The following is a 57,671-nucleotide window of genomic DNA, read 5'->3' as shown; positions in this document are numbered from 1 at the left end:
TGCATCGTCGCAGCCACCGTACAATCCTGATTGTAACTATGCACATAGCGCCCCACGCGACTGCGCCGGAAGAAGGTCCCACCGATCAATGTCGGCACCATGCCCGCCGGCAATCCTTTCGGGTAATGAGTTTTGCGGACCACCTGGTCAATCGAAGGCCCTCCTGACCGGGCTTCTCCATTGGGAGGTTCCGCGGTAAACGCGCCGGAGGCACCATCGTAGTGCGCGTTGATCCCTTTTTCATCACACCGAATCTGATCGACATTCCGCATAATCAGCAGTTTGTCTTTTAATGGCTTCAGCGGCTCTAGGACGCCTTCGAAGCCTTCGGTTTGCAACGGAGCAGGAACTCCGAGACCAAAGAACACATTGAACGCTCTGACCGGAACCGCTTGCTTTGGAGCCGCTGCCACCTGGGAATCCAGCATCTCTTCCAGTAACGGCAGTCCAACCGTCGCTGCTCCCATGCTTCGCAGCATCATTCTCCGATTCATCTTTCGTTTCAACATTCTCACTTCTCCGATGAATTAGGTTCCGTTCTCGTCATCTGTACCAGATCACTCAATACGATTGCTGTGATCAAACTGGAATAGGTTCCCCCCTTTTTCTGGGCGGCTTTATGAATCTGATCCAGTATTCGCGCATCTGAGGCAACAAGCGGTCGACCTAATGCGAATTGGGTGACTTTCCAGGTAATCGATTCCTGAACGCGCGGACTCTCTGCCATCAGGTTCATCAACGCGGCACTCGTCTCATAAGAGACCGGTTTGGCCGCGCCCGGGAATAGAATTTCTCCATCCTCGCGCAATTGGTTTCCATGCTCATCTCGTTCATGAAAGGCCCCCAGGCCATCATATTTTTCCAGACCAAATGCCAGCGGTTCAAAGCGGACATGACAGCCGCTGCAGGAAACATTCGCCAGCCGTTGTTCCGCAATCCGTCGTTGGGACAACCCTGGTTTCGAAGGGACAGGCGTGATATCGAGACCAGGGGGAGGATCTTTCACGACACCGCGCAGGATTCCGTGTAGCACAAACAAACCACGAGTCACCATCGACGCTTCGTCTCCCCCTACTGTCAGTACACTCCCCTGGGTAAGCAGGCCACCCCGTGCGGGAACAGAAGACAGATCATAACGTTTGAGTCCAGTACCTTTGGGTTTGAGACCATAGTGCGCTGCCAGGCCAGGCGTGGCATAAGTCAGCTGCGCGTTTAACAAATCCGACAGCGGACGATTTTGCTCCCAGACAATCTCTTTAAAAAAGGCCTGTGTTTCGTCGCGCATGTCTGCCGCAAGTCCTACGTTCCAGTGCGGGAACTTTTTCCGATCTGGGCGGAGATTGCTTAACCGATTCAGATTCAACCATTCCGAGAGAAATTGCAGAGAACGATTAACGGCTCGCGGGTCCTGCAACATGCGGCGGGCCTGTTTTTCGACCTTCGCGCGATTATGTAATTCGCCCGCGTCGGCAGCCCGCATCAATTCCTGGTCCGGTGGTCCGCCCCAGATGATATAGCTCATCCGAGACGCGAGTTCATAATCATCAGCGGGCCACGCACTGCCATCGCCGCGCTGATTTTCGATTCGGTAGATAAAGCGGGGAGACTGTAGCATCGCTTCAATTGTAAGACTGACTGCTTCCTGATAATTACCCCCCGCACTGGCGACCGTCGTCGCAATGCCACTATAAGTGGTTACTTCACGGTCTTCGAGCGGACCGCGGAATAACCATTTCCCCATGTCGGCGATAAACTTTCGCATGGTAGCATCGGTAGAAAGTTTCCGGCTTTTGGAAAAGCGCCCCGCAAACTTCATGACATCCATCCGCTCCACGATGATCTCTGCGAGACGGGCATAGATCTCCACATGCTTGAGATCGACATTCAAGTTATAAGCCGTGTTGCTGAAACCATCGGCCCGCAAATCAGGCGGCAACAGTTCGCGGGCTTCCCGCGCAATATCAACACCGACGGCACTGCGCACGGTTTCGATATATTCAGGAACCGTCAACCGCTGCAACCAGACAGCCCCCGCGCGGCCCTCATACACATATACGGCCGGATCAATCATTTCAATCGACCAGGCCGCCCCTTTGTCGATCCACTGTTTAAGTAACGTTTTTTCCTGCTTCGTCAGCGGCTCACCCTCGGGAGGCATCGCACCAGTTTTGATCTGTTCCCACAGCAGACTCTCCCCTGCCTTACCGGGTACAATCGCTTTCCCACTCTCTCCACCAGCAAATGCGGCCACTTTTCGTGATAAATCGAGTTGGCCTTTCTTGGCAGCCGAGTCGTGACAATCCAGGCAGTTCCGCGCCAGTAGTGGCGCAACCTGCGTTTCAAACTCATGCCGTGCTTCTGCGGCTGCGAGTGCTGCTTTTGTTTCTGCACTGTTGGTTTTGGATGTCGTTCCCGCTCGGAAATTCTGTTTGACTTCACTGTCGGTCAGAGCACGACTGAAGATCGCAACTAGATGAAATTCGCCCAACCAGGGTCGACCCCCTGTTTTTTCATTCGCTAGAATCAACCCAAAATCGTTGTCCCAGTTACTGAGCTTGCCGGACAGCATCTGCTGAGCCTGTTGCTGACCATTAATATAAATTCGCGCAGTCCCCTGTGTGTCACGCGTATAAACCACATGCGTCAACGCTGTTTTCACAAATTTGTTCGGGGTCGCGGTCGAAGGAAGCCCATTCGTACTGGTCGAGGTCGTGCGCAAACGCACGTCGTACTGTTTCCCTTCCTGTCCCAAAGTCAGATTCCGCTGGCTCGAATTTCCTGAAAGTGAAATGATCCGAGCCGGACCTTTCTGACGATCGTTCGCAGGGCTGATCCATGCTTCGACGGTCAAGCTATTCGCCCGTTTGACCGGGTTAATGATTTTCTTAGCCGATGCGGCGGAATTGATTTTTGTAGAAGCACGAACGACAAGCGCCCCCTGCTTCCACTGCACTGCCTTAGGTTTCTCAATTTTTAAATCGAGTGGCTGTCCGACCCCGGAACGATCCCGAATCAAAGCGCCCTGTCCGGCGTCAAATGTGTATAACACCTGCAGATCACGGGAAACGCGAGGAGCAGCCGCGGCGAGAGAACCAATGGACACGAAAAAGAAGAACGGCAGACAGACCAGTATTTGTTTCCGCACGACAAAACGTCTGAGACTCGTGGTCATCACATGGTCCTTGTCATCTGTAGGATGCCAGGTTGAATTGATGAACCATCAAAATTCAAAGCTGACACAGCACCGCTATTAACGCTGCATTGCTGAAATAGGCAGGGAGACATCAACGTTACCATGTCACTGTGATTTTCGGTGATGCCTTTTCATCTGCACAACGGCAAAGAATGAGGAAGAACTCCTCAAGTGACCTGTTTTTACGCGCAATCAATCACAGAACAAGATCAATCGTAAACCCCTGTCAGGCACATGTCAATCCTCGACCAGCGCGACGCTCAAACCACGGAATACTTGTCACGCGGTGTTTGTAACGTTTCAGCGTTATCGACTGCGTTTTGAGAAGGAACCGGTTCCAGCAGGTAATGGGAAACATACCATTCTGAGCCGTCCTGATAACCAAACAGTTCCGCAACAGCCAGGAAGAACAGACGCCAGCGGATGACCCAACGATTTGCCTGTTCTTCGCCGTAGGTTTGAGCCAGAATCGGCAATATCTGGTCTCGCCTTTGATCGAGATTCGCCAGCCAGGCTTCGGAAGTCCGTTGATAATGTCGCCCATCCCAGCGCCACTGTTGGGCGACCTTCATGTGATCGTTGAACTGTGACAGATAATCGTCGCTGGGCATAATTCCGCCGGTGAAGAAATGGCGAGCCATCCAGTCGTCGGCACTTTGGTCACTGAATTCATACACGAACTGACGATGACAGAAAATGTGCACGAATAATTTTCCTTGGTCGGTCAACCAATTGGAAATGCGGTTCAGCAGGAGTTGATAGTTCCGCATATGTTCAAACATTTCGACCGACATCACACGATCAAACTTCTGTGACGTCGAAAAGTCATTCATATCAGCGGTAATGACGGTGAGCCGATCGGATACCCCCTGGTCTACTGCCTGCTGCGCGATATATTCACGCTGAGAATGCGAGTTCGACACCGCCGTCACGCGACAGTTTGGATAGTTCTGCACAATCCACAGCGACAACGATCCCCAGCCACACCCCAGCTCCAGAACCTGCATTCCGTCTTCCAGCTGAGCATGCAGACAAGTCGCGCGTAACGCCGCTGTTTCTGCTTCGTCGAGTGTGGAGACTCCTTCCGGCCAATAGCAACAACTGTATTTACGACGGTCGCCTAATACACGCTGATAGAATTCGGCAGGAACTTCATAATGCTGTTCGTTCGCCTTTTCCGGAACAAGGGCGACAGGGCTCTGTTTCGCCGCTTCAATAAAAGCCTGACGTAGCTCTGCGTTGGCGTGATCGCCGCCGGCATCCAATGTCGCCAGACGTTTGGCGCATAGTCTCCGAATGGCCCGCCGCGTGAGCCAATCGGGAACCCAGCCTCGTTCAACAAGTTCAATCGCAGCATTAATGATCAAATCGGATTTCATGTTGTCACCTGTTTCTTTTCAGGAGGCCAGAGGAAAAACGCATTTGTCGTTTGCTGATAGTCCCGGTAGGCATCACCACGACTTTTCAGCGCTTGCGCTTCCGTGGGGGGAATCCCGGTCACATTCAGAATGAAGTGCAACATCAGCAGAGGTCCCAAAATGGTGAGCCAGCCCCACGGTGCCGCCATCGCCAGACCGACATAAGACCACCAATGCAACCACTCAAAAAAGTAATTTGGATGCCGGGAATAGTTCCACAGTCCCTCACGACATACCTGCCCCTTGTTGTCGGAATTCGCACGAAAATGGGCGAGTTGCCAGTCAGCCACCAGTTCCCCCACAATCGCAATCAACCAGACAGTGATCCCCAGAAAATCAAACACTCCCAATGGAGATGTGCCCTGCGCAGCGATCAACATCGGCAGCGCAAACAGCAGGCTGCCGATAGCCTGAAATTGATAAAACCAGAACAGTTTGGATTGAGCGGCAATGCCCCAGTTCTCTTTTAAGGTCTGATAACGTCCGTCTTCCGGCATAGTTAACACACGCCACAAAACGTATCCGCTCAACCGCAGTGCCCAGACCATCGCCAGCACAGCCAGTACGATCCGTCGTATCAGATCCCCCTCGTGACTGCCCCAGACAAAAAACAGGGTCAGGAATCCGACCCCCATGCCCCAGGCCACATCCACGATACCTGCATCTCCGGTCTTTCGCTGTAACAGCCAGAGCAGAGCCATGACGAGTGCCATAAAAATCCAACCGCAGCCCATCATCAACCAGGGATTCATGCCAGGACCTCCTGTTCCTGAGAAACGAATTGGTCAACAGCCTGCTGCTTAACCGGATCAAAGCGACAGCCCGATTTGGCAAACAGCATCTGAACCGTATTGCACTGCCGTTCCTCAAATGCCGCTTCGCAGTAGCTGAAATAATAGTTCCACATGCGAATGAACGAGTCGGAATAGCCCAGTTCGCGCACCCGTTCCAACTGATTTTGAAACTGCTGCTGCCAGCAACGTAAAGTCTGGGCGTAATGCGGGGCGATATCATCCAGCTGCAGCAGTCGCAAGTCGGAAGCGCGGGCCGTCGATTGCAGAATGGCTGCCACGGAAGGTAGACAACCGCCCGGAAATATATAGCGGCGAATGAAATCCACACTGCGGAGATAGTCTTCGAACCGCTGATCTTTGATCACAATACTTTGCAGAAACATCATCCCATCAGAGCGCAGCAACTGACTGCACTTTTCGAAATACGTTTCAAAATATTCGGAACCGACGGCTTCAATCATTTCGATCGAAACCAGTTTATCATACTCCCCTTCCAAATCGCGATAGTCCGAGAGCAAAACTGTAACCTGATCGGAAAGGCCTGCTGCGTGGACGCGATCAACAGCCAGATTAAATTGCTCACGAGAAATCGTCGTCGTTGTAACACGGCAGCCATAATTCTCGGCGGCATAAATCGCCAGTCCACCCCACCCGGTACCGATTTCCAGTAAATGATCGCCGGGCTGCAGATTCAGGCTGCGGCAGGCGCGATCCAGTTTCGCCAGCGAGGCATCCTGCATAGTAGAAGAATCATTTTCAAACACGCCGCTGGAATAGCACATCGTCTCATCGAGAAATAACTGATAGAAATCGTTCCCCAGATCATAATGCGCATGGATATTTCGGGCTGACCCCATGCGGGTATTACGTCTGAGCCAGTGCCCTGCTCTGGCCGCCTTCTGACGAAACCAGGCAAAACCTCGCTCAAATTGGTCGGCGACTTCCAGATTTCGAATAAAGATCCGAACCAGCGATGTCAAATCATCGGCTGACCAGTCTCCGTCAATCAACGACTGCGCAATCCCCAGTCCGCCGCCCAGCACCGCACGACGATAAAACCGAGGATGCTGCACGATCACCTCGACACACAAATCGGAATTCTCTTCACCAAAACAGAGTCGCTCACGCCCGTCATAAAGAATGACCTGTCCACGAACCAGTCGCTGCAATCGCTTGAACAACAAGCGGCGACAGACCGAATCGATCAATCCCAGTCGTGAAGTCAATTCCATGTCTCGATTATCCACAGTATTCTCAAGTGCCGTCATGGTGTCCTCGAACTTGAACTTTCGTCAGAAGAGATAGAAAGGCCGGGATGTGGATAAAAGGGAACCCGTTTGATCCACAATCGCAGTGCCTGCCAGTAAATCGCAGCAAAAACGGTCCAGGTCATTAGCGGATATCGCATCAGAGAGCGCATTAAACTGGCTGTCGTAATTTCTCGTCGTTTCAGCTGCATCGTCACGCTTAGAACTTTTTCCGTTTGTTGCTGATTTTCAATATTGATGGTCAACGCCTGACGGGGTTCAGAAAACTGCCAAAAATATTCCATATCCATCGGCATGAAAGGCGAGACGTGGAACTCCTTCTCGGTTGATGAATTCTCGCCCTGTTCCTTGAACTGATCTCGCCCCAACACATAACAATGTTGCTCGCCCCAAGGCGTGTTATTGACCTCAGCCACGATGGTTTCAACCTGTTCATTGATTTGATCGAAACAAAAGTAAAACGAAACCGGATTCATCATGAAGCCGAAATAACGTAAATGGGTCAGTAACCGAATCGCCCCCTGTGGACGGACATGCCCTTGCTCTACGACCAGATCGCGAACAGATTCCGCCAGCGACTTTTGAGAGTCTCCCAAATGATCTTCACGACGAAATTGCGCCAGAGCAAGCCGACGTGTAGACCAACACCAGCGCCTCTCAAAGAGGCTCTCCAGCTCATCCAGATCGAGGTACATCAGGAAGATTCGGTTGAGGAAACTGTGCTCAACGGGTGTGAATCGTCTGTGTTTAACCCAACCTTCGTAGATCCCACTTTCCATGTTTCATCTGTTCCCAATAACGCCTTGCAAACTGCCAACGCACTACTCACTCCATCTTCATGAAAACCATTTCCCCAATACGCGCCGCAAAACGAAGTATGCTGCTGATTGATCACTTCCGAGTGACGCCGTTGTGCGGCAGCACGTCCCGTAGTAAAAATGGGATGCGCATAATTGATGCGGCGAATGACCTTATCCGGATCAACGCGATCTTCACTATTCAATGTCACACAGTATGTATTTTTTGTCTGCAAGCCCTGCAGCTGATTCATGTTGTACGTGACAGTTGCTTTCTGATTACTGCCGCGAGGCATGAAATAATTCCAACAGGCCCACGCACGAGTCGTTTTAGGTAGAACCGAGGTGTCGGTATGTAATTGGGCCACATTTGCTTCATAAGGGAACGCCGAAAGGAGTTCCCGTTCCACCGAGTTCGCTCCTGCCCCCAGAATTCGCAATGCCTGATCGCTGTGGCAGGCGAAAATCAGATGGTCAAATCGCTCTGAAACACTGTTTAATGGAGTCACCTCGACATAATCTGCGTGGCGTGTGACTGAGCTAATCGGTGTCTCAACACGTAGGGACTCACGAAATCCGGCGGTAATCGCTTTGACGTATGTGTTGGAACCGCCACAGATCACTCTCCATTCAGGTCGATCCCGAATCGCCAGAATTCCATGATTCTGATAAAATTCAACAATGAATCGAATCGGAAATTGCTCAAACGTTCCCAGCGGACAGGACCAGATCGCTGATCCCATTGGTAGAAAATATTGGTCGATGAATGCCTGTGAGTAGTGATGTCGTGCCAGATAGTCGCCTACCGTCTGTACTTCATCGGTCGATTGTAAAATCTCAAGTGACTCGCGGTTAAATCGCAGGATGTCACGCAGCAGACGATAGAAACTCGGGCTGATCAGGTTCCGGCGCTGAGCAAAAAAGCCGTTCAAATCGGCGCCACGATATTCGAGGCCCGTTCGATCGCACTTCATACTGAAACTCATCGCGGTCGGCTGCGATGCCACGCCGAGTTCCTTCAGGATGCGTGTAAAATTCGGATACGTCTGATAGTTAAAGACGATAAATCCCGTATCGACGGCGTGGTGCGCGCCATCCTGTTCGACATCAATCGTATTGGTATGTCCGCCGACATAGTGATTGGCTTCGAATAGTGTGATGTCATGTTGCTCATGCAGGCGGTAAGCGGCAGTCATCCCCGAGATGCCGCCGCCGATGATCGCAATTTTCATCACCGCACCTCTTTCGTTTGACTGCTAATTTCACAACTGGAATTCCCATGACAACGACCGGTCAGTTTCAGTCTATTTTTCGCGAAAACACGATAGGCAAGATCCAGAAAATGAGAGACTCCCGGCAGTCGAGTGGGAAAGACCAGCCAGCTGAAACCGATGGCAGAATACAACTTGCGGAATACTTCGACGCCTGTAACCCAGGTTCCATCAGGCAGACGTGCATGAATTTCCTCCATGAGTTGCTCCCTGGATTTACCATAAGCGTCTAATTCAAACTGAGGTGCAGAAATGTCGGTAAATATAACTTTGTGACGACGATCCAGACGACGAATCATGTTGATTTCCTTCCGGCACAACGGGCAGGCACCGTCAAAAAACACTTCCACTTCGATCTGTTGATTCGTCAAAGATTTTGTCCCCACAGGTAACAGTTTCAAAGTAACATTCAACTAACCAGCTCATGGATCAGATCCAGTTTCGTTTTCTCAGCCATCACGCGCAATTTAGCAACCGCACGCTGCTCAAGCTGCCGCACCCGTTCCTTGGAAACACCCAGTCGATCGGCCAGTTTCTGAAATGTTTGCACTTTGGATTGTCCTCCCAGTGCATAGCGAGCGCGAACAATCAGTTGCTCGCGCTGATCTAGTTTTTCAATTTTCTGTGTGAGCAACTCAGACAACTCCAGCCACGTCCGTTCGTCCAACTCGGAACGATTTTCTCCGCTGACTTCTTCGAGTGGCTGCTCCTGCTTCGCTTGTGTGAATCGCAAATGCTCTTTTCTCTGGTCGGCGATTTTACGATAGGCATAATTTGTAATCGCACGATACGCATAAGTACTGAATCGAAAGCCTCGGTCAAAATCAAACTTGTCAACGGCTTTCATCAAGGTCCAAATGCCATCGCTAAGCAGATCATCAAAGGTGACATGAGGCGTGACACACTTTTTGATAATCGAGACGACCAGTCGCATATTACTGCGGAATATCTCATTCCGAACACGTAATGCTTCGTCTAATAACAACTCAATCGTATTTAGTTCTTGTTTGCAGCAGGATTCTGGATTGAGCTGAGAGCGCAGAACATTCGCTTTATACTTGAGGAAGTTCATGCGGCGAAACAGCGTTCGCTCCTCGTCAGCCGAAAGCACTTCACCTTCACACAGACGCGCCAAATGGGTCGGCAACTGCCGCGGATTCTTCAGCAAATTGATGCAGTTTTTCGTAGCCCAGGACGAAGTGTCCGATTCATGTTGAAACTCAATTTCTCCCTCAACATCCAAAGACTGAAAGGAAGGATTGGAAATGAAATCGATCTCAGTCTGTAATAATCGCTCGGCACGATGCCTGACCGCTTTTTCTTGCTTTGCCTCAAGTAAACATGAACATGCTATCATTAGTCATTACCCATAAAACAGAAAATGATTCGAAACGCACTTCCTTATTTATATCACTCCCCCACTATCGAGACAACCACAAAATCGTTCAAAACGTTCATTTTAAATCAACTAGACCTATCTTGGTACATTACAGTGACTTACAAAACAAAACCTTGCCATATTCTATTTTAAAAGCTAGAATCATTCTATGTAATACTTAACCCGCTGACATATAACGATCAAATCGTTCAGTAAAGACCTCGTTATGAACGAATTCCTAACACCTAAACAAGTTGCCCGCGCCATCCAGGCCAGTGAGTCGTCTGTCAAACGCTGGTGCGACAAAGGGATCATCCCCACCATCTATACGGCGGGGGGACACCGACGCATTGCGATCTCTGATCTCATCGAATTCCTCAGATCGAGCAAACACGAAATCGTCCGCCCTGAAGTACTGGGACTGCCTGCGACAACCGGTCAGACAATCCGCGTTATCGACCGCGCTGCCTCGCAACTCACAGAGGCACTCCTGCTCGGTGATGAAGAACAATGCCGGCAAATTGTGCTAGACCTTTACCTGGCGGAGCACAGTATCAGCTCGATTTGCGACCTGGTCTTTGCGAAGGCATTTGCCACCATTGGTGATCGGTGGAAGTGCGGTGACGCCGAGGTCTACCAGGAACGCCGTGGCTGCGAACTGATCTTGCGAGTCCTGCACGAATTGCGCACACTGATTCCTACTCATCCTGCCGAGGCACCACTGGCAATCGGCGGGGCCGCTGAGGGCGATCAGTACAGCATGGCAACGACGATGGTCGAACTGGTGCTGCGTGATATTAAATGGAACGCCGTCTCACTCGGTGCGAACCTGCCCTTCGAAACGCTGGCCGCGGCAATCAAACAACATCGACCGAAGCTGTTCTGGCTCAGTGTCAGTCATATTCCCGATGAAACACAATTCATTCGCGAGTATTCCGAACTCTATGACGAGTTTGGACTTGATGTCGCCTTCGTTGTCGGCGGGCGCGCACTGCACGAACCCATTCGTCAACAGATACAGTACGCCGCCTTCTGTGACAACATCAGGCATCTGGAAGCATTCGCACAAACTTTGCTGAGTGCCACCGGAAAACAATCGACGACTTAATCAACCACACGATCACTTCCGCTTCACGTAGACATAATACGCGCCGCAAATCTCCTTGCCCTGCTCATTTTGCATGAACGTCTTCAATTCTACAGGGCCACTTTGCAATGGTACATCAGCAAACGTGATAAACTGGCCACTCGTATCCGGCTCCGCGATCGCTTCAAACTTCCCGATCTGGATTTTGGCTTTCGCAATCCGCAAAGCGACGCCCTCTCTAAACAGGCCATCGGTCACTTTGAGTGCGGGCGTCCCTGCATTCAACTTCAAACCACTTTCCCGCGGCCAACGACGCAATTCCAGATCATACGTCCCAGGCTGATCCACAATGAGATGCCACGTGCCGTTCTTTCGGACACCACGGCGAATTTGCCCCTGCTGATCTACAAAAACATCCAGCCATTCACAGGCAGTCAACATCGCCGGATTTTCCGCTGCGTGACCAATCACCACACGTTGAGGGACAGAAGCGGTCTGCTTCACCCCTTCCCACCACTGATTCAGATGGCCCTGCATTTGTTTGACAACCTCAGGATGGGCTTCTGCCACATTCTTTTGCTGTAACGGATCCTGCTTGAGGTCGTACAGCTCCCGGTTTTCGAGCCAGCGCCAACGCTTCCAGAGTACCGCGGCCCCTGCTTTACGAGGGACCGACAAATACATACTCTTTTTATTTCCAGGAAAGGGCATGCGGCTGTAATTCACCACCAGCATCCGCTCGGGTAACGCTTCCACCTGACCGAGAATGCGCGGCACCAGGCTCATCCCATCCAGATCGCGACTCGGCTGCGGTACATCGCACAGTTCTGTCAGAGTCGGTAGTAAATCCTGTACGTGGGTTAAATCGTTCAGATCGCGTGCGGGACCGAGCTTTCCTCCCGGCCAGCGGATAAAACAAGGCACGCGATGTCCGCCTTCCCACAGCGTGACTTTTCTCCCCCGCATTCCCGCGTTGAAATAATCAGGCCCCATCGTACTGCCATTGTCGGTCAGAAAAATGATGATTGTATTTTGAGACAGACCTGACTCCTGTAAAAACTGATCGAGCTTGCCAATATTCTCATCGATGTTAGCACACATCGCCAGATAACTGACCAACGACTTGCGACGTGCCGGCTTCAAGTGCTGCACCACTTTCTCATTTTTCCGCATTGCAGCTTCGATGGGCCCCCGATATTCATTCGGCACAAAGTGCGGGCCATGCGGTGCATTTAAAGGAAGATAAGCAAAGAAAGGTTTCCCTTGCTTCTGTGACTGAATCCACTTTTTTGTTTCGCGAAAAAAGACATCGGTGCAATAGCCTTGATATTGCTCCCGCTGTCCGTTGTGCGTGTAGGTATCCTCGAAGTAATCGTTATTCCAGAAGTCGGGTACCGCATTGATGTGCGAAGAAGGAAACCAGAGCGTCTCTTCGAAACCACGATCTTCAGGGCGAAACGGATAATTATCTCCCAGATGCCATTTCCCGAAAATCCCGGTTCGATATCCGCCTGCCTGAAACAGATCGGCCATCGTTTTTAATTCGGGCCTCAATAAGGTGCGCCCGCTACTGACGTTCATCGCCCCGTTGCGGAATGAGTCCAAGCCCGTCATCAACTGTCCCCGAGTCGGCGTACACATCGGCGCGACATGAAAATCAGTCAGCCGAATGCTTTGTGCTGCCAGTTGATCCAAGTGCGGCGTTTTCAGAATCGGATTCCCGTGTCGGGAAAGTTCACCGTACCCCTGGTCATCACTCATGATTAAGATTACGTTCGGCTGTTCGACAGCATAAACGAGATTGATCCATGTCAACACGATGAATGGGATGAGCAGCAATCGCATCGGGTGTATCCTCTGAAAAGATTCAATTGATGTGAAAACAATCTACCTGCCGAAAGTCTTCTCACAAGTGACGAATGATGTGATTATTTCATTTTAGAATTTATGTTTTATCAATTTCGCATATCAAACGATATAATATTCGTTCTCGTATCTTATTCCAGAATCAAAATATTCTGAAGGAAAAAGGACCATGTCCCCACACTATATTCCTAAAGGCTATCATACGGTAACTCCCTATCTACTGGTAGAAGGGGCAACCGAAATGATTGAATTCCTGAAGACGGTATTTGATGCCACACCTGTGATGATCTCGCATCATGAGGATAAAATTGGCCACGCCTGCCTGCAGATTGGAGACTCGCTGATCGAACTCGCAGATGCCTGTGAAGAATGGGGCCAGACTTCCGCTGCGATTCACCTTTACGTCCCCGACGTCGACGCGACCTATCAGAAAGCTCTGGAAGCAGGCGCGATCAACCTGCGCGAACCGTCTGACCAGTTTTATGGAGAACGCAGCGGTTCAGTCAAAGACCCGTATGGAATTCAATGGCACATCGCAACGCAGATTGAAGAACTCGCAAACGAAGAGCTTCTTCGTCGGGCCGAAGAATTTAAGCAACAACAGAAACAGCAGCAACAATAAGTAGAGACCAGATCCCGGAACAATGCAGGATCTTGCCCGTACTCCCGGTCTGATTACGAGTCATCATCGGTAACCGGAATGTAATTGTTATACAATTCCGCATAGTCTTCACGAACAGGGCTGAATACATCCAGCACCACAGCCGGCCCATCGACGGCGATCGCCTGATGTGGCGTATTGGGAGGAATGATAAACATCGCGCCTGCCTCCACAACACGTACCTCATCTCCCATGGTCAGCTCCAGCTTCCCCTTCAGGAGCATGCCCCCCTGCTCGTGCGGATGATGATGCAAAGGTACGATGGCTCCTTCATCCATTTCCAGATAGGATAACATCAGATTTTCGCCATAAGGCGTGCGCATCTTACAGCCGGGGAGAACTTCCAATGGTTCGACAGCATCAATATCGATAAATGGCATGTTTGCAGAACTCCTGTACAAGAGACGTTTCGTCCTCAGAGTAATCGTACTCATTTCAAAGTAAAGAAATTGTTGCGGAATTGAAAGCCCCACGAACCTGCGGACAGGAAGACCTGTCTCATCTTTTCCTGTATTATCATACTGTTCAAGAATAACGAATTCCCCGAAACCATTAGACTGGGCTGTTCAAACCATGTATGTGCCTGCTTCCTTTGCCGAAACAGATCTGAATGTCCTGCATCAGTTTATTGAGCAACACAGTTTTGCAACTCTGATCACGCACCAGGAATACGAACCCTTTGCCAGTCACCTGCCGCTGCTACTGGATCGTAACATCGGAACACAGGGGCAGCTTCTGGGGCATTTCGCCAAGGCCAATCCTCAAAGTAAAACGACACAACACGAGCAGGTATTGACGATTTTCCATGGCCCCCACGCCTACATCTCCCCCACCTGGTATGAAGCTGCCAACACTGTCCCCACCTGGAATTATCAGGCCGTGCACGTCTATGGCCGTTATTCGGCGATCGACGATCCTGATGAATTAAAAGCCGTCATCGAACAGACCGTGACATTCTATGAAGCGTCTGCAGCCACCCCCTGGTCGATGCAGAATGCAGACCCGGAATTCATCGACCAACTCCTGCAAGGCATTGTCGGCTTTAAAATTGAGATTGAACGCATCGAAGGGAAATTCAAACTGAGCCAGAATCATCCTGGGGAGCGGCGGGAAAAAGTCATCCACGCATTAAAAGAACAACGCCACGATGACTCACAAGCCATCGCGGCGCTGATGCAATCTCAGTTACCCACCTGACGGGGGAAGTCTGTCTTTTTGATTAACGGGCATACTCAACGGTACGTGATTCCCGCATCACCGTGACCCGAATCTCACCAGGATAGGTCAACGTGTCTTCAATGGCTTGCGCGATATCCTTGCACATTTTCGCTGCTTCTCGATCATTCACCTGATCAGCATCGACAATCACGCGGACTTCACGACCTGCTTGAATCGCATAGGTATGATCGACGCCCGGAAAACCACAGACGAGCGTTTCCAGCTCTTCCAGACGACGCACATATTTTTCAAGCGTATCGCGACGTGCTCCCGGCCGCGATGCAGAACAGGCGTCGGCGGCGGCAACCAGCACGGTATAGATATAATCGGGACGGATATCATCATGATGGCCGGCGGCAGCATGTACGACTTCCTGAGACTCGCCATAGCGTTTCAGTAATTGCGCCCCTACAGCCGGGTGTCCGCCTTCCATTTCATGGTCGGCCGCTTTCCCGATGTCATGAAACAAACCACAACGACGAGCAATCGTTCCATCCAGCCCCAACTGCTCTGCCATAATTCCGGTCAAAGCAGAAACCTCAATCGAGTGCCGTAATACATTCTGGCTGTAGCTGGTTCGAAAATGTAACCGCCCCAGCAAATCAATTATCTTGGGATTCACACCGGAAATATTCACTTCCTGGCAAGCACTCTGCCCCATGGTCTGAATATATTCTTCCAGTTCTTTCTGCGTTTCCTCGACCACTTCTTCAATGCGTGCCGGGTGAATTCGACCATCATTGACCAGTTTCTGCAGCGACATTTTTCCGATCTGACGCCGTACATTGTCAAACGCAGAGACCACAACCACACCAGGAGTATCATCGACGATAACATCCACGCCGGTTGCTTTTTCAAATGCACGAATATTGCGACCTTCGCGGCCGATAATCCGGCCTTTCATTTCTTCTTCGGGTAAATCAACCGTAGAAACGGTGGTTTCTGCGACATGCCCTGAAGCGAAGCGCTGCACGGCCATGCCAATTGTCTCGCGGGCAATTTTGTCGCACGTTTGCTTCAGTTCCGCCTGGTGCTTCAGAATCAAAGCCCCTGTTTCATTTTTCAGGTCTTTATCCAGACGATCCAGCAGCATTTGGGAAGCCGTTTCCCGATCGAGCCCACTGATTTTAAACAGCTCTTCCTGCTGTTTTTTCAGAGCACGTTCCAGCTCCTGCTCTCGGGCTTCAACCGCTTTGGAACGGGAAGCCAGCTTGGACTGGGTTGTCTGAATCATCGCTTCTTTTTTGAGGAAGTCAGCCTGCTGATCTTCTAACGCAGTCTCTCGTTTGCTGAGTTTCTTTTCGACGCTCCACAGCTCTTCACGCTGCTTATTGACTTCTTCTTCGAGCGATTCCCGGCGTTTCAGTAACTCTTCTTTGGCTTCCAGTTTCTGGCTTTTGAGCAGATTTTCCGAATCGAGTTCAGCCTGTTTTAAGATCTGTGAATAAGACTGGTAAGCAGATCCGCGGCGAATACGGTCAATGAAATAACCAATGACGACCCCAACAATGAACGCCAGGGTAGCCCCAATAGCGACTTGAGTAAACATATTCCAGGTGCTTCCTATGCGCCTATGGTGAAAAGCCCCTTCCTGTCAGATACCATTTGGCGTTGGCACACAACAGAGACAAAATCGCACTTTCCTGTTCTTTCCTGAATCAGGATCAAACCAGCTAAGTACGAATCATGTTGTCAGGAATTTCTTTTATAATGATAGGAGCGTCAGAGAGTTCCCAAATCGAATATGTCTGAAAGAAGAAATGAAATCTATTGACATACTTTAATTTTAAGCAATCTAGATCAAGATGATACACTTACAACAAACTATGGCCCGTGCTTATTTCAGCTTAACGACGTTTAAAGCACCGTCGGTCAGAGCGCACCTTCACCGGCACACGCAACCGTAACTCGACTCCCAAATAAGACAACAGACGACGCACGATCTCGTTTTTCTGAATCTGATGAGTGAATGACTCGACATTCAGAATGTGAGCTCTCGTCAAATGAGAGGGCTCATGCGAACGAAGCAGCATCGGCAATACTCTCACCCATTTGGTGAGAAGAACATAAATTGCAAGAATTGTCTCATTGAGAATACCAAACATTGTTGATTCTCCAATTCAACCGAACCCAGGACTACTTTAGAAACTCATAAATCACATCGACTGGCTTTTTAAATCAAAATCAGTCGCTGTGATAATGCTCCCCATCAAGCCAAGAAATGCCCAAAGGAAACTTAAAAGTAAAAATACAATGAAACTATTATGAAAAGCAAACTCAACAACATCCAGCAAAAAACGATCAACATCTTCTCATTCTTGAGTATTGAATGCCCCTGGAAGGATGAGATGAAAAACACGTAACTGGAATGACAGTGGAAACTTCTCGTAAAATTCCTTTTTTATGGTAACAAGACATTTCTGGTTTCGATAGTATATAGTTAGAAATATTGGCCGAAAGTCAAATCTCAAATTGAAGCCGTCTGCCCTGCACTTTTCAAATCATACCTACTTATCAGAATTCCCATTTTCCGATGCATCAGTTTGTTCAAGCAGTGAAACATGGTTTGCTCGAATGCCAGCAGCGGAGGGAAGCAGAACAGCCCTCCCCACAAAACATTAGTCCACACCCCGATTCCTCTGCAAATCGGACTCTGATCGCTGTCTCAGGCGGGGCAGACAGCGTCGCTTTAATGCGTGCTTTGGATCAGTTAAATAAGTCAATTGCCGCACCCACGCATCCTGAGTCGCTGGTTGTCGCCCATTTGAATCACGGCCTGCGGGGAGACGTTTCTGATGCAGATGCCGCCTGGCTCAGCAAGGAATGTGAGCGTTTCTCCCTTCCCTTTGTGACCGAAAAACAGGAACTGCACCAGACGCGACAAGAATCGAAAGAAGGCCTGGAAGAACTTAGCCGCAATGCCCGTTATGAGTTTTTAACCCGCGCGGCCCACGAACACGGGTGCTCACAAATTGCGATTGCCCACACGCGAGATGATCAGGCCGAGACCGTATTACATCACCTGATCAGGGGGACGGGAATTGCCGGACTAAGAGGAATTCCCCGCATTCGCCCTCTCCAGGAAGGCCTGTTTCTGATCCGTCCGATGCTGGAACTCAGCCGCGATGACGTATTGCTGTATTTAAAGGACTGCGATCAAGACTTCAGAACGGATGCATCGAATACCGACCTCAGCTTCACCCGCAACCGGATTCGACACCAACTGATCCCCTTGTTAAAAAAGGAGTTTAACCCCAATGTTGCGCAGGCCGTCCATCGACTCGCGCATCAGGCGGATGAAGTCACAGCAGTCATTGCCGAACAAGTCGAGCAACTTCTGGCTGCAGCCACGTTGGATCAAAACCAGGAAACCTGGCGATTGGACTGTGAAGTCTTCCAAGGCGTACCAGACTATCTGATCCGACAATGTTTTCTGCAAATCTGGCAACGGATGAGTTGGTCCAGAAAACGAATGGGCTTTGATCACTGGCAGCGACTGCTACTACTGACCCGCTCGGGTCAGAAATTGAGTCTGCCCGATCAGATCGAAGCGGAGCGCCGGGAACGATTGCTTATTTTACGCAAGTTAAAAAAGGCCTCCCGCACGTAAGTGGAACGATTCTGACAAACATTCGTATTACGACATATGTATTGTGGAAATCTTGATCACGGTTGGTTAGAATCTGGCGTTGCTGATAAAAACATAACACGGTTTTCTCGAAATCATCTCATTTAGAGTTAAGCCTGTTGTGTGTTATTGTCGTGTGATCAAGACCATTCGAAGCATCCATTCCTGATCTGCATTCGATCTTATCGCTTCTGAATACTCCATTCTTGTTATGCACATTGCACTTATTACTCGCCCTGTTCAATCAAAGAAGTCGCAGCTATGAATAACAACAAACCACTGTTTATTGCGAGCTTTATGACGCTCATCGCCGCCGGCGTGGGGTTCGCAATTCGAGGAGGCATCCTGGCAGACTGGGGAGCCCAATATGGGTTTACCAAATTCGACCTTGGTACGATTACCGGAGGCGGTCTCGTTGGTTTTGGTATTGTGATTCTGTTAGCCAGTCTGATTACTGATAATGTCGGTTACAAACCAATTTTGTTATTAGCGTTTATTCTGCATGTGCTGTCCGCGTTGATCACCTTTGCTGCAACTCCGATTTTTCACTCAATGGGTAAAGATGCCACATACTGGTGTCTGTATATCGGAATGTTTATGTTCGCCGTCGCCAACGGTCTCTGCGAAGCGGTAATCAACCCTCTGGTCGCGACGCTCTACCCCAAGAAGAAAACCCACTACCTGAATATTCTGCACGCTGGCTGGCCTGGTGGATTGATTGTCGGCGGGATCGTCGCCGCCATCTATGCCAACATGAAAGACAGCGTTCCCGGCCTTCGCTGGGAATACCCCATGGCGGTCTTTTTAATCCCGACTCTGATCTACGGTTTCATTGTGATTAAGCAGAAGTTCCCGCTTTCAGAAGCCAAGTCGGCAGGTGTCAGCTTCGGACAGATGCTGATGACATTCGCCAGTCCTTTACTGATCTGCTTACTCTTATTACAAGCCTGCGTCGGTTATGTGGAACTGGGAACGGATAGCTGGATTGCCAGTATCACTGATTCAATTCTGGTTGGTCAGGGACTGTATCTGTTTATCTATGCGTCCTTAATCATGTTCGTCCTGCGTTTCTTTGCCGGTCCGATTGTCGAAAGAATCAACCCACTGGGGCTGCTTTGTGTGAGTGCCTGTTTCGGTGCCGTAGGCTTATTCATGATCGGCAGCTTTAAAGAAGCGATCTGGGTCTGGGTTGCTGTCACCGTATATGGATTGGGAAAAACCTTCCTCTGGCCGACCATGCTGGGTGTCGTTGGTGAGCGGTTTCCCAAAGGGGGCGCGATTACCATGGGCGCCATGGGCGGCATTGGCATGCTGTCTGCCGGACTGCTTGGTGGACCGGGAATCGGCTATAACCAGGATTACTTCGCGACACAAAAACTGGAACAACTCTCACCAGAAGCATATGAGCGTTATTCCGCCGAAGACAAAAATGGCTTCCTGTTTTTCCCAGAGATCAAAGGTCTGAACGGCTCAAAAGTGAGCGTCTTAAATAACGACGGAAAAGATCTGGAAGAAACTGTTGCGCAACTTAAGAAAGAGAATAAAACGGACTCATATATTACGTCCCTGAATCAGTGGTGGCAGGGTGCTGAGCCATTTGCTGCTGAAGACAAGGAACCCGTTGACGAAGCCGGTATTTATGGTGGCCGCATGGCTTTGAAGTGTACTGCATTGGTACCTCTGATTATGGCCTTCGGTTACTTTATCCTCGTCATGTATTTCCGATCCAAGGGTGGATACCAGGTTGAAGTTCTGCATGGTGAAGCACCGGTTGGTGAACACTATACCGGTGGTATAGAAGGCCCGATTGAATAACCGTCGGAAATTTAATTCGGATGAGATTTTCGAACGGCCACCTGAATCCGGGTGGCCGTTTTTTCTTTTTTAAAACTGACGATCGATTGCCGGTGATCGATTGCCGGCGATCGATTGATTGTTCAGAACATCATGACCCCGACATCTCGACTCCAGACATGAATCAGTGAACATTGTTTTGTCACATCCAAATCGGGTAAGCCTCCCCCAGAAACATTCAACAATGCCGATGGGTTGACATTTTGAATAATAGCTGGATAACAGAATGATAAGCCCTTAAAGAATTTAACAACTGATCATTTTTGATACTTCATTTGATAACAGGTTTCCTCCCATGCTCGATGCGCTCCCGGAGTCTCAAACTTTTGTCACCCATCTCGAATGTGGGATGGAGCATGACCGGTACGAAGCAGATCAACTGCACGGCCTTTCAAAAGCAGGCAAACCGCTGCTGGTCAAATATGATTTAAACGCGCTCGCCCAGTCAGTCTCTCAAGCAGAACTGGCAACCCGCCCTGCAACGCTCTGGCGATATCGTGAATTTCTACCCGTTCGCAAATCAGAAAATATTGTGAGCCTGGGTGAAATCCACACTCCGTTAATTCCAGTTCCCCGCCTGCAAGGCGGTAAGGGTTCGGTCTGGATCAAAGACGAGGGACGACTCCCGACGGGTTCCTTCAAAGCCCGCGGGCTCTGTATGGCTGTTTCAATGGCCAAAGAGCTGGGCGTCACCAAAGTCGCGATGCCGACCAATGGGAATGCTGGCGCGGCGCTGGCTGCTTATGGGACTCGGGCTGGCATGAAGTCGTTTATCTTCTGCCCGGATGATACGCCCGAAATCAATGTCCGCGAGATTGCCGCCCAAGGGGCACATGTCTGGCGGGTCAACGGCCTGATCAATGACTGTGGAAAAATTGTAGCACAAGGCAAAGAACCGGTGGGCTGGTTTGATTTTTCGACCCTCAAAGAACCCTACCGCATCGAAGGCAAAAAAACGATGGGGCTGGAACTGGCTGACCAGATGGGTTGGCAGGTGCCGGACGTGATCTTTTATCCGACCGGCGGAGGAACCGGCTTGATCGGTATGTGGAAAGCGTTTAACGAACTCAAAGAGATCGGCTGGCTCACAGGTAAACTGCCTCGCATGGTCGCCGTCCAGGCAACCGGATGCGCTCCGATGGTCAAAGCCTACGAAGAAGGCAAAGAACATGCTGAACTTTGGCAAAATGCACACACCGTCGCTGCGGGCATTCGGGTTCCCGTCGCTGTGGGCGATTTTTTGATTCTACGAGCCGTCAGAGAAAGCCAGGGATTTGCCACCGCCGTCAATGATGAGCAAATTACCGCCGCACTAAATGAAGCCTCTCAAAAAGAAGGTTTCCTGATGTGTCCGGAGGGGGCCGCCACCTACGCCGCTTATAAGCAGGAACTCGAATCAGGACGCATCAGCCCCGACGAAAGTGCAGTTCTGTTTAACTGTGCTTCGGGATTGAAATACGAACTCCCTCCGGCTGATCAGTCTATCGACATCAATCAGCCCGTTGACTACTCTCTTTTTGTCTGAACAACAAAACCAAGGTAATCGCTAACAGCGGGAAGAAGTAATATGAGTGATATTCTGGTGACAGAGAACATTCAGGGGGCTTCCATGATTCGTCTCATGGAGGATCTCGACGTCGAATTCGATGCCTATCTCTGGCAGAACAGGGACTTACTGAAACAGAAACTCCAGGACACCCAGGCACTGATTGTCAGAAATCAGACACAAGTCAATCAGGAACTCATTGATGCTGCGCCGCAGCTGAAAATCATTGCCCGGGCTGGTGTTGGCCTGGATAATGTTGACACAGACTATGCGCAAGCAAAGGGAATCATCGTCTGTTTTACACCAGACGCCAATTCTCTGTCTGTGGCAGAACTGACCATCGGTTTGATGATGGCATTGTTGAGAAGAATTCCCGAAGCACGACAGGACACGCTGACCGGAGGTTGGAACCGTATCAAGTTCACGGGCACTGAACTCTACGGCAAAACGTTTGGTCTCATCGGCATGGGCCGCATCGGCTCTATGACGGCAACCCGCGCCCACGCGTTTGGCATGAAAATCATCGCAGCAGACCCTTATCTGGCCGCTGATGCCCCCGTTCTCAAAGAATTAAACGGAAGACTCGTCTCACTGGATGAGTTGCTGGCAGAATCCGATGTCATCTCCTGCCATAGTCCGTTGACACCTGATACTCGAAAGATGTTAACGTACTCGCATTTCAGCCAGATGAAGCCGGATGCCTTTTTTATCAACACATCGCGGGGGGAAGTCGTCGACGAACGCGGTCTGACCCAGGCACTCCTGGAACACAAACTGGCGGGTGCCGCACTGGATGTCAGAGAGACCGAACCCCCCGAACAAAGCCCGCTGAATCAGATGGAAAACGTCATCTTAACGCCCCACATCGCCGCCTTTACTGTGGAAGCACAGGAACGCGTGGTCGATTCTGTGTGCGAAGATGTACGATTAGTGTTGAGCGGAAAACCAGCGATCAATGTTTTTAAACCTTAACGATAAAGTACCGGCCTGATGCAGAACGAACTGAAAGAAGAAAAATGGTACGACGGGATTTCCCGTTACCAATGGCTTGTCCTGACGATTGCCTCCCTGGGCTGGGTGTTCGATGTCTTCGAAGGACAGATCTTCGTCGCCAGTATGAATGAAGCCATGCCTTCTCTCGTCGCTCCTGAGACGACCAAAGGGCAACAGGCACTCTATAACAATATTGCCTTAGGTGCCTTCCTGATCGGTGGGGCTCTCGGTGGAATTGGCTTTGGCGCGTTAAGCGATCGGATTGGTCGCAAAAAAACAATGTCCCTGACAATCCTGTTCTACTCATTCTTCACTTGCCTCTCCGCATTTTCACAGGACTGGTGGCAACTGGCCGGCTTTCGGTTTCTCGTCGCATTGGGAGTGGGTGGTGAATGGGCGGTCGCCAGTACCCTCGTTGCCGAAACGTTTCCCCCGAAAGCCCGCGCCCGTGTTGGCAGTATCTTTCATGCTTCCAGTGTACTGGGAACTTACCTCGCGATTCTGGCAGGCGCATTTATCATCGGCAATGAAAGCATTCAGGAATATGCCCAAAATGTTGGTTACCCCAGCCTGCCCTGGCGTATCGGTTTTGCTCTGGGAGTAGTCCCCTCGTTTCTGATTATCTGGATTCGCCGCTCCATGAAAGAACCGGAATCCTGGCAACACGCACAGGAAGTGGCAAAACAAGATAGCAGCCAAACAATGGGAACCATCTGGGACCTGCTTTCACCACAATACACCAAGAGCACGTGTATTGGTGTCTTACTGGCAGCGATCGGTCTGGCCACCTTCTGGGGAGTTCATATCTATGGCAGAAATGTCTTTTTAAATGCGGTGAAAGCAGACTATGTCGCCGAACAGTTTCAGGATCAGCCTGATGTTCCCACAGAGGAAACAAAAGCCTATTTCGAAACAATCAAGCCGACATTAAAAAAATGGGAGATGCTGGGCATGTTCCTGGCGACAACTGGTGGGGGTCTTGGGCTGTTAGCATTCGGGCCGATTTGTGAATGGTTTGGACGCCGCGGCGCCTTTTTCCTGTTCAATGTCGGAGGGCTGATCAGTTCCGTGATCCTGTTTCAGTTATTAGACAATTCCATTGTCATTGGTTGCTTCCTACCAATATTTGGTTTTCTGACGCTGGGTATGCACGCCGGCTATGCGATCTATTTTCCGGAACTCTACCCCACACGTCTGCGCGGAACCGGTACTGGATTCTGTTTTAATGCAGGACGTCTTCTGGCGGCCCCCATTCTGTTTATTGGAGGCTGGATGCAGAAAGACTGGGGATACACAATGGCGCAAACAGCTACGATACTGAGCATGCTCTTCATCATCGGTGCGATTCTGCCTTACTTTGCCAAAGAAACCAAAGGCAGTGCTCTGATGGAATAATTTCCCCGCCGCTTTCACTCTCGCTTCACGGAGTCACATATCTAATGTGGCTCATTTTGACTTGTATAAGATAATGATGTTTTCTGATCCACAGCTGTGGTTATTCGTACTTTCTGTTGCTTTCATTTCCGCGTTCATTCAGGGGATCATCGGCTTTGGCTATGCCATCGTGGCGATGGCCGTGCTGCCGTTAGTGCTCAATTTTCGCGAAGCAAATTTACTGGTCGCATTCAGCATCGTACTTCCCGTGATGTGGATCTTCTGGGGCTATCGAAAGCAATCTGATCTCAAACTTCTGATGGGCGCGATTCTGGGATCACTGGTGGGGCTCCCTTTAGGCCTGCTGACATTTACGCTGATTGACCTGGACTATCTTGTACGTGGTACGGGACTCGTCATTTTCCTGATCGTGATCGACGGTTTTTTTCAGCGGGCTCCTCAAGCAGTCGAAGGCCCTCAGAAAGCGGCTTCGGTCTGGAGTACCTTCGCCGGTTTTTGCAGCGGCTTTCTGGCCGGTTCCACCAGTATCGCCGGCCCTCCGATTGTCATCTATGCGATTCGTCAGCCTTGGACGCAGGATCAATACAAAGGGTTCATTTTCGGATTCTTTATTCTGATCTCTGTCACACGAATCATCGGATTGACGCTGATGGGCTTTGCCGAGACACCAGTGCTGTTGACCTCGGCCATCATGGTCCCGTTTGTTATTCTGGGGATGAAGCTAGGAACGCTGATTGGGCCGCGCATCAACCCGGTTGTCTTTAAACGCTGCCTGCTGTCGCTGCTCGCTGTCAGTTCGCTGTATATGGTGATCCAGGGAAGCTCTGAAGAATTACCGGCTCCCGAACTGGAAACAACGGCGGTCACTTCAAAACCATAAGAGCAGAATCGGCATGCTCATTCACTTACTGGAAAGTTCTGCTGCTGAATCCAATCTATCACCTGCCGTTGTTCTGGCAGAAGTGTTTTTTCATCGCTCTCTTCCTGGATGAGCGTCTGCAGTTCACGCACCGTATCGACATCGGTTAACGAGGGCAGCTGATGGATGTCTCCTTGCCCCTCCAGTTGTTCAAGTAATTTCTCACTCGTATTCGCAGCACTATACGGCACATTGAGCCATGTTTCCTGAGATAAACATATGGGCGTGCCGAATAAATAAAAGCCCCCATCGTCGGCAGGCCCCATCACAAACTGGCGTTGTTCGGCGACGTTTGACAGGAGATCAATGGCGTCTGTCAGATAGGCCACCGGAAGCTGCGGAGTATCTGCTCCCAGGAAGATTACAAAGTCGTACTTCTTAGAGAGAACCTGATTCACGTGTGCCAGGCGTGTTCCCAGGTCTCCTGTACCTTGAAAGATGGTTTCGAACTGGTTCCATAACGGATCTTCCAGCGCCGCTTCTTCCGCGACGGCCCAATAAGGAGTCACCTGTTTCTGCTGCACGACCGACTGCACGACGGCTGCGACGGCTGACGCAGAAAGTCGATGAAACTGCTCCGCCTGCGCTTGACCGATCGTTTGCGCCAATCTGGTTTTCAGAGGTGAATACCCGGGGGTCTTCACGAAGATGACGATGGCGCCTTGCCTTGAAACCATGAAACAACACGTTCTTTGAGTAAGAGAAAAAACTGAGGGGCTGCTTGTCGTAGCGTCAGCCAGAGATGTTTGACGGTAATTTTGAACCAGCCCTGCTGCTGGTATTTTCGGGCACTGGTTTTAATATCCGCCCCCGTACATTGTAAACGAATTCCCCTGCGCCGGGCTTTCCAGACCAGCAGATGATCTTCACCATAGGGAGCCGTTTCATCGAAACAGCCAAGTTCATGAAACAGAGCGCGGCTCAAACTCAGACCTTGATCCCCAAAGGGAATTCCTAAAACATGAGAGCGAAAGTAAACGCCCCACGTATTGAGCTGCATCAATAAAAAACTTTGCTCCTCAAATTTCAAATCGAAATAATGTAGCGCATCGGGATTCGATTTCAAAGATTGGATTAAGCTTTGAATGCCGGTTTCAGTCAGTCGTGAATCCGCATGCAAGAACAACAGGTGAGACCGAGACGCCTGGGCTGCACCATCATTCATCTGGAGTGCTCTTCCCATCAAGGTCTGCTGCCATTGGCTGCGGCTGTTTAGCTGATACTGCTGAACCAACTCTAAAAAATCGGATGGCTGATCTCCATTCGAGATAAATAAGAACTCAGTCGTATCTGGAAAACCGGCCAAATCAGCGATTAACCCTTTCCAGCAGGTTTCCCCATCCAGAACAGGGATAATAACAGAAATCTGTGGTTCTGAATCCATTTGAAGCCTTGAACTGATTTTTTTTGACGTGAATCTGTAAAATGTGATTTGCTTCACAGTTTTCAAGACCATAATAGAGGATAATTCGATCATCAAAAAGTCGTCCCTTCTCTGGAACAACAATGTTTCTCGAATCCTCCGACATTATTATACTATCATCTCCTACAGACAATCATCGTTCAGATTAAACACATTGATCAGGTTCTTTCGGGACTTTAACTGACGGAAATTGGAATTGAAAGGAACTCAGATTACCATGAATTCAGTAAATACGCAGGCTCGTTCCACAGAAGAAGAATCTGTTTACACGCGTTATGCCAATGCAGCAAATCAGAAAGAGCAGGCACTCTGCTGTCCCGTCGAATACAATCCGGAATATTTATCGATCATTCCTGAGGAAATTCTGGAACGCGACTACGGTTGTGGCGACCCGACTCCTTATCTGTCCGCCGGTGATACGGTTGTCGACCTGGGATCGGGAGGCGGAAAGATCTGTTATATCGCCTCACAAATTGTCGGTCCCGCAGGAACCGTGATCGGCGTTGACTGCAATGCCGAGATGCTGGCATTAGCCCGAAAATATCAACAGCAGGTTGCTGATCAACTGGGATATTCTAACATCTCATTCCGTTGCGGACTAATTCAGGATTTGAAACTGGATCTGGACCAGCTCAATCAGGAACTGTCTGCCAGTCCGATCGACAACCATTCCCGCTGGCTGGAATTACGCAATCTGGAAGAACGCTTACGTAGCGAAAGCCCGCTGATCGAGGACAACAGTGTCGACTGTGTGATTTCGAATTGCGTTCTAAATCTAGTGCGCGAAGGGGATCGCGGGCAACTGCTACAGGAAGTCTTTCGTGTTTTAAAACGAGGCGGCAAAGCCGTCATCAGCGATATCGTTTGCGATGAAGATGTACCACAACATCTGCGCGACGATCCTACACTCTGGTCGGGCTGCCTCTCGGGTGCCTATCGTGAAGACGCCTTTTTGAAAGCATTTGAAGACGCGGGTTTTCATGGCATTGAAATCCTGAAGCGTGAAGAGACTCCCTGGCAAACTATCGAAGGGATTGAGTTTCGATCGATGACGGTCTCAGCGTACAAAGGCAAGCAAGGTCCCTGCCTGGAACGAAACCAGGCGATGATTTATCGCGGGCCCTTCAAAAAAGTCGAAGATGACGATGGTCATGTTTATTCGCGAGGAGAACGAATTGCGGTTTGTGATAAAACATTCCAACTCCTGCAAGCAGCTCCCTACGAGGGGCAGTTTCTTCCTGTTGCCCCCTATCAGACTCTTCCATTGGATGAGGCGCACGAGATGGATTGTCGGCGGAATGCGGTGCGGCATCCCCAGGAATCCAAGGGCAAAAACTATGATCTGACCAGCCAGATTGTGGATTCCTGTTGCAGTCCGGACAGTGGTTGCTGTTAAATCGATTGGCGACGCAGTTCCACGCTCTTCTATCCTACCTATTCAGGAAAATTCATGGCTCCACTCACCCTGCTCCGACAACACAGTAAGCTGGCCGATCCTCGGGAGCAGTTGCGTATTCTCAACGAAGAGTCTCAACAGCCTGCATTCAATCAGCATCTGGAGCAGCATCAAGTTCCCACTCTGCAAGCCAGCACGATCAGCACACTGCAGGTCAACCTGGGAAAACTTTGCAATATGACATGCGATCATTGCCACGTAGACGCGGGCCCCGATCGCAGAGAGATTATGGATCGAGACACTGTAGAACATTGCCTGAACGCTCTGAAACATCCGGGTTTTCAAACTTTGGATCTGACGGGAGGGGCTCCCGAAATGAATCCTCACTTCCGGGAAATCGTGGTCGCAGCAACCAGACTCAACAAACAGGTCATTGATCGCTGTAATCTAACCATCCTGTTAGCCCCCGGCTTTCAAGATCTGCCCGAATTTCTTGCCGAACATCAAGTCGAGATTGTTGCTTCACTCCCCTGTTACCTTGAAGAGAATACAGACGCGCAACGAGGCAATGGCGCATTTCAAAAATCGATCCAGGCCTTGAAAGCGTTGAACGCACTCGGATACGGAAAGTCCGATTCCACACTCAAACTGACTTTGGTTTATAATCCTGTGGGATTCTCCTTGCCTCCAGACCAGTCAGAACTCGAACTGGCCTACAGGCAAGAGCTGAAAAAACGCTTTGACATTGAATTCACCAATCTGATCACGATCACTAATATGCCAATCAGCCGTTTTCTTAGTGAACTAGTCAATCAGGGGCGGACAGAAGAATACATGGAGCGACTGGTCAACGCTTTCAATCCTGGAACGATCTCCGGGCTGATGTGCCGCTCCCTTATTTCCGTGGATTGGCAGGGCTATCTGTATGACTGTGATTTCAACCAGATGTTGGATCTAGCTGTCACAGTCTCAGACCGACGGCACATTCGCGATTTTCACTATCAGGATCTGGCAAACAGGAATATCATAACGAACCAACACTGCTATGGCTGCACTGCCGGCGCAGGCTCCAGTTGCGGTGGTGCCATCAACTAGCCGACTCCCGGTTCTATGGCATCTTCAGAAGCCTTCTACGAACCTCATTGCAGCGATGACACCAGTGAAATAAGCGTGCACCACCTTACTATCCCAGACGTCATTCCCCTGCCCGGTCGCCGCCTCACGAACTCCCCATGCCCGTACGGTTGGCATTTCCCGAGTTAATTCTCTTTAAATATTTGATGAAGAACAAATCGGCTTCAGATACGATTAATCGCCCTAAATCAAGCCAGACTAACAGACTATTCATTCTATCACTATTCCTATTTCAAATGAAATAGCCCTGTATATACAGTGTAAGTTTTTAGTGATTGCGCCACAAAACCACGATTTTTTCCTCATGAGATTCCACTACATTAGCGGAAATAGTTCTATATATTGACAGTTCATTTTATTCGCACTTGACAAAGCGAAAAAAATATAATAATGGAAATATTCTGAATAACATTTTTTCTTGCAAATACAGGAAAAGCTCTCCCGGATTGTCAGGAAGATCTTACGACTAACTATTGACATCGGGCATTATGTATCGATAAAAACCATTTTGAAATTTGGAAAGATTTCACAAAGTAACTACGAGGATCATACTGTGTTATTAGCCGACTCAACTCTAATAAAACCCCCTGAAGAACTTGAAACATTCACGGATGAACCAGCCATCATTTTCCTGTCACTGGACGATGACGAAGAAAATATTGGCTTCGACGAGCTTGAAGACATCGACGATGACGAGCTCGATGACGACGACGATTTCGACGACGATTTCGACGACGAAGAAGAAGAAGAAGAAGAATTCGATGATGAAGAAGAAGAAGATGATGAATTCGACGACGAGTTTGATGACGACGATGATGATTTTTAATAAACTTCAGTCACTCACGCAGTTCGCTCGCCAATAAATTCTCTGAGTTGGCGAGGAACTATTTTTTTACATCCCTGTCTGCTCCACATAACTTGCTCTTTTATCAGCTATCTGAGTATTGTTGCATCGATCGGCCTCCTGAAATCTACAACGGAAGAGTACTCCCCTATGCAGGAATTGGTCGAAAAAATCAATGATGCGATTGAATATCTGAAGCCGCAAATACAGCAAACGCCCCGAGTTGGTTTAATCCTGGGGACAGGACTGGGTGACTTCAGTCAGCAAATTAAACGCGATGCCTCGATTCCTTATGAATCGATTCCCCACTTCCCTCACTCGACAGTGGAATCACATGCGGGACAGCTCGTATTCGGAACGTTGAACGAAACTCCGATCATCGCCATGGAAGGCCGGTTTCACTTCTACGAAGGTTACTCCATGAAAGAAGTAACTTTCCCTGTCCGCGTCATGCAGGCACTTGGCGTGGAAACCCTGATCATCACCAACGCAGCCGGGGGGATGAATCCTCATTACCATCTGGCCGACATTATGATCATTGAAGATCAGATCAATCTGATGGGCGATAACCCGCTACGCGGGGTCAATGATGATCGCCTGGGCATTCGCTTTCCCGATATGAGTGCTCCTTATGACCAGGACTTAATCAAGCTGGCTGAGCAGAAAGCCCTCGAACTTCAAATCCGCACACAAACAGGAGTCTTTGTCGCTGTTGCTGGACCGAACCTGGAAACCCGTGCCGAGTACCGCATGCTGCGACAGATGGGGGCAGACTGTGTCGGCATGTCGACAGTTCCCGAATGCATTGTGGCGAACCACGCTTCGATGAAGGTACTTGGCCTGTCTGTGGTCACAGATCTATGCCTGCCAGACGCATTGGAGCCCGCTGATATCAGCAAAATCTTAAAAGTCGCTGCAGAGGGAGGCCAGAAGCTGGCACGACTGATCCCCGAGATCATCGAGCACATCTGAGTATAATCGCAGGCAGTCCACTTCTTTACCGAGGTGGAGCGTAGTAAGACAGATACCACTCCACAAATCGATCAATGCCCTCCTCAATCGAGGTGGACGGAGAAAAATTGATCGCCTGCTGAAGTCCAGAGATGTCAGCATAAGTTTCCAACACATCACCCGGTTGCATCGGAAAATTTTCTCGAATCGCCGGTTTGCCAATCCGTTGCTCAATCACATCGATCAGCCGAGAGACTCCAACAGGCTGGTGGTTGCCGATATTATAGAGTCGGTAAGGTGCTTCCGTCAGTTCATCAGGTGTTCCCGTCGACACTGCCTCACCCTGTGATGGGATGTCTTCCAACACGTTCAACACGCCGGTCACTATATCGTCGACATAAGTAAAATCACGTTTTAAATTTCCGTGATTGAATACTTTAATGGGTGTCCCTTCCAGAATCGCCTTAGTGAATAGAAAGACTGCCATATCAGGCCGCCCCCAGGGACCGTAAACGGTAAAAAAGCGGAGTCCTGTTGTTGGTAGTTCATAAAGATGGCTGTAACTGTGGGCGATTAATTCATCAGCGCGTTTCGTTGCAGCGTACAGACTGACCGGGTGATCCACACGATCACGTGTGGAATAGGGAGTTTTCCGATTGGCACCATAAACCGAACTGGAAGATGCGTAAACGACATGCGCCACCTGGTTCATTCTGCAGAGCTCTAATACATTGACAAACCCCAAGATATTACTTTGCACATACTCCAGCGGCTTGAGTAATGAATTTCGCACCCCCACTTCCGCAGCCAGATGAATCACTTTTTCAAATGCTGATTCCTGAAAGATACGAGACATCGATGCGGTATCAGTAATATCCGCCTCGATAAACTGAAATGCAGATGCATGCTGAATCTGATTGATGCGAGCTCGCTTTAACTCCACCTCATAATGAGTGTTGAGATTATCAACCCCCGTCACCTGATGTCCCAGAGACAACAACCTTGATGTGACATGAAACCCGATAAAACCAGCTGCACCTGTCACCAGAATCTGACTCATGATATTTCCTATTTCATAAGGTCCTGGTAATAAGTAACGGTCTTTGCCAGCCCCTCCTTCAAAGAGACTTTCGGCTCCCACTGCAATAGAGTCCGTGCCTTGGTGATATCAGGACAACGCTGCCTGGGATCATCCGTCGGTAGAGGCTGATACTCCAACTGTGAATCGGAATCGACTGCCTGCAGAACCGCTTCCGCCAGCTCCAGCATGCTGTTTTCAACAGGATTCCCCAGGTTGACGGGACCGGTTGTCTCGTCCTGGTCCATCATTTTCAGAAAGCCATCAATCAGATCGTCAACATAACAGAACGAACGAGTTTGCTCACCGTTACCGTAAATTGTCAGCGATTCTCCCCGCAAGGCCTGATTGATGAAATTGGAAATCACCCGGCCATCATTTGGATCCATCCGCGGACCATAGGTATTAAAGATCCGCACAATCCGAATCGGTACCTGATGTGCCTGATGATAATTCATACACAATGACTCGGCGATGCGTTTCCCTTCATCATAACAACTACGAGGTCCCAGGGGATTCACGTGGCCCCAGTATTCTTCCACCTGAGGATGGACTGCTGGATCACCATATACTTCGGAGGTTGAAGCATGCAGCACTTTGGCCCGACAACGCTTTGCCAGCCCCAGAACATTCACCATGCCAACCGTTGATGTCTTGATCGTCTTGATCGGGTTGTATTGATAGGCCACCGGCGAAGCAGGACAGGCCAGATTATAAATTTCGTTGACTTCCAGGTAGATGGGATGCACAATATCATGCCGCATTAATTCAAATCGGGGATGGCCCATCAAGTGCGCAATATTCTGCTTACTGCCTGTAAAGAAGTTATCCAGGCAGATTACGTTTTTGCCCAATTGAATCAGCCGGTCACAGAGATGACTTCCCAGAAACCCGGCTCCCCCGGTTACTAAAACAGAGTTCATCAGTGAATCTTGTCCTTTGCACATCTATAAATTCGGAGTCCATTGATAATAACACATTCGACATTCACTCAGATTTTCTTAGTTTACAGTAACGTCACACAAATAGCGAGAAAACAAATCTGACTGTTAATTCGATTGAGCTTGAAACAATGATCCACGCTGAAAAGCGAATACAGGGTTTTCAGTTCTCGATCCTGAAATACAAAAGACTAACTCAAAACGAGCACCTTACACCAGCGACCCTGAAATCCTGAACTCTCTTCATTCACTGATCGTGAGTCTCGAACTACAGCAATAAATGCATGCACACCAGCTGGGAAAGCAGACCGACTTTATGGTTGCGTCAACTGGATCAGGACCCGCAAATGATTTAAGAAGCATTTTTGGCAGCTTGATTATCCAACGCAATGTCATTGATAGCCTGATACAAAGACTTTTTGTCTTGTTCAATTTCGAATTTCGAGCGACTGAGCAACGCTTGATAGGCCTGATTGACCTTCTGAATCTCTGATTTCAGATTGATTTTCGTCTGGAACTCTTCTAAATTCGTTGCGTTTTGATGAAAGGACCGTGAGAGAATTACCCACTCGGAACCAAGTCGGGCGTGTTCGCTCAGCACCATGCTCCCTGAAACCAGACCTTGATCCATTGTTGAGATACCACCAATCCCAAAGGGTATGTTCGCGCCCTTACAAATCGATGCCATCTTCTCCACCATGCCATTCGACATCAGCTCGAATAGAAAGTTCAATTCCAAGTCGATATGTAAGTCGTTTAAGCCAATATGAATTTGAGACACACCAGGGACTTGAACAATCTGATCTAGTTGATTCATCGCCCCAACCGTCTCAACCAATGGGACAACCTGGGCACGGGAATCAACACGCTGGCAGAACCATTCGACTTCTTCCAGAGAGCGAAACATGGGGAGCATCAAACAATCGGCCCCTTGCTCTATGACCGATTCAATCTCTTCTATCGATTGGGAATTGATTGGATTCACCCGCACTAGCACTTCAGCACGAGTGACTGCCTGCTTAACTTTTTTGACATTCTCCCGTTTATGGTGGGAAATCACGGTATCCATCCCGGCCTGGCGTTCGGCCTTTCCCAGTATTTCCAGATCGACAAATATTTGATCGACACCACATTGCTCAACGTAGCCTGCAATTTCCGGGCAATCGGTAAGAAATAAATATTGCATTATAAAGATAGCTTCCTGTTGAAACATGACAGATGATTCTTCAGGATCATTAAAACGGCCCCAAAACAAAATAGCCCCAGCATTGCAGAATAAACAATCAGCAGAACGGGCTCCACAACCACCTTAATCATCATAGCTGAAAAGGAGATCCCGGATAATGTCAGCAGAATTAAAGCAGCGCAATGCTTAAGATCGACGCCTTCAATCACCGAAACCTTCAACATCATATGCAATGAAAAGGTCAAACCCAAAAAGTGAACCCAACTGGTAATGACGAACGCGAGCATAATCCCGGAGATTCCCATCGATGCTCTTAGTATCACAGAAAGCAACATCAGACATCCCAATGAAAGCAGACTGATCTTAAAGGGAACGATCGTTTCATGCCTTGAATAAAATACATTCATGGTAAGAATCGAAAGAATCAATGCCGGCATCGACATAATTCCAATCTGTAATAAACGGGCAGTATTCGCGGAATCCTGTGCTGAGAACATGCCGCGTTCAAACAACAGAGAAACAACTGGTTCCGCACAGCCATAAACGGCAACGGTACCCGGAATCGTAATCAATAAAATGAACCCGGCAGCCTGACTCGTCAATTTTGAGCCGTCAACGGTATTGCCTTCAGTAAAAATGCGGCTTAACCGGGGAAAAATCACCATCGACAAAATGGCTCCGAATAACCCACGGGGCAATTCTACCAGCTTTTGCGCATATTCAAACAGGCTGATCCCCCCTTCATACGCGGAAGCAAAGGACCGGGATACTACCGGAAATGCCACAACAAGCCCGATTGCCGTCAAGGCTTGCAGATACTTCAGCATCAACCCCCGATTTAAAGCAGCAAACCGGAAGACGGAATGAAATCCCCCTTGAAAAGCACCAATGGCAAAACAACTGATTACTTGCGTGATCAAGCGAAAGGAGACTGCCGCTACGACGGCCCAGGCGAGGATTGTAATATGATCCGGCGTCACCCACATAAATATGGCGCCGATCAGAATCACATTGAAAAACAAATTTCCATATGCGGGAAGCGTTGGTTTGTGATGCCCTTGTAAGGCGGCCGAGGTCACCGCAGTGACAGCACTGATTGGGAAGGCTAACAAAACAATCAATATCAAACTGCTGGCTTGACTGATCTCAGCAGGTGTAAATCCAGACGCCAGAATCTGAGTAAACCAGGAGGAACACAAAGCCAAAAGCAAAGCCAGAATACTGGAGAAAACAGCCACAACAAAAAAAGTTTGCACTATTAACTGATTGGCATGTTGCTCAGAATCATCCTGAGCCCGACGGTGCATTTCAGGTACCAGAACAGCCCCCATGGCACCACCGATCAACATCGCATTGAGAATATCTGGGACAGAAATGACCAGGATCGCCAAGTCATTCGAATGAGAAACCCCCAGGACCGTTGCCAGGCCGAGCACGCGGAATAAGCCCATCAACCGCCCCAATACTATTGCGACGGCTACAAACATTGCTGCCATTGATAGGGATCGCTTCGCCATCAGACCAAGAACCTTTCTGAAATCTCTAAAGGTCCTCTAAAGTATGCTTTCAACCTGACAATCCATTGCATTTTGATTTTTCGGTCTTCAATAACGTCTCCACTAAGGCAGTATAGCACTTGGCATTCGATTAAGACAGTATAGCACTCGGCATTCAATTTTTGAATCTTTCGACCGATCCAGTTTGCCATCTTCGCCATTCCTTCGTTGAAAGGAACATGACTTTTCCAGCCACTGAATCGATGGATCATCTTATTCGAATCCGCCTGAAGACGATTGAATTCGCTTTTCTCCAGGCGAACACGGACTTCAACACAGATCATGGTCACTTCACAACCTATTGCTTCCGTCATGCAGATGAAAGCCTTGGTTTTTCTTTTTCAAAATTTTGATCGTTCCATCGATATCTTCAGCATTCCAAAAGCGAAATATCGGGTGAATTAATGCCAGATACCCCCTCTCACTCAATTCATACACTGCCAAACAGTCGCTTGCAGTCAGAATGACATTGAAATAACTGAACGCATCCAAAGCAATAAAGGGTTCGACTAAACTGAACTCTAGCACTATACCGCCGAGAGAAATTCGATCGCTTCGTGATCAATATAGCCAAGCGCACGGTCTTATTTCTGACTCTTTAACGCATCCTCGCTCGACCTAGTTATCAGCGGCTTGCCAGCCAAATCCGGTCTATTTCCCCGAGAACATCCTTTGGCCCCCCGTGCAATGATCAATCCAATCGCACCGGCCATCCAAGCTCTCTTTTGGTTGGCACTTTATATCCTGAACCGATAATTCGGTTAGGAAAGAAAAAAGCAGTTTTAACACAATCGAATATATCTCAGATAACGATAAACGTAGATCATATTAAAACCTGTTTTTTGTGTAAAGATTGAATCAAATTAAACGCTGGAACTAGCCACTTCCACTTTTTTGCTCTACTTCAATCAACAGACATCAGGCTGCATCGCAAACCACCGGCGGCTCTTCATCATCGGAGGAAGATACAATTGGAACAGAATCCCCTCCCCGGCTTAATGCAGATGCCCCTCCAGCGAAGGTGAGTCCGACCAAGAAACCAAACAAGCTACCTTCAGTTGTATCTAACATGAGTGAATTGACCATGCAAACAACGAAATAAACAGCAAGGACCGCTTGCCCCAATGCACGATCAAGGCCCGTCATCAAGCGTGTCGAGCGCCAGGCACTCCAAAAGAAGGATAAAAACAGACCAACCCCAATAATCCCATTCTGAACTAGTAACATCATATATTCATTATGGGGATTCGAAGTAGATATTTGCTGATTCTGCTCTGCCAACTGCTTGTACTTCATACCAAAACTTCCAGTCCCCGAACCAAGTAGAGGATTTGACTTAGCCAAGTGCAAACTGTTTTCGTAAAATTCAATACGCAAATTTACACCGCTGCGCCGAATTTGAGCGATTTTATACTCTTTAATCTCGGTAAACACTTGATTAATACGCTTCTGAAATGTGGCCGATTGGCTGTAAGCAAGCCCCCCCACCACACCTAGACAAATGACTGCAGGAACGATGCTTTTAAACCCTAATTTCTGATACATCAACAGACAAGTCAGTATTCCTAAGGCAAGATATCCAGACCGTCCTGGTACCATTGCAATCACATTAATGGCCGCAATCAGAGCTAATACGAAATAAAACCAATGCTGCCGCGGTTTTTCCAAAAATTTCCAGGCTGAGAGATAAACAAGAAAGGCCATCAAAATATTTTGTGTGATTCGATTCTTAAAAACCGCATGATCCAGCAGTCGAGCGCTGCCTTGAATCTCAAAAACCCAGCAGGACAGTGAAGCGATGAGTGTCAGTAACATCGCCAGCCCAAACATTTGAACTCCCCGCTGCCTGGCTTTGGGATCCAGAAAGAACGATAGATAAACTGGAATCATTAGGAACTGACGATACTTGAACAGATTCCGCGCCCCGTGCTTGAGAGACTCGGGAGTATAGAGCAAGCTTACAGCAAGCACGGCAAAAAACAGCAGTGCAACTGTCGCAACCCGATAGCGTTTCAGTAACTCAAAGGTTACCCGGTACTGACCGCTCAGCAGCCAGCAGAGCAAAATGCCCCCGCTACAGACCGAAGTCAGGCTTGTGGAAAACGGAATTACAAAACCGGTCACAATCGCCAGCAAGACACCGAACCGGAAAGCCTGATCCTGAAAATGTGTTCGGCTGAAATGAGCAAACGGTTCTGCCTCAAACCGGCTTGAATAACTTTCAAAAATATGCATCAGTTCAGATCCAGTCAAACATGATGATCAATATACAACATCAGAAAGATGAAAGGTGAAAGGGAATCATTCGAATGAAATCAGCCTAATTCTGCTCATGCGAATGAATAACAGGAATCTCGATTTTATTCGAGAGGACTTTTCAGCAAACGACCACCGACACTCTGGTTTCCCAAAGAACCACTCCCATAAACAAACACTTACATTTAATGGACTCAAACAAACCGGAACATTTACCCACTACAAAAAACCGTACGCAGAAGAATTTCAAAAAAACAGCCGGGCTTAATTGGTATCTTCACAGGTAATGACCTTCTGAACCGTTTTATAAAGAATCCCCAGATCATATTTCAGGCTGCATTTCTCAACATATTCAACGTCGTATTCGAGGATGGTACTCTGCGCCAGCGAACTGCGGCCGGAGACCTGAGACAGCCCTGAAACGCCAGGCAGCACTGAAGCACGCTTGCGACGCGTCTCAGCAGACGCCTCTGCCAGTTCAAAACCGACATAAGGACGAGGACCAATCAAGCTCATTTCGCCGCGAAATATATTGATCAACTGAGGCAACTCATCCAGACTTGTTTTTCGGAGTAATTTTCCAATCCCGGTTACGCGCGAATCATTGGTCTTTGTGAATCGCGAACCGGTTTCGGAACCAGTCTTCATGGAGCGGAATTTCAGAATCTGAAATAGTTTTCCCTCCAAACCAATTCGCTGCTGTCGGAAAAAAACCGGACCAGTCGAGGTGAGCTTGATTAATAGTGCAATTCCCAGGAACAGCGGTGTCAAAACAATCAGCCCCAGACCACTTACGACAAGATCAATGGGCCGTTTCAGGACGTATCCGGGGCGGCTTCTCAGACCGGTAGCCGACTGTGGTTCTGCCAGCAAACGTGTATTAAAATGTGGTCCGCCCTGCTTTGACTGAGCTGAGCTTTGGCTCTGTTCTAACCGAGTCGATTCATCCATGACCTGCTTTTAACCTTCTCTGAATTCAGTAATGCCTGCTGCTCAGGCTGCCTTCCGCTCTGGGTTGATCACATCAACCGAACTTTGAATTCCCAGCTCCGCATATGTGGGAGGCTGCTGAAAACAATCATCAATGAAAGTCCGCTGCCATAACTCAAAAGCCAGCAAGGCACGGATCGTTCGCGTGTGATTGACACATCCCGCGACATGCTCATCAATCAGTTGACTTATCCGCTCGGGACGGAAGATACCACGATCCATGGAGCGCGGAGACAGGAGCACTTCCTTGACAAACGGTGTCAACTCCTTTTTGAACCACTCGCCGATCGGCACTGTAAACATCTGTTTTTTTCGATAAATTATGGAACGGGGTAAAATCGATTCGCATGCCTTTTTCAAAATCGACTTGGTCTCTCCGGCATTGAGTTTCAAGGCACCCGGGATCCGAAACGCGAGATCAACCATCCGGTAATCCAGGAACGGTGCGCGTGCTTCCAATGAAACTGCCATTGCCATTCGATCCGGTTTAACGAGATTGTTCCCCGGTAATAAAAGTCGAGTATCTAACGCCAATGCCTGGTTGATCGGATCCAGATGACGGAACTCAACCTGATGCAATTTTGCAAAACGACTCGCATCGGCAGTGGCCAGCCGACGCTGTGATTCAGCAGAATAGAGTGTCCACTTTTCCTCGGGTTGCAGCAGACTGATGGCGCTGATGTAGTCGTTCTCGATCTGATCTCTTGAGAAAGTTAGATCCCGGTTGGTAAAGAAATTGCGATGCACATCGTATCCCGCAAACAGTTCATCTCCGCCATCTCCGGTCAGAACCACTTTCACCGAACGACGTGCGAGACGACTCACGCGATAGGTCGGCATGAACGAAACATCGCCATGAGGCTGGTCATTATGAAAGACCGTCAACGGCCACGTTGATGTCAAATTGGGACTTAAAACCTCGCAGGTATGCTGGCTGCCACAGAGTTCTGCCACTTCCTGAGCATATCGTGACTCATCAAACCGCGGATCATCAAAACCGATACAAAAAGTCTGCACTGGATGAGGTAGTTCCCGCGACATCAGAGAAACGACCGAGGAACTGTCGATCCCGCCCGACAGAAACGCGCCGAGTGGAACATCGGCTCGAAGCCTGATCTGCACTGCGGCTTTGAGCGTCTCTCTAATTTCTTCACACCAGGATTCATCGGAGCGAGATTCCACCGGACTCTCTGCAAGATTCCACCACTGCTGTTGTTCCACTCCCTGCGGACTGATTTTCAGCATGTGGCCTGGCATCAGATGATTGATGTTCTGATACAAGGTGATGGGAGGTGGAACGAAATTATAAGTCAGGTAAGCATCAAAGCCTTCCCAATTCATCTCTGCTTTGACACCCATCGCAAATAGAGACTTGATTTCCGAAGCAAACATCATTCGAGCGCCATCATCATAAACATAAAGCGGCTTCTGCCCGATGCGATCTCGATATAATAGCAACGACTGCTTTCGACGATCAATTATGGCAACCGCGAACATACCGTTCAGCTGCTTTACAAAACCTTCTCCGTCTCGCTCGTAGAGACGTAAGATGACTTCGGTATCACAACTCGTTTTACAGTTCAGTCCTTTGGCCAGCTCTTTGAAATTATAGATCTCTCCATTTTGTACGACGATAATCTGACCGTCATCGGAGAACATCGGCTGATGCCCGCCAGCCAGATCCAGAATCGAAAGGCGTTGATTTCCAACCAAAATACCATCGGTTTCAAAATATCCTCGATCATCCGGGCCACGATGATGCATACTTTTGCAGGCCTGTTCTGCCAGCGCTGTCCCCCAGGGACGCCGCTGGCGATCATAGCCCCCAATGATTCCACACATTTCGATTCCTTCCGTTTCCCTACTGGGAATACTCCTGCAGGCGTTCCCTGCCTGATTAATTCAACAAAAGTTGTATCAGGCGGCCCGTCTTACTTTCTCAAGTGTTTCCATCACCGAATCCGGTAACAGATTCTGCAGATAGATTTTAAAATGTCTTCTGCGGACCAGCTTTCTGGTAATTGATTTACCATGCTTGACCATTGTCTGGTTCGGTGCCAATTCCACATCACGCTCCTTGACGGTCAACCAGCTAGGGTACTGACAGTGAATCATGTCTTCTGTTTTTCCGGTCACCATCAGTTCTCCGCCGGTCTGCCGGATAAATTCATTAACAGACTGCATCACGAGGGGCCACTTTTCATGATAATCGTCTCCGGCCATAACGCCACCGACTTTCAGTTTCTGATACCATTGAAACATGGTCTCGCCCCCTTCTTCACCAGAATGGGCGTATCCATCCACGTAGATGAAGTCGAACGTATGGTCATCAAACAGATCCAGCGCTTCTGTGAAGGTCATTCGGAGCAGTTTATATGGCGCGAACAGGCCAACCCGTTTTAAGGCTCCTTTATACTCTTCTGTATCATGCGTGTCAGCGTACATGTCGACACCAAAAAAAGTTGAAAATCGGTCTGACTCAATCATCCGTTCGGAAAAGATCCCCTGGGCCACTCCCAGTTCGATGCCGATATTTTCGTTCCCTTCCAGAAGCCGGACTACATCCTGACGATGGAAATCATCCAGTAATTTAACGTTTTGCATTCTATGACTCCATCAGTTAAGTAAGAATTGAACCGGCCACATCAGAATTGATCCGAGGTAAGCGATCAGTGCCATTCCAGAATCTTCTATCATGCTGATAAACTGAAACAAACCTGCTGAGACCTCTCTCCCAGGTGTCAGCAGAGATTTTGTACTTTTTTCATAATCGGTAAACTAAAATATTTCGGGTTTTCGGGAAAGACCAGATTTATAGCGTAAATCAGCTGGAATGTACCTCTTTCAGAAGTTGTCCCGTCAATCTGGTTGCTCTTGACCTAATTTGGTGAATCCTTATCTAATACCTGCCTGTTTATTTACCCACAGACCTTAATTTCGTCTTGATTTAAAACGACCGAACTCCATGCCCCATCCGACAACCGCCCCACCATCCAGGACCGCAAGCCATATACTGGCTACCTGTTACGGCGGAGGGCATGTCCAGATGCTAATTCCAGTGCTTGAAGAACTTCGATCACAAGGCTGTCGAATTTCAGTTCTGGGGCTGACGACGGCTGAAGAACCTCTTAAAGCAGCCGGCTTCGAGCCAATCGGGTTTCGTCACCTGATGACGCGAGAAGATGATCGTGCCCAACGGCATGGCATCCGACTTGCTACTGAAATGAAGGCCGACGGTCAGTCTGTTCCACTGGCAGAAACCATCGCTTACCTCGGACTCTCTTACGCTGATCTTGAGGACCGGGTGGGCGTGTCAGCAGCAGAACAGCACTATCGGGAACAGGGGCGACGCGTTTTTTTACCACTGAATCCCCTGCGACGCGCATTTGATCAATTTCAGCCTGATGTGCTTTTGACGACCAACTCCCCCCGGGCAGAACAAGCGTCGGTCATCGTTGCCCGTGAACGAAATATTCCTTCCATTAGCCTGGTCAGTCTGTTCGGCCTGCAAATTGCAGATATTTTGGCTGATCAGGTCTGCATCCCGTTTAAGGCCACCATTCCACAGCTGACCGCGCGGGGCGTTTCCCCTGAAAACCTAGTCATCACCGGTCACCCCAGCTTCGACTGTGCTGACGATGTACTGCATCAGGAGTCAGCAGGACTCGCGTGGCGCACCAGACACAAAATTGAAGACCATTGCCTAGTAGCTCTGTATGCGATGCAACCCGGCATGGACGCGCAGAGTCAGTTGATTGAAGCAAGTCTGGAACAGGCTGCGATCCTCAACCCAAATCTGCGGATCGCCGTTCGCAAGCATCCGAACCACACGGAAGCCGATGCCCGGCGCGTCATCAAGCGGTTCGGAAATTCAGCTCTCAATGCCTCGCTAGAGACGCTTGCTACAGTTTTGCATGCCTGCGATCTGCTGGTCACACATCATTCAACCGTTGCCATCAAAGCAGCACTCATCGGAAGAAAGGTCGCCTTTTTTAACCTGGATGATGACATCAGCGCCTACGGTTTGCCTTTACACTCCTACGACTGGGCCACATTTTCCACGACCATCGAAGCCGGATCCCGCGCAATGGCGACAGTAAAACGGGAATCCGTAGAATGCCAACAGGTCCGCGGCGCGCAGATTCGTCAGGAATGGAACTGCGACGGTCAATCGCATCGGCGGATAGCAGAAACAGTCCTGCGGGTGCTTAAATCCCAGACCGCATCCCGGGCTGCATAATCATTCGGAAAACGGAATTTTTTGCAACGATTTCAGCACATCGGTCACGCGGTAGACAATTTTTGAAAACATCTCCGCCCCCTTCTCGGCGGTTGCCAGATCGGGTCGACCGGTGGCTCCCTGAGAAGTCCGCTGGAACATGTCGTTACACAAGTAGACGCCATCCACCATATCCAGTTGGTAATCATCAGAATTTTCGATATGTGACTTCCGCACCAGCTCTGGTCGCAGATGCATCACCAACGAAGTCTCCGCTTCACAAGCATGACCGACGGTTTTGCACTCCCCTTCCATTAAAGCCGTGATCTCTGCTTCTGCAATCGACCAGTAGGACGCCGCCATTAACTGACAGTTTCGATAATGAACCTGCAAACGTCGCAAGGAAATCTGCATCGGGCCGATATTTCCCCCATGCCCATTTAAAATCAGAACACGACGAAAACCGTCATCCAGCAACGATTCGCAAATCTCGCACAACAACGTTTCATAGTTTTCTACACGAGAAGTCAACGTGGCCCCCCAGCGAAGATGATGCTGACTGGCCCCCAGCCAGAGCGTTGGCAGCAACAAGACCGATTCCTTGAGTCTTTGCTCGACCTGTTCTGCGACCGCCGTACAGATAATTTCATCGGTCGCCGTCGGCAGATGAGGGCCATGCTGCTCCACCGCAGCAATCGGCAAGACAACGAGTGTTTCGTCCCGCGATACATTCTTCAGTTCAATCGCAGTCATTTCAGCATATTTCATGGGAGTCTCACTCTCTTAATTCTGTACTATTTTTATGACGGCCCTGAATCACATTCCAATAGGTCAGCGGCGTTTCCCCCGCCCCCTGTGGATCAGCAGCCGTCAATAAACTGACAACCACACCAATCAACATCGTCAATCCGAATCCGATTGGCCAGAACCAGACGGAAAACCAGTCAGAGGCAACATACATTAACGAAATTGTGATAACGGCGCCGGAGAGAGTCCCCACCAGAACCCCCACGGTAGTTGAATTTTTAAAGAACAGAGCCAGAATAAACACGGCCAGCAAAGGGCCACCAAAACCGGCGGTCACTTTTTTCCCGATTGCAAACACGTCACCCATCTCACCCACATTACAGGCCAGCACAATGGAAAGCACGCCGATCAAAACCACCAGCGCCCGGTCTTGCAGAATCTCCATTTTATTACTGTCCGGCTTTAAATGGAGAAAATGCCGATCCCGAAAATCAACCATCAGTGCAGTCGTCACAGAGTGGATTCCTGAATCGATACTGGACATCACCGCCGCCATTAACGCAACCAGAAATAACCCCACCACTCCCGGCGGAAAATGCAATCGCACGTATTGCGGCAATGCCTGGTCTTGAAGTTTCAACGCCTTAACGTCTTCGGCCACATACTCTGGATTCGATTGATAAAACTCGGGAACCGTCACTCCACTCTCCGCCCCGGCTGCGTTCGCTCTCCAGTCAGGCAGTTCTCCATTTAGTTCCGTCGCCAATACCGACACCATCTGTTCCGGAAATTGATGATAGTGAGAATAAAGCCCCACCCCAATGGCCAACAAACCAGGCACAACAGTCCACATCCCGATTACATTAATCATGAATCCGATCTGCGATGTCCGCTCGGAGCGAGCGGCAATATAGCGCTGCACGGCAACCTGATCGGCACCAAAGGCAGAGAGCGCTTCCAGAAACAGCCCGATCAGCACCGCCCAACTGCCGTATTCCAGCGTCAGAGAGGGAGTAAAATCCACCAGTAGATTACTACGCCCTTCAAAATAAGTGGAAATGACTCCCGACACTCCGGAATCGGTTTGGGCCAGAATTAAACCCAGCGTCAGTAATATTGTCAGACTGAAGATAAAAAACTGGATCACGTCGGTCCACATTACGGCACGCAGACCACCAAGCATCGTGTAAAAGATGGAAACAATTCCCAGAACAACAATCACCGAGACCTGAGAAACCTGCATCACATTGGCCAGTACAATCGACGCTGCATACGTGGCAGAAGCCATCCAGCCAATCCGTAAGAAAATAAATAAACCACTGGCTAATGACCGAACTGAAACATGATAGCGACGTTCCAGATATTCATACGCAGTCTGGCAATTCAACCGCGCATAAACGGGAATGAACACCCACAGCACCAGTGGCGCCATTAAAGAGACGGCGATCAAAAAGAGTCCGATTCGCAGGCTGCTTCCGTACGCAATCGAAGGATACATTACAAAACTGTTCGCGGAAAACAGAGTGGCCATCACACTCAACCCCACCGGCAACCAGCCCATGGAATTGCCGGCAGCAAAAAATTCCTTCCGCGATTGATTTCGACCGAAATAAATGCCCAGCCCAATTGAGAACAGCAGATAGGCCAGAATGACACCATAATCTAACAAATGCATCTTGCAGTCAGTTCTAAAATGATTGGAAAAAGATCAGTTCAATTCGTTGCCGGATGAAAAAGAACGTTCTCTGATTTAATGAGTCGCACTTTCATTTTGGGAATTCCCCCTCAGTACCCCATGACAGTTCCTTCAATTGTTCAAAGATTCACAACACTTCAGGGAATGATGAATCACGAACTCTCTTCATAATATCAAAACCCAGACATATAAAAAGGAAACCTAAGAAATCTCCGCGCTTTTTCTCCCCAAACTTTGATATACTTTGAGTAAGAGATCGGGTAAGAAGAATGGACCTGAAAAATAATTCTAAAATGATATAGAACAGCGTAAAACCAAAGGATCTGAGATGACAACGGCAGTCTGCTTTCAATGTGGCCACTTAAAATTCGGTTCATTCCTCGCCTGCGAAGAATGCCAGGCTAAGCCTCGTACCGATGATGAATTGATGCTCTCCCTGGCGATGAGCGATCATTACTTTGATCAGGAGACAATGGAATCGATGGGGCAATACATCAAAGAACAAGGCCAGCCCCCTCAACTCGATCCCGAACAGGAAAAAGTATTTCGCAGAAAATTTGAAGAAGTAAAAGCATCCGGCGTACTGGATCAATTATTTCAAAATGAAAATGATTCTTGATTCATTATAATCTCGAGAGAAGCAGAACACTTTGGTTCAGAACACAATGGATAGAAATCATGTGCTCTCCCCCCAATACAACCAAAAGCAAAGTCTCTGTTTATGCCAGTGGCGAACAGACAATGATGGACGCCTCGCAGTCCCGCCGCCATCTGCTGTTTCTCCCTTTGCTGAAATTATTTGTGAAATGGGGAATTACTGCCAATCATCTCACCGGCCTGTCTCTGCTCTGTGGGATCGGCTTTTGCTTTACTTATGGCTTGAACTGGGATCAGGCAAAACTACTGGCGTTCAGCCTGCTGCTATTTCATGTTTTACTTGATGGAATTGATGGCCCCCTGGCTCGCTTTCAGGGAATTGCCGGCAGCCGCGGTTCCTTTACCGATACTGCCTCAGATCAGCTGGTCGTAGCCTTCACCACAATTACGCTGATTCATTATGGCAATGTGACAATTATCGCAGGCAGCCTGTATCTGTTTTTCTATACCCTCATCGTCGTATTCGCCATGATTCGCAGTTCTCTGGCGATCCCCTACAGTTGGCTTGTGCGCCCGAGATTCATCGTTTACGCCTGGCTGCCCGTCGAAACGTATTTCCTTCCAGGTACACTGAACTACCTGCTCTGGATCTTTATTCTGCTCTTGGGATGGAAGTCCCTGACCGGTTTCTACAAAATCCGAAGAAAACTGTGACGGGGTTAACATGACACAATTTCAAAATCCTCTCAGACTGAGTTCTGATAGAATTCAATGAATCAACAACCATGACGCGCTCCCAATGGTCTATTATTGTTCTCTTTTTGTCAGTCACGCTCGTGACGGCCGGTCTGTATTTACGCACTGATCAAAACGAAATAACGACCAATTCTACCCCGATCTCAAAAAAACAGCCGGATGAAAAATTGACTCTGGTTCACACCATCCCACCTGCCCCCTCAACGGCAGGATATGTGGGGAGCCTGGCCTGCAGAGAATGCCATCCTAAGATTTGCTCGACCTACCAATCTCACCCGATGTCGTTTTCCGCGCAGCCAGTCCCCGGCGACTTAACGTTTGAAGATTACGAACACAAAACCAGTTTCCAGTCTCCCCTGACGCACCAATATGAAGTCGAGAAAAAAGACGGGAAAGTCTATCACCATGAAAAACGAATGACGCCACAAAATGAACTGATCTATGACAAAGTTGAGCCGATCGACTTTGCCATCGGTTCAGGAAAGCGGGGCCGGTCTTATGTTATGAACCACGCAGGCCTCTTGTTCATGTCCCCCCTTTCCTGGTACACCGGCAAGCAACGCTGGGATCTCTCTCCGGGTTATCAGCCAGGACATCACAAGCAATTTGAACGACGGCTGATTGACGGATGCATCCAGTGCCATATTGGTTCGGTCTCCAAGACCGAGGGGGTGAAAGATCAGTTTGATCCAACGCCGTTCAAAGAAACAGCCATCGGCTGTGAGCGTTGCCATGGTCCCGGCGAACCGCATATCCAATGGCATTTAGCCAGTAGTAAAAAACAGGGCTCGGACCCGATTGTGAATCCCGTCGACTTATCCCCTGCTGCCCGAGACGCGGTCTGTTATCAATGCCATCTGACAGGTGAAGGACGCATTCTCCGCTATGGTCGCGGTGAGTTTGATTTTCGTCCCGGAAATCTGATTGAAGATTTATGGATTGTGTTTCAGGAAGGAGATCGCATCACGGCTACAGGTGACACCCAGGCCGTCAGTCAGGTCGAACAGATGCATCAGAGTCAATGTTACCAAAAGAGCGCAAGTCAGATGGGCTGCATCTCGTGCCACGACCCGCATCAATTCCCCACTGAGACAGAACGCGTCGCATATTTTGAAAAACGCTGCCTCAAATGCCACGGCGAAAGTACGAACCAGTGTTCGCGCCCCGAAGATACTCCAACACAGTTAAAAGCATCTTGCATCTCATGCCACATGCCCAAACGTGCTGCATTTTCTGTCCCGCATACTTCTCTCACGGATCATCGTATTCTCCGAAACAAAAATGAGCGGCCTCAAAAGCCTGCACAAACAGAACGATTTACCGTCTTCCGTAAACCGCAGGATGCGAATTCCGCTTATGATCTCCAGCGTGCACGTGGATTCTTTTACATCTCGCTGGCCGAAACCAAAAACGACTTACAATATGCGCAGCAGGCGCTGCAACTCCTGCTGCCTTTGTTAGGGGAAGACAGTGCAGATGAAGCACTCATCACGCAGGTAGGCCTGGCCTATAACCTGATTGGCGAGAGAGCAAAGGCGAAAGCGACATTGGAACGAGCCCTGAAATTGAACCCGAACTCAGAAGCCGCGTTACAGAAACTGACGGCGATTTGTCATGACACGGGGGATTACCAGGCAGGAATTCAATACGCAAAACGCTTTATCGAAATCAATCCCTGGCGGAGTCAGATTTATGGACGCCTGGTGCATATGTCTGGTTTAACAAACCAGTTCGATCAGGGTATCGAATACGCGAACCGCGGGCTCAAGATTAATCCTGCTGTCTGGCAATTACATGGCTGGCTGGCCCAGGTTTACGAGCAACAGGGCAAGACAGAACTCAGTCAACAGCATCAACAAAAACTACAACAGTTTCAGCCCCCACGTTGAATCGGATTATGTCGGTTCGATTATTTTTAAAGTTTGGTCAACGGGAATCTGTTCCAGGGTCTGTGTCTGACCGCTGGGCCAGATGATTTTTACCTGACAGTCTGTTTCAACCTGACCAAGACCAAAAAAGAGTGCAAACTGACTGCTGGAACAGTAACTGCTGCCTCCCACAACTTCCTGATAAAATAACTCGCCGTTCTGCCTGACCTCTACTTTGGTACCAATCGCCGTCCGATTACTGGTCGTTCCGCTCAACATCACTTTTAACCAGTGATTGCCATGTGATTCATTCTGCAGCAGTGACGCCGGGTCGTTCTGATTTACAACAAACAGATCCTGATCACCATCATTATCATAATCGCCGGCAGCGATTCCACGACCAATAAACTTTTGTCGGAAATAAGGGCCTGCCTGTGCGCTGCAGTTCACCCACTGCCCTCCCTGATAAGAAAATAAAAGCGGTGTCATTTTCCAATCGTAGCCCTGGTCCTCCATTTGATCGATATGCCCGTTTGTGATAAACAGATTCATGTGACGGTCATGATTAAAATCTCCCATGATCGTTCCAAACGCGAGAAACGAAATGGTCGGACGGTGCAAGCCTGTCGTTTTTGTGGCATCGTGAAACCCGGCTTCCCCCAGATTTGCGTAGAGAGTATTGGAATCATCGGTAAAATGAGTCACATAGAGATCAAGAAACCCATTTCGGTCATAGTCACCATGAGCGATCCCCATGCTGGCCTGATTAGAACCAGCACCGCTCATCGCGCAACCTTTTTCGATTGCTGCATTTCGAAAAGTCTGACCTTCATGATTCAGAAACAGAAAATTAGGCGTGACATCATTGGCCACATAAATATCGGGAAACTGATCGCGATCCAGATCAGAAATCAAGACTCCTAACGATTTCCCGTCTGAGCCACGCAACCCCAGCTCATCCCCGGCCACCTTAAACTGGCCGTTCCCCAGACTGAAATAAACTTCATTCAACTCAGCTTCCATTTCATTCGGATGACAGATCCGCTTGATGCCCTTTTTGTCAGTACAAAATTTGGGATTACGTACATCAAATTTGACATAATTACAGACGTATAAGTCAAGATTTCCATCCCGATTCAAATCTCCCCAGGCAGCACTGGAACTCCAAAGCAAAGGATTTGTTGTCCCCGAGACTTCCGAGACATCTTCAAAGGTGCCATCTCCCATATTCTGGTAGAGTGCATTTTTGCCTACATTGGTTACATAAATGTCATCAAAACCATCGTTATTGAAATCTGCGATGGTGACTCCCTGGCCATAACCCGAATTTGCGACGCCAGTATCTGCTGTGAGTTTTTTGAAGGAACCATGGCCCAGATTACGAAATAACTGGTTCTGTCCCTGGTCCGCTGAATTGGAAACGGGATCTCCTCCCTGAACACAATAAACATCAATCAGGGAATCACGATCATAATCAAGCCAGCCAGCGCCTCCTCCAATCGCTTCCACCATGAGCTGTTCGCCTTTGGCTCCATTATCATAGATAAATTCAACCCCCGCCTGCACGTGCACCTCACGGAATTGAGGTACTTCGAAACGAGGCTGGTCTATTTTTTTTTCACCAGCAACATCCGAGGCAAGTCCCAGAGAAAATTTAGATTTACTCTGGGGGAATTTCACAATTTCTTCAGTCGGTTCTAGCTTGTCTCGAGACGAATTACCATCTCTCTGATCACAGGCGACGAGAAGAGGAATCAAAAGAAATGTGAAAAGAAATCGCCCCGTTTGATCTACGGTTGGGCACATTATCACTTTTCGGGCTCTATGAAAGGAGACGATTCCGTTGAGTCAGATTTGTATTCAACGGAAAAAAATCCTCCCCACCAGATCTGGTGAGGAGGTTGTGAATACTACAGACAAAAGAAGTGTCCGGTGATTAGAACTCACCTAAGGTTTCACCACCGGATTTGGTGACTAATGCTTTATTAATCCCGAGATCCAGGTTTTCGCTGACAAATCGGACTGATCCATCTGTCATCAAGCCGTGCGCACCACCAACATGCGTACTGCTCCAGTTGGTGCAACGGGTATCGTCTGCACCATTACCTGCTGCGACTTGTTCAGGGTCAGCATTGATAGCCGATGTATGCGTATCAATGGCTCCCAAAGGACTGATCCAGGCACCGGATTTATTACTTTCCGATGGAAATTTCTTACTGAAATTCCAATGATGATTTTCATAAACCGCGATCGTATTCGAGGCACCGTCTACAATATCACGCAGACGAGTCGCACCACGCCACCAGAAAAGTCCACCAAATCGGCTGAGATCATTGTGGGTAATATCAATGCCGGGATCGATCCATGGGGCACCATTCTGGCCTGTATCACCACAGTCTTTCCAACCCGTCCACATAAAGCCCATACTGCCAACATAATCAGTTCTGGCTGCCTGGAGATCCCGTGAATTTCCGTTATTCCCTCCGAAGTCATAATGCATCGCTGAGCCGGTTAGTTTGGCTTGTGGATTACTGGGGCAAAGTAGAACTGAGATCGGGGTCGTTCTGGCCGAGTTATTGGAAACACTGTCCATTCCCGGATAAGAAGAGGTAGATCCTCCAGTATTAGTGATGTCACTAAAATTCATTTGATTGTATAACGGAGCCTGATCCAAATAGGGCAGTGACATCGAAATCCAGGAAACAGAACAGCCGACCTGCCCCGGGCTTCTAGAAGCATCATAGTTCAGTGGAAAGGTACCATGTGTTTCATGGTAGTTATGTATCGCCAGACCGATCTGCTTCATATTATTCTTGCAGGTAGAACGACGTGCCGCTTCACGTGCCTGTTGGACGGCGGGTAAAAGTAACGCAATCAAAATAGCAATAATGGCAATCACCACCAATAATTCGATCAGGGTGAATGCGCGCTGTCGCATTCGATAGGATAAGAAAAGTTTTCGCATAAAATGGCGCTCCTGAAAAAGAAAAAAAGAAAAAGTGTGACAAAACATCACGATTATTTTTATGAGAAAATATTTTTATTTAAATAAGCAAAATAGAAAGGTGATTTAATCGTCTAAGAACAATGGCTCCTGTTTCAGAATTCAATATCCACTACATTTTCGCCTGCCTTCACTTGAGCACTCTTAGGAGTCGTTGTTTTTGAACTGTAAGACTTTGGAAATGGCAATTTTGACTTACTTGGATCACCACCACCGGAATAACCGGCTTCACTGGCGGTGACAGACAACACAACTTTGTATGTACCAGCCTGGGCTCCCAACCCCCCCTTAGGGTTACTCAATTCGTAGCTGCCATCTTCACCAGAAACCCCCACAGCAGGAATGCCATCTTCAGCCGGTACAAACGAAACACGGATGTCTTTAATCCCTTGACCATCTTTTTTGATGGTTCCCTTTACGGGATAGAGAGTCGGCGCGTCATCCACGCCCCCACCACAACCGGAAATCACGAAACAGAGACACAGCAGAAAACACTTCGAGATGTGCTGAGAAAGAAAGATATGATTCATAATGCGACCCTTAATCAATTTAGATAAGACAACAAATTCAAATCACTGGTGTTCGATCCCACCTCAATAAACAAGACGTTTCCCAAATAACACATAAACGACAACACATATAAATTACTACAAACATGTTTATATTGCGATGTTAAATCAATGTTTTTACAGCGAAATCAAGTCACGAGATCTTTTGAGATGTAATACGCGTTCAAGTCAACAAGATAGACTTTAGAGAAAAAATAGATGTGTGCACTAACCACGGGCAGTATCAAAACTATTAAATCACCATTAATAACTAAGATAAATCACCCATCAGATACATGCAATCCACCAATTCTACAAACGGCATTTACAAATTGTCAACTATTTTCCGAGCCGAATGATGATTTGAGTGATATTTGGTGAATTTTTGATGAAGTACTTAGGAAGTGCTACGTAGGGGGCAGCCAACGAAAGGAACAAGGCCTTAGATCTTGGCCTGATATCGAAAGGCCTCTGCGACAAACGAAGATTTTTTCGACCTTTTGTTCGGTTTTTAATGCAGAGGGAGCCGAGTTACTGATCTATTCGGTTCTGAATCGCCTCATGGGTTTTCAGATCGCCACATTCACGGGCATAGACGGCGATTTCTTCTAACAGCGCGGCAGAAATTTGACTGGGGTTTTCCAGTTCCATCAGTTGCCTGGAAAAAACTTTGCCCTTTGCTCCGAGTTGCGCCAGTCCCTGCGCTTCGGCAGTCTTCCCTGTCCTTCTCATAATTTCACTCAGACCGACTCGTGATCTCCAGTCGTAGGGATTCAACAGAATTGCCTGACGATAAGATTCTTCTGCAAGCTCAAGCTGATTTTTTAAAACAAGAAACTGACCACGAAATCGCCAAAATCGATTATCTTTTTCTGCATCTACGGATAGTTTCTCCAACAATTCCGCAACCTGATCCCTATCCCCTTGTTCCAGGTTCTTTTCCAGATAAAAAGCCAGTACATCCTTATTGTGAGGGTACTTTTTCAAACAATTTGTAATCAAGGATTGATCCCCTCCTGTGATCACTCGAGAATCTTTCATCTGCATTGATCGATGACTTCCGCTCCGCGCAATATAGAGTGCCATCGCCACTTCCAAAGCCTCGTTCTCTGGATGATTATCTAACCAGCTATGGATGAGAGGTGCGCCATTACTGAAATTAAGCGAATCTGAGAGCAGCAGATAAACATAAGCCTCAGGGGGTTCACACTCTAATTTGATCGCTTGTCTGATTTGTTCTACCATCTCCAGCCGGCGCAACATCATGGCATAAATATAAATCAGACGCTGCCGCGCCCGCCCCACTCTCGGATCAATTTTCAAGAGACGCTGACAGGTTTCGATCGCCTGAATGGGATCATTCAGTTCAGAAAGCAGCAAATCCGTTCGTAAAGCGAGTGATTTTAAAACGCGTGGGTCAGTATCACTAATCTGTCTCAACGCGTCTGCTGTTTCCGCAAATTTATTCTGTTGACGGTAGGCTTCAGACAAATCCAGCCAGGCATCAGAATTTTTGGGATCTCGTTCTGTCCATTTTTTAGCAGCCTGTTCAGCAGCATTCCAGTTCTCTTCCTGCAGCAACTGGCTCACACTCTTCTCGAGCTGATGGATCTGTTGCTGATTCCACCAGGCAGAAAGTGGAAAAAATATGATCGCCATAAATACAAAGACCAAGCCCAGCTTCAGTATCCTGTCTGGAGTCTTTGTTTCTTTGGGGGGCATATCAGCAACCTGTATCTGCTCGAGGAGAAAGGAATTTCAGCGCCTGCAAACAGGCACCGATCACTCCTATCCTAACGCTTCATCCAGGCTGGGGAAAGCTTTTTTGCGATGAGAGTGAATCGCAGAGACGCGATCCATTCGACACAACTTTGTTTTAAACAGTGTGAATCAGGATGTCTTCAACTCAAGATTAATCGTATTCTTGCCCGCTTTCACATCTTTTTCCAGTTCGGTTTTCTGGTTATACCGGTCAGGTACCAGCTCTTTCTGGCCAGGGTCTTCGATTTTTCCATTATCGCCTTTCACCGGTTCCACAAACCTCGAAACCCGAACTTTATGGCGGCCGATTTTTGCTCCTTTCGAATCGCGCAGATACTCTAAGATATAATTTCCCTGATCATCGGTGATTCCAGTAGAATTTCGTCCCCCTTCAACAGGCTGAAAAAACACGTTTGCATTTGGCAAGGGTTTACCGTCTAGAGTTACCTGCCCTGAGGCTTTACCCAAATCAGGCTGATCTTCCGCCACGGAACCACAGCCTGAAAGAAGCAGCATACCTAGCAGACAAAAGCCACCAAACAGTTTTTCTCAAAGTAAGGTGCAGCATAAGTTGCAGTCAATTTTTTCATGGAGCACTCATTATTTGAATATTTGAAAAAAAGAGCGCGCCAACAGAAGTCGGCTCACTTTGAAAATTTAAATCAAATCAGGATCAATATTCCCCCAGCACATCACCATCATTGATACTAATCAGTCTTTCGAACGTACTATCGACTCCGGACGTCGAGTTATTGAGATCGATATTCTCGCTCAGAAACTGGACACGTCCATCAGCAAACAGAAAGTGCGCTCCCCCGGTATGCATGCTGCTGAATCCGCGTACGCAGTTAGTACAGGTATCATTGATCCCATAACGGCCAGCCCCTCCGACATACACAATGCCGTTATCATTACTGGCTTCAGAATCATCTCGTTTCGATTTACGGGAGTGAATCATTTCATTTTTGAAATAATCATAAGTGATAATTATAAAACCCCTTATAAACCATGATTAGAGTGCGATAGAAGAAATGCGACACTATACCTACCAATCAACTCCATGATTATTCTGCAATCCTGTATACGTAAAGAAACCCCTCACTCAAAGAGTAAGGGGTTTTAAACTATCCGGCAAGAATCTATTTTCGCACTCGTAGGTACGATCATCGGCACTGAGAAAGTGACCGCGCAAAAAACACCTTACCCAACGGGGTTAATGCATACCGGAATCAGTAGAAGCCTTTTGAAATTTATTTGCTGGATAAGTCAAACTGGAAGTCGTTTTCCGCTCCGGATTTGACCTCAGCCGTCAACGTAGTCATTTCATTGTATTTTTTGGGGACCAGATCCATCCCGGGCTCTTCGGGATTCTTTTCTTTTGAGACTTTGACAGTATAAGAGCCAAGGACTGCACCTGCTGTATCCTGATTATACATCAATTCAAATTTTCCATTTGCATCAGTCAACGCAAAAGCACTTCCCCCCTCTTTCGGGAGAAAAACTACGCTGGCCCCTGGCAAAGGGCTGCCATTCAAATTAATGGTGCCAGTGACTTCTGCCAGTTCCGGAAGAGACTCTCCTCCACCAAAACAACCGGATATTCCCAGTAATGCCACCAGGCACCATACTGGTTTTCTAGAAGAACGCGTGTTCGCGATCATAGCCTGCTTTTCTTTCTATCATTATTGGCTGCCTGAATTCTTATTCCGGCAACAATCGAGACTTTCTACGGCCTACAGTGAACGTAGTCTGTTATTTGAAACATCCCGTTGTAACAGCCATCAACTGTTACAGCGAGAAAATATCTTATTGGCCGATTTCTTTTTTAGAATTCAGGAAGGACCTCGCCCCCCTGCACCGAAATCAGCGACTGGACGACGGCTGTCATATCTGCATTTTCACTCAGAAAACGGACGGCACCATCCCCCAGCAGAACATGAATACCGCCGACATGAAAACTCCCCGCTCCCCAACCATACACACGCTGACTTTTTGTGGCGTCGCGCGGTCGGTTGATTCCCTGACCAGTCGGACGTATGAAATGCGTATGAGTAAACGTATCCCAGAAAGGACCAAAACCAACATAGGTGTCAGTCCCATTGGTCGTTTTCAACAATGGAGTCTCAATCAACATCACGGTATTACTGGATCCATCCGTAATGGAAGATATTTTCGCAGAACCGTTCAAGCCGAGTACTCCTTTTTTGGAATATGTGTCTCCCTGAAAAGAAGCCCCTTTGTCGGAATCGTACTGATTTGCAGCGACACCATAACTTGTCCGGTGAGCACCGTTTGAGTAATACGTGCCACCGGTATCGGTACCGATTGGTGTCCCACTGTCAGAAGGACAGAGAAAAATGGGAAGATTGGAGTTCAGCAGATTAAACTGATTCGATGCCGTGGGAGGAGCAGTATGCCCACAGCTGGAATGTTTTGCTGACCCACTGGGAGTCGACCAGTTGTAGAGGTTGTAGAGTGGCCCCTGATCTAGAAAAGGGAGCAACATCTGGTAACAGGTATGATTCATGATGTTGTCGGGAGTAAAAATTGAAGCGCATTTTGCACTGCCTGGATTGATGGCTGCGGGAGGAAACACCCGATGGGTATCATGATAATTGTGAAACGCCAGTCCCAGTTGCTTCAAATTATTTTTGCACGTACTGCGACGGGCTGCTTCACGTGCCTGTTGAACGGCGGGAAGCAGCAGAGCAATTAAAATTGCGATGATCGCGATGACGACAAGTAACTCAATCAGAGTAAAACCACGTTTTTGAGATAAAGATCTGGTCACAAAAAACTCCTGTAGAAATAAATGGGAAGAAATGACTACTGCAATCTGATCAATAGAAATTCAGTATCAATTTGAACTGTTTGAACTGTAAACTCAATTGAGACTGAGGGTTCCGATATAAGCGGGAGTAGAGATCGCGTCAGCAATATTGCCGATAGACAAATTGAATCAGGGCGAAATGGAACCACTGGATGAGAGATGAAGAAAGAAAATGTAAGCGCCTTTTCTTTCTTAAGTTTATTTTGTTATACCTTATCACAAGCGCCTGCTAGATTCAAATAAGCTACCCATTTTATCCGTGATATTTTATACTTCGGATAGAAGATACGTGCCTGGTGCTGAATTCGATTCTATATCAGTATCAAAATACGACTCGCTAAAAAGGCTGGGCATTAGAATGACGCGGAGCCCCTACAGAATCGCGACAACGTCGATCATATTAGCCACTTGAAAATGTATTTCAGCAACAGAACGAAGTCTGATAACAAAAGTCATTGGTAGATTCTGCTGATCTGGACGACGATCTGGACAACAGAGATGAAATACAAAGGTGTGGGGACGGTAGACGCCGAATACACGGTGATATTGATAGTGTCCGGTTCTTGTCCCTGCGTGTCACGCCAGACGTGTCGTTGCCTGCAGC

General features: G+C 48.5%; 50 protein-coding genes (1 of these 50 running past the window's edge). 17 read left to right on the top strand and 33 right to left on the bottom strand.

Annotated features, from left to right (window positions below; genetic code table 11):
* The 9 genes from AAC022_RS18590 to AAC022_RS18550 all read right to left on the bottom strand — a co-directional run.
* A protein-coding gene (locus tag AAC022_RS18590) for a DUF1552 domain-containing protein (RefSeq protein WP_339733472.1) crosses the window boundary here: on the bottom strand, window positions 1–509 show its 5' portion. It extends 919 nt beyond the left edge of the window; only the first 509 of its 1,428 coding nucleotides appear in the window; it begins with the start codon at window positions 507–509; its stop codon lies beyond the left edge, outside the window.
* A 2-nt stretch (window positions 510–511) separates the two neighbouring features.
* Window positions 512–3,172, bottom strand: coding sequence for a DUF1592 domain-containing protein (locus AAC022_RS18585; protein WP_339733471.1), 2,661 nt, complete (start codon window positions 3,170–3,172; stop codon window positions 512–514).
* A gap of 281 nt (window positions 3,173–3,453) precedes the next feature.
* Entirely contained in the window at window positions 3,454–4,572 is a 1,119-nt protein-coding gene (locus tag AAC022_RS18580; RefSeq protein ID WP_339733469.1) for a cyclopropane-fatty-acyl-phospholipid synthase family protein, read from the bottom strand.
* Window positions 4,569–5,363 carry a DUF1295 domain-containing protein gene (locus tag AAC022_RS18575; RefSeq protein ID WP_339733467.1) on the bottom strand — a complete coding sequence of 265 codons (795 nt, stop codon included), beginning with the start codon at window positions 5,361–5,363 and terminating at the stop codon, window positions 4,569–4,571. The genes AAC022_RS18580 and AAC022_RS18575 overlap by 4 nt, the downstream gene beginning before the upstream one ends.
* The gene (locus tag AAC022_RS18570) at window positions 5,360–6,673 is read right to left on the bottom strand and encodes a cyclopropane-fatty-acyl-phospholipid synthase family protein (RefSeq protein WP_339733465.1); all 1,314 of its coding nucleotides are present in this window, start codon (window positions 6,671–6,673) and stop codon (window positions 5,360–5,362) included. The genes AAC022_RS18575 and AAC022_RS18570 overlap by 4 nt, the downstream gene beginning before the upstream one ends.
* Entirely contained in the window at window positions 6,670–7,452 is a 783-nt protein-coding gene (locus AAC022_RS18565) for a DUF1365 domain-containing protein (RefSeq protein WP_339733463.1), read from the bottom strand. The genes AAC022_RS18570 and AAC022_RS18565 overlap by 4 nt, the downstream gene beginning before the upstream one ends.
* Window positions 7,368–8,702, bottom strand: coding sequence for an FAD-dependent oxidoreductase (locus AAC022_RS18560; RefSeq protein WP_339733462.1), 1,335 nt, complete (start codon window positions 8,700–8,702; stop codon window positions 7,368–7,370). Before AAC022_RS18560 ends, AAC022_RS18565 begins: the two co-directional genes overlap by 85 nt.
* A complete protein-coding gene (locus AAC022_RS18555; RefSeq protein WP_339733460.1) occupies window positions 8,702–9,112 on the bottom strand; it encodes a DUF393 domain-containing protein in 411 nt (136 codons plus the stop codon). Before AAC022_RS18555 ends, AAC022_RS18560 begins: the two co-directional genes overlap by 1 nt.
* Before the next feature lie 38 nt (window positions 9,113–9,150).
* Window positions 9,151–10,098, bottom strand: a complete 948-nt coding sequence (locus AAC022_RS18550) for a sigma-70 family RNA polymerase sigma factor (RefSeq protein ID WP_339733458.1) — start codon at window positions 10,096–10,098, stop codon at window positions 9,151–9,153.
* Between the two features lie 247 nt (window positions 10,099–10,345).
* Here AAC022_RS18550 and AAC022_RS18545 point away from each other — a divergent pair, with 247 nt between their 5' ends.
* Window positions 10,346–11,227: a helix-turn-helix domain-containing protein gene (locus AAC022_RS18545; protein WP_339733456.1), complete on the top strand. Its 882-nt coding sequence runs from the start codon at window positions 10,346–10,348 to the stop codon at window positions 11,225–11,227.
* Between the two features lie 12 nt (window positions 11,228–11,239).
* Here the strand turns inward: AAC022_RS18545 and AAC022_RS18540 are convergent, their stop codons facing one another.
* Window positions 11,240–13,051 carry an arylsulfatase gene (locus tag AAC022_RS18540; RefSeq protein ID WP_339733454.1) on the bottom strand — a complete coding sequence of 604 codons (1,812 nt, stop codon included), beginning with the start codon at window positions 13,049–13,051 and terminating at the stop codon, window positions 11,240–11,242.
* A gap of 190 nt (window positions 13,052–13,241) precedes the next feature.
* On the opposite strand from AAC022_RS18540, the gene AAC022_RS18535 reads away from it, so the two are divergent.
* Entirely contained in the window at window positions 13,242–13,694 is a 453-nt protein-coding gene (locus AAC022_RS18535) for a VOC family protein (protein ID WP_339733452.1), read from the top strand.
* Window positions 13,695–13,747: 53 nt separating this feature from the next.
* Here the strand turns inward: AAC022_RS18535 and AAC022_RS18530 are convergent, their stop codons facing one another.
* Window positions 13,748–14,113 (bottom strand): cupin domain-containing protein, encoded by a 366-nt coding sequence (locus tag AAC022_RS18530; RefSeq protein ID WP_339733450.1) that lies wholly within the window; start codon window positions 14,111–14,113, stop codon window positions 13,748–13,750.
* 193 nt (window positions 14,114–14,306) lie between these two features.
* Here AAC022_RS18530 and AAC022_RS18525 point away from each other — a divergent pair, with 193 nt between their 5' ends.
* Window positions 14,307–14,930 carry an FMN-binding negative transcriptional regulator gene (locus AAC022_RS18525; protein ID WP_339733448.1) on the top strand — a complete coding sequence of 208 codons (624 nt, stop codon included), beginning with the start codon at window positions 14,307–14,309 and terminating at the stop codon, window positions 14,928–14,930.
* Between the two features lie 22 nt (window positions 14,931–14,952).
* Here AAC022_RS18525 and rny read toward each other — a convergent pair whose 3' ends face one another.
* Window positions 14,953–16,500, bottom strand: coding sequence for a ribonuclease Y (gene rny / locus AAC022_RS18520; protein ID WP_339733447.1), 1,548 nt, complete (start codon window positions 16,498–16,500; stop codon window positions 14,953–14,955).
* A gap of 984 nt (window positions 16,501–17,484) precedes the next feature.
* Between rny and tilS the strand changes: the two genes are divergently transcribed.
* The 6 genes from tilS to AAC022_RS18490 all read left to right on the top strand — a co-directional run bounded on the left by tilS (window position 17,485) and on the right by AAC022_RS18490 (window position 25,247).
* A complete protein-coding gene (tilS, locus tag AAC022_RS18515; protein WP_339733446.1) occupies window positions 17,485–18,561 on the top strand; it encodes a tRNA lysidine(34) synthetase TilS in 1,077 nt (358 codons plus the stop codon).
* 279 nt (window positions 18,562–18,840) lie between these two features.
* Complete coding sequence (locus tag AAC022_RS18510; RefSeq protein WP_339733444.1) at window positions 18,841–20,394, top strand: MFS transporter; 1,554 nt, start codon at window positions 18,841–18,843, stop codon at window positions 20,392–20,394.
* Window positions 20,395–20,728: 334 nt separating this feature from the next.
* Window positions 20,729–21,958 (top strand): threonine synthase, encoded by a 1,230-nt coding sequence (locus tag AAC022_RS18505; RefSeq protein ID WP_339733442.1) that lies wholly within the window; start codon window positions 20,729–20,731, stop codon window positions 21,956–21,958.
* Window positions 21,959–22,000: 42 nt separating this feature from the next.
* Entirely contained in the window at window positions 22,001–22,951 is a 951-nt protein-coding gene (locus tag AAC022_RS18500; protein ID WP_339733440.1) for a hydroxyacid dehydrogenase, read from the top strand.
* Between the two features lie 18 nt (window positions 22,952–22,969).
* Window positions 22,970–24,367: an MFS transporter gene (locus AAC022_RS18495; protein ID WP_339733439.1), complete on the top strand. Its 1,398-nt coding sequence runs from the start codon at window positions 22,970–22,972 to the stop codon at window positions 24,365–24,367.
* Between the two features lie 73 nt (window positions 24,368–24,440).
* On the top strand, window positions 24,441–25,247 hold the full coding sequence (locus AAC022_RS18490; protein ID WP_339733438.1) for a sulfite exporter TauE/SafE family protein: 807 nt from the start codon (window positions 24,441–24,443) through the stop codon (window positions 25,245–25,247).
* Window positions 25,248–25,264: 17 nt separating this feature from the next.
* Here the strand turns inward: AAC022_RS18490 and AAC022_RS18485 are convergent, their stop codons facing one another.
* The gene (locus AAC022_RS18485) at window positions 25,265–25,963 is read right to left on the bottom strand and encodes a TIGR04282 family arsenosugar biosynthesis glycosyltransferase (RefSeq protein WP_339733437.1); all 699 of its coding nucleotides are present in this window, start codon (window positions 25,961–25,963) and stop codon (window positions 25,265–25,267) included.
* On the bottom strand, window positions 25,927–26,670 hold the full coding sequence (locus AAC022_RS18480; RefSeq protein WP_339733435.1) for a TIGR04283 family arsenosugar biosynthesis glycosyltransferase: 744 nt from the start codon (window positions 26,668–26,670) through the stop codon (window positions 25,927–25,929). The genes AAC022_RS18485 and AAC022_RS18480 overlap by 37 nt, the downstream gene beginning before the upstream one ends.
* A gap of 256 nt (window positions 26,671–26,926) precedes the next feature.
* Here AAC022_RS18480 and AAC022_RS18475 point away from each other — a divergent pair, with 256 nt between their 5' ends.
* The 4 genes from AAC022_RS18475 to AAC022_RS18460 all read left to right on the top strand — a co-directional run bounded on the left by AAC022_RS18475 (window position 26,927) and on the right by AAC022_RS18460 (window position 31,055).
* Window positions 26,927–28,105, top strand: a complete 1,179-nt coding sequence (locus AAC022_RS18475; protein ID WP_339733433.1) for a methyltransferase domain-containing protein — start codon at window positions 26,927–26,929, stop codon at window positions 28,103–28,105.
* Window positions 28,106–28,159: 54 nt separating this feature from the next.
* Window positions 28,160–29,200, top strand: coding sequence for an arsenosugar biosynthesis radical SAM (seleno)protein ArsS (arsS, locus tag AAC022_RS18470; RefSeq protein WP_339733431.1), 1,041 nt, complete (start codon window positions 28,160–28,162; stop codon window positions 29,198–29,200).
* Between the two features lie 592 nt (window positions 29,201–29,792).
* Window positions 29,793–30,065 (top strand): hypothetical protein, encoded by a 273-nt coding sequence (locus AAC022_RS18465; protein WP_339733429.1) that lies wholly within the window; start codon window positions 29,793–29,795, stop codon window positions 30,063–30,065.
* Between the two features lie 168 nt (window positions 30,066–30,233).
* Window positions 30,234–31,055, top strand: coding sequence for a purine-nucleoside phosphorylase (locus AAC022_RS18460; protein ID WP_339733427.1), 822 nt, complete (start codon window positions 30,234–30,236; stop codon window positions 31,053–31,055).
* A gap of 25 nt (window positions 31,056–31,080) precedes the next feature.
* On the opposite strand, the gene AAC022_RS18455 is transcribed toward AAC022_RS18460, so the two are convergent.
* From AAC022_RS18455 to AAC022_RS18415, 9 genes are all read right to left on the bottom strand, one after another.
* The gene (locus AAC022_RS18455) at window positions 31,081–32,094 is read right to left on the bottom strand and encodes an NAD-dependent epimerase/dehydratase family protein (protein ID WP_339733425.1); all 1,014 of its coding nucleotides are present in this window, start codon (window positions 32,092–32,094) and stop codon (window positions 31,081–31,083) included.
* Between the two features lie 8 nt (window positions 32,095–32,102).
* Entirely contained in the window at window positions 32,103–33,035 is a 933-nt protein-coding gene (locus AAC022_RS18450; RefSeq protein WP_339733423.1) for a UDP-glucuronic acid decarboxylase family protein, read from the bottom strand.
* A gap of 370 nt (window positions 33,036–33,405) precedes the next feature.
* A complete protein-coding gene (locus AAC022_RS18445; protein ID WP_339733422.1) occupies window positions 33,406–34,239 on the bottom strand; it encodes an aldolase/citrate lyase family protein in 834 nt (277 codons plus the stop codon).
* The gene (locus AAC022_RS18440) at window positions 34,239–35,756 is read right to left on the bottom strand and encodes a lipid II flippase MurJ (RefSeq protein WP_339733420.1); all 1,518 of its coding nucleotides are present in this window, start codon (window positions 35,754–35,756) and stop codon (window positions 34,239–34,241) included. The genes AAC022_RS18445 and AAC022_RS18440 overlap by 1 nt, the downstream gene beginning before the upstream one ends.
* Entirely contained in the window at window positions 35,756–36,109 is a 354-nt protein-coding gene (locus AAC022_RS18435) for a hypothetical protein (protein WP_339733418.1), read from the bottom strand. Before AAC022_RS18435 ends, AAC022_RS18440 begins: the two co-directional genes overlap by 1 nt.
* Window positions 36,110–36,713: 604 nt before the next feature.
* On the bottom strand, window positions 36,714–37,859 hold the full coding sequence (locus AAC022_RS18430) for an O-antigen ligase family protein (protein WP_339733417.1): 1,146 nt from the start codon (window positions 37,857–37,859) through the stop codon (window positions 36,714–36,716).
* A 456-nt stretch (window positions 37,860–38,315) separates the two neighbouring features.
* Window positions 38,316–39,002, bottom strand: coding sequence for a sugar transferase (locus tag AAC022_RS18425; protein WP_339733415.1), 687 nt, complete (start codon window positions 39,000–39,002; stop codon window positions 38,316–38,318).
* Between the two features lie 42 nt (window positions 39,003–39,044).
* Window positions 39,045–40,883, bottom strand: a complete 1,839-nt coding sequence (gene asnB, locus AAC022_RS18420; RefSeq protein ID WP_339733413.1) for an asparagine synthase (glutamine-hydrolyzing) — start codon at window positions 40,881–40,883, stop codon at window positions 39,045–39,047.
* Between the two features lie 75 nt (window positions 40,884–40,958).
* Window positions 40,959–41,645 (bottom strand): class I SAM-dependent methyltransferase, encoded by a 687-nt coding sequence (locus AAC022_RS18415; RefSeq protein ID WP_339733411.1) that lies wholly within the window; start codon window positions 41,643–41,645, stop codon window positions 40,959–40,961.
* A gap of 442 nt (window positions 41,646–42,087) precedes the next feature.
* Between AAC022_RS18415 and AAC022_RS18410 the strand changes: the two genes are divergently transcribed.
* Window positions 42,088–43,281 carry a hypothetical protein gene (locus AAC022_RS18410; protein ID WP_339733409.1) on the top strand — a complete coding sequence of 398 codons (1,194 nt, stop codon included), beginning with the start codon at window positions 42,088–42,090 and terminating at the stop codon, window positions 43,279–43,281.
* Here AAC022_RS18410 and AAC022_RS18405 read toward each other — a convergent pair whose 3' ends face one another.
* Together AAC022_RS18405 and AAC022_RS18400 are read right to left on the bottom strand one after the other, a co-directional pair.
* The gene (locus AAC022_RS18405) at window positions 43,282–44,028 is read right to left on the bottom strand and encodes a creatininase family protein (protein ID WP_339733408.1); all 747 of its coding nucleotides are present in this window, start codon (window positions 44,026–44,028) and stop codon (window positions 43,282–43,284) included.
* 7 nt (window positions 44,029–44,035) lie between these two features.
* On the bottom strand, window positions 44,036–45,682 hold the full coding sequence (locus tag AAC022_RS18400; RefSeq protein ID WP_339733407.1) for a hypothetical protein: 1,647 nt from the start codon (window positions 45,680–45,682) through the stop codon (window positions 44,036–44,038).
* Between the two features lie 349 nt (window positions 45,683–46,031).
* Here AAC022_RS18400 and AAC022_RS18395 point away from each other — a divergent pair, with 349 nt between their 5' ends.
* The 3 genes from AAC022_RS18395 to AAC022_RS18385 all read left to right on the top strand — a co-directional run bounded on the left by AAC022_RS18395 (window position 46,032) and on the right by AAC022_RS18385 (window position 48,945).
* Window positions 46,032–46,322: a hypothetical protein gene (locus AAC022_RS18395; RefSeq protein ID WP_339733405.1), complete on the top strand. Its 291-nt coding sequence runs from the start codon at window positions 46,032–46,034 to the stop codon at window positions 46,320–46,322.
* Window positions 46,323–46,381: 59 nt separating this feature from the next.
* Window positions 46,382–47,014 carry a CDP-alcohol phosphatidyltransferase family protein gene (locus tag AAC022_RS18390; protein ID WP_339733403.1) on the top strand — a complete coding sequence of 211 codons (633 nt, stop codon included), beginning with the start codon at window positions 46,382–46,384 and terminating at the stop codon, window positions 47,012–47,014.
* A 71-nt stretch (window positions 47,015–47,085) separates the two neighbouring features.
* On the top strand, window positions 47,086–48,945 hold the full coding sequence (locus tag AAC022_RS18385) for a multiheme c-type cytochrome (RefSeq protein ID WP_339733401.1): 1,860 nt from the start codon (window positions 47,086–47,088) through the stop codon (window positions 48,943–48,945).
* Between the two features lie 6 nt (window positions 48,946–48,951).
* Here AAC022_RS18385 and AAC022_RS18380 read toward each other — a convergent pair whose 3' ends face one another.
* From AAC022_RS18380 to AAC022_RS18345, 8 genes are all read right to left on the bottom strand, one after another.
* Window positions 48,952–50,604 (bottom strand): CRTAC1 family protein, encoded by a 1,653-nt coding sequence (locus tag AAC022_RS18380; RefSeq protein ID WP_339733399.1) that lies wholly within the window; start codon window positions 50,602–50,604, stop codon window positions 48,952–48,954.
* Between the two features lie 256 nt (window positions 50,605–50,860).
* Window positions 50,861–51,889 (bottom strand): DUF1559 domain-containing protein, encoded by a 1,029-nt coding sequence (locus tag AAC022_RS18375; RefSeq protein ID WP_339733397.1) that lies wholly within the window; start codon window positions 51,887–51,889, stop codon window positions 50,861–50,863.
* Between the two features lie 134 nt (window positions 51,890–52,023).
* Window positions 52,024–52,458, bottom strand: coding sequence for a hypothetical protein (locus AAC022_RS18370; protein WP_339733395.1), 435 nt, complete (start codon window positions 52,456–52,458; stop codon window positions 52,024–52,026).
* A gap of 549 nt (window positions 52,459–53,007) precedes the next feature.
* Entirely contained in the window at window positions 53,008–54,198 is a 1,191-nt protein-coding gene (locus tag AAC022_RS18365; RefSeq protein ID WP_339733393.1) for a tetratricopeptide repeat protein, read from the bottom strand.
* 168 nt (window positions 54,199–54,366) lie between these two features.
* Window positions 54,367–54,726: a carboxypeptidase-like regulatory domain-containing protein gene (locus tag AAC022_RS18360; RefSeq protein ID WP_339733391.1), complete on the bottom strand. Its 360-nt coding sequence runs from the start codon at window positions 54,724–54,726 to the stop codon at window positions 54,367–54,369.
* Between the two features lie 184 nt (window positions 54,727–54,910).
* Complete coding sequence (locus AAC022_RS18355) at window positions 54,911–55,195, bottom strand: DUF1559 domain-containing protein (RefSeq protein ID WP_339733389.1); 285 nt, start codon at window positions 55,193–55,195, stop codon at window positions 54,911–54,913.
* A 292-nt stretch (window positions 55,196–55,487) separates the two neighbouring features.
* Complete coding sequence (locus AAC022_RS18350; RefSeq protein ID WP_339733387.1) at window positions 55,488–55,898, bottom strand: carboxypeptidase-like regulatory domain-containing protein; 411 nt, start codon at window positions 55,896–55,898, stop codon at window positions 55,488–55,490.
* A 164-nt stretch (window positions 55,899–56,062) separates the two neighbouring features.
* Window positions 56,063–57,028 carry a DUF1559 domain-containing protein gene (locus AAC022_RS18345; protein WP_339733385.1) on the bottom strand — a complete coding sequence of 322 codons (966 nt, stop codon included), beginning with the start codon at window positions 57,026–57,028 and terminating at the stop codon, window positions 56,063–56,065.
* Between the last annotated feature and the right edge of the window lie 643 nt (window positions 57,029–57,671).

The organism is uncultured Gimesia sp. (genome assembly GCF_963976445.1).
Lineage (GTDB): Bacteria > Planctomycetota > Planctomycetia > Planctomycetales > Planctomycetaceae > Gimesia.
This window is presented reverse-complemented; position numbering and strand designations above follow the sequence as displayed.

Coding starts and splice junctions, on each gene's coding strand:
- AAC022_RS18570 (WP_339733465.1), bottom strand. CDS start 6,673: ATGACGGCACTTGAGAATACTGTGGATAATCGAGACATGGAATTGACT.
- AAC022_RS18500 (WP_339733440.1), top strand. CDS start 22,001: ATGAGTGATATTCTGGTGACAGAGAACATTCAGGGGGCTTCCATGATT.
- AAC022_RS18560 (WP_339733462.1), bottom strand. CDS start 8,702: ATGAAAATTGCGATCATCGGCGGCGGCATCTCGGGGATGACTGCCGCT.
- AAC022_RS18400 (WP_339733407.1), bottom strand. CDS start 45,682: ATGCATTTGTTAGATTATGGTGTCATTCTGGCCTATCTGCTGTTCTCA.
- AAC022_RS18425 (WP_339733415.1), bottom strand. CDS start 39,002: ATGGATGAATCGACTCGGTTAGAACAGAGCCAAAGCTCAGCTCAGTCA.
- AAC022_RS18475 (WP_339733433.1), top strand. CDS start 26,927: ATGAATTCAGTAAATACGCAGGCTCGTTCCACAGAAGAAGAATCTGTT.
- AAC022_RS18440 (WP_339733420.1), bottom strand. CDS start 35,756: ATGGCGAAGCGATCCCTATCAATGGCAGCAATGTTTGTAGCCGTCGCA.
- AAC022_RS18545 (WP_339733456.1), top strand. CDS start 10,346: ATGAACGAATTCCTAACACCTAAACAAGTTGCCCGCGCCATCCAGGCC.
- AAC022_RS18530 (WP_339733450.1), bottom strand. CDS start 14,113: ATGCCATTTATCGATATTGATGCTGTCGAACCATTGGAAGTTCTCCCC.
- AAC022_RS18505 (WP_339733442.1), top strand. CDS start 20,729: ATGCTCGATGCGCTCCCGGAGTCTCAAACTTTTGTCACCCATCTCGAA.
- AAC022_RS18575 (WP_339733467.1), bottom strand. CDS start 5,363: ATGAATCCCTGGTTGATGATGGGCTGCGGTTGGATTTTTATGGCACTC.
- AAC022_RS18480 (WP_339733435.1), bottom strand. CDS start 26,670: ATGGATTCAGAACCACAGATTTCTGTTATTATCCCTGTTCTGGATGGG.
- asnB (WP_339733413.1), bottom strand. CDS start 40,883: ATGTGTGGAATCATTGGGGGCTATGATCGCCAGCGGCGTCCCTGGGGG.
- tilS (WP_339733446.1), top strand. CDS start 17,485: ATGCATCAGTTTGTTCAAGCAGTGAAACATGGTTTGCTCGAATGCCAG.
- AAC022_RS18490 (WP_339733438.1), top strand. CDS start 24,441: ATGATGTTTTCTGATCCACAGCTGTGGTTATTCGTACTTTCTGTTGCT.
- AAC022_RS18415 (WP_339733411.1), bottom strand. CDS start 41,645: ATGCAAAACGTTAAATTACTGGATGATTTCCATCGTCAGGATGTAGTC.
- AAC022_RS18550 (WP_339733458.1), bottom strand. CDS start 10,098: ATGATAGCATGTTCATGTTTACTTGAGGCAAAGCAAGAAAAAGCGGTC.
- AAC022_RS18510 (WP_339733444.1), top strand. CDS start 18,841: ATGAATAACAACAAACCACTGTTTATTGCGAGCTTTATGACGCTCATC.
- AAC022_RS18370 (WP_339733395.1), bottom strand. CDS start 52,458: ATGAATCATATCTTTCTTTCTCAGCACATCTCGAAGTGTTTTCTGCTG.
- AAC022_RS18540 (WP_339733454.1), bottom strand. CDS start 13,051: ATGCGATTGCTGCTCATCCCATTCATCGTGTTGACATGGATCAATCTC.
- AAC022_RS18460 (WP_339733427.1), top strand. CDS start 30,234: ATGCAGGAATTGGTCGAAAAAATCAATGATGCGATTGAATATCTGAAG.
- AAC022_RS18405 (WP_339733408.1), bottom strand. CDS start 44,028: ATGAAATATGCTGAAATGACTGCGATTGAACTGAAGAATGTATCGCGG.
- AAC022_RS18445 (WP_339733422.1), bottom strand. CDS start 34,239: ATGCAATATTTATTTCTTACCGATTGCCCGGAAATTGCAGGCTACGTT.
- arsS (WP_339733431.1), top strand. CDS start 28,160: ATGGCTCCACTCACCCTGCTCCGACAACACAGTAAGCTGGCCGATCCT.
- AAC022_RS18535 (WP_339733452.1), top strand. CDS start 13,242: ATGTCCCCACACTATATTCCTAAAGGCTATCATACGGTAACTCCCTAT.
- AAC022_RS18390 (WP_339733403.1), top strand. CDS start 46,382: ATGTGCTCTCCCCCCAATACAACCAAAAGCAAAGTCTCTGTTTATGCC.
- AAC022_RS18580 (WP_339733469.1), bottom strand. CDS start 4,572: ATGAAATCCGATTTGATCATTAATGCTGCGATTGAACTTGTTGAACGA.
- AAC022_RS18565 (WP_339733463.1), bottom strand. CDS start 7,452: ATGGAAAGTGGGATCTACGAAGGTTGGGTTAAACACAGACGATTCACA.
- AAC022_RS18385 (WP_339733401.1), top strand. CDS start 47,086: ATGACGCGCTCCCAATGGTCTATTATTGTTCTCTTTTTGTCAGTCACG.
- AAC022_RS18450 (WP_339733423.1), bottom strand. CDS start 33,035: ATGAACTCTGTTTTAGTAACCGGGGGAGCCGGGTTTCTGGGAAGTCAT.
- AAC022_RS18365 (WP_339733393.1), bottom strand. CDS start 54,198: ATGCCCCCCAAAGAAACAAAGACTCCAGACAGGATACTGAAGCTGGGC.
- AAC022_RS18355 (WP_339733389.1), bottom strand. CDS start 55,195: ATGATTCACTCCCGTAAATCGAAACGAGATGATTCTGAAGCCAGTAAT.
- AAC022_RS18410 (WP_339733409.1), top strand. CDS start 42,088: ATGCTAATTCCAGTGCTTGAAGAACTTCGATCACAAGGCTGTCGAATT.
- AAC022_RS18585 (WP_339733471.1), bottom strand. CDS start 3,172: ATGACCACGAGTCTCAGACGTTTTGTCGTGCGGAAACAAATACTGGTC.
- AAC022_RS18395 (WP_339733405.1), top strand. CDS start 46,032: ATGACAACGGCAGTCTGCTTTCAATGTGGCCACTTAAAATTCGGTTCA.
- rny (WP_339733447.1), bottom strand. CDS start 16,500: ATGTTTACTCAAGTCGCTATTGGGGCTACCCTGGCGTTCATTGTTGGG.
- AAC022_RS18455 (WP_339733425.1), bottom strand. CDS start 32,094: ATGAGTCAGATTCTGGTGACAGGTGCAGCTGGTTTTATCGGGTTTCAT.
- AAC022_RS18525 (WP_339733448.1), top strand. CDS start 14,307: ATGTATGTGCCTGCTTCCTTTGCCGAAACAGATCTGAATGTCCTGCAT.
- AAC022_RS18350 (WP_339733387.1), bottom strand. CDS start 55,898: ATGATCGCGAACACGCGTTCTTCTAGAAAACCAGTATGGTGCCTGGTG.
- AAC022_RS18485 (WP_339733437.1), bottom strand. CDS start 25,963: ATGGTTTCAAGGCAAGGCGCCATCGTCATCTTCGTGAAGACCCCCGGG.
- AAC022_RS18375 (WP_339733397.1), bottom strand. CDS start 51,889: ATGCGAAAACTTTTCTTATCCTATCGAATGCGACAGCGCGCATTCACC.
- AAC022_RS18495 (WP_339733439.1), top strand. CDS start 22,970: ATGCAGAACGAACTGAAAGAAGAAAAATGGTACGACGGGATTTCCCGT.
- AAC022_RS18435 (WP_339733418.1), bottom strand. CDS start 36,109: ATGACGGAAGCAATAGGTTGTGAAGTGACCATGATCTGTGTTGAAGTC.